General features: G+C 71.3%; 49 protein-coding genes (1 of these 49 only partly in view). 31 read left to right on the forward strand and 18 right to left on the reverse strand.

Annotated features, from left to right (window positions below; translation table 11 throughout):
* Positions 1-102: 102 nt before the first annotated feature.
* The 9 genes from LQ222_RS07290 to LQ222_RS07330 all read left to right on the forward strand — a co-directional run bounded on the left by LQ222_RS07290 (position 103) and on the right by LQ222_RS07330 (position 15,283).
* Positions 103-1,380 carry a hypothetical protein gene (locus tag LQ222_RS07290; protein WP_230165473.1) on the forward strand — a complete coding sequence of 426 codons (1,278 nt, stop codon included), beginning with the start codon at positions 103-105 and terminating at the stop codon, positions 1,378-1,380.
* Between the two features lie 154 nt (positions 1,381-1,534).
* Complete coding sequence (locus LQ222_RS07295) at positions 1,535-2,704, forward strand: hypothetical protein (protein ID WP_230165474.1); 1,170 nt, start codon at positions 1,535-1,537, stop codon at positions 2,702-2,704.
* Between the two features lie 73 nt (positions 2,705-2,777).
* A complete protein-coding gene (locus LQ222_RS07300) occupies positions 2,778-5,744 on the forward strand; it encodes a virulence factor SrfB (RefSeq protein ID WP_230165475.1) in 2,967 nt (988 codons plus the stop codon).
* Entirely contained in the window at positions 5,741-8,338 is a 2,598-nt protein-coding gene (locus tag LQ222_RS07305) for a virulence factor SrfC family protein (RefSeq protein WP_230165476.1), read from the forward strand. The genes LQ222_RS07300 and LQ222_RS07305 overlap by 4 nt, the downstream gene beginning before the upstream one ends.
* Positions 8,335-9,450 carry a hypothetical protein gene (locus LQ222_RS07310; protein ID WP_230165477.1) on the forward strand — a complete coding sequence of 372 codons (1,116 nt, stop codon included), beginning with the start codon at positions 8,335-8,337 and terminating at the stop codon, positions 9,448-9,450. The genes LQ222_RS07305 and LQ222_RS07310 overlap by 4 nt, the downstream gene beginning before the upstream one ends.
* Positions 9,447-11,360 (forward strand): vWA domain-containing protein, encoded by a 1,914-nt coding sequence (locus tag LQ222_RS07315; protein WP_230165479.1) that lies wholly within the window; start codon positions 9,447-9,449, stop codon positions 11,358-11,360. The genes LQ222_RS07310 and LQ222_RS07315 overlap by 4 nt, the downstream gene beginning before the upstream one ends.
* A 61-nt stretch (positions 11,361-11,421) precedes the next feature.
* Positions 11,422-12,153: an ABC transporter ATP-binding protein gene (locus LQ222_RS07320; protein ID WP_230165481.1), complete on the forward strand. Its 732-nt coding sequence runs from the start codon at positions 11,422-11,424 to the stop codon at positions 12,151-12,153.
* 2 nt (positions 12,154-12,155) lie between these two features.
* Positions 12,156-13,337, forward strand: a complete 1,182-nt coding sequence (locus LQ222_RS07325; RefSeq protein WP_230165482.1) for an FtsX-like permease family protein — start codon at positions 12,156-12,158, stop codon at positions 13,335-13,337.
* A gap of 83 nt (positions 13,338-13,420) precedes the next feature.
* A complete protein-coding gene (locus LQ222_RS07330; RefSeq protein ID WP_230165483.1) occupies positions 13,421-15,283 on the forward strand; it encodes an SUMF1/EgtB/PvdO family nonheme iron enzyme in 1,863 nt (620 codons plus the stop codon).
* 90 nt (positions 15,284-15,373) lie between these two features.
* On the opposite strand, the gene LQ222_RS07335 is transcribed toward LQ222_RS07330, so the two are convergent.
* Positions 15,374-16,159: an SDR family NAD(P)-dependent oxidoreductase gene (locus tag LQ222_RS07335; protein ID WP_230165484.1), complete on the reverse strand. Its 786-nt coding sequence runs from the start codon at positions 16,157-16,159 to the stop codon at positions 15,374-15,376.
* A 140-nt stretch (positions 16,160-16,299) separates the two neighbouring features.
* Between LQ222_RS07335 and LQ222_RS07340 the strand changes: the two genes are divergently transcribed.
* From LQ222_RS07340 to LQ222_RS07350, 3 genes are read left to right on the forward strand one after another with little or no spacing between them, the layout of a single operon-like run.
* Entirely contained in the window at positions 16,300-18,378 is a 2,079-nt protein-coding gene (locus tag LQ222_RS07340; protein WP_230165485.1) for a 3-hydroxyacyl-CoA dehydrogenase NAD-binding domain-containing protein, read from the forward strand.
* Between the two features lie 27 nt (positions 18,379-18,405).
* Positions 18,406-19,614 (forward strand): acyl-CoA dehydrogenase family protein, encoded by a 1,209-nt coding sequence (locus LQ222_RS07345; protein ID WP_230165486.1) that lies wholly within the window; start codon positions 18,406-18,408, stop codon positions 19,612-19,614.
* Positions 19,615-19,620: 6 nt separating this feature from the next.
* Positions 19,621-20,763, forward strand: coding sequence for an acyl-CoA dehydrogenase family protein (locus tag LQ222_RS07350; protein WP_230165487.1), 1,143 nt, complete (start codon positions 19,621-19,623; stop codon positions 20,761-20,763).
* A 33-nt stretch (positions 20,764-20,796) separates the two neighbouring features.
* On the opposite strand, the gene LQ222_RS07355 is transcribed toward LQ222_RS07350, so the two are convergent.
* From LQ222_RS07355 to trxC, 3 genes are all read right to left on the reverse strand, one after another.
* On the reverse strand, positions 20,797-21,654 hold the full coding sequence (locus LQ222_RS07355) for an oxaloacetate decarboxylase (RefSeq protein WP_230165488.1): 858 nt from the start codon (positions 21,652-21,654) through the stop codon (positions 20,797-20,799).
* A 258-nt stretch (positions 21,655-21,912) separates the two neighbouring features.
* Positions 21,913-24,243: a xanthine dehydrogenase family protein molybdopterin-binding subunit gene (locus LQ222_RS07360; protein WP_230165489.1), complete on the reverse strand. Its 2,331-nt coding sequence runs from the start codon at positions 24,241-24,243 to the stop codon at positions 21,913-21,915.
* 117 nt (positions 24,244-24,360) lie between these two features.
* Complete coding sequence (gene trxC, locus LQ222_RS07365) at positions 24,361-24,798, reverse strand: thioredoxin TrxC (protein ID WP_230165491.1); 438 nt, start codon at positions 24,796-24,798, stop codon at positions 24,361-24,363.
* 74 nt (positions 24,799-24,872) lie between these two features.
* Here trxC and LQ222_RS07370 point away from each other — a divergent pair, with 74 nt between their 5' ends.
* Positions 24,873-25,763: a PfkB family carbohydrate kinase gene (locus LQ222_RS07370; RefSeq protein ID WP_230165493.1), complete on the forward strand. Its 891-nt coding sequence runs from the start codon at positions 24,873-24,875 to the stop codon at positions 25,761-25,763.
* A gap of 5 nt (positions 25,764-25,768) precedes the next feature.
* Here the strand turns inward: LQ222_RS07370 and LQ222_RS07375 are convergent, their stop codons facing one another.
* The 4 genes from LQ222_RS07375 to LQ222_RS07390 form a co-directional block, all read right to left on the reverse strand.
* Positions 25,769-26,236: a YMGG-like glycine zipper-containing protein gene (locus LQ222_RS07375; protein ID WP_230165495.1), complete on the reverse strand. Its 468-nt coding sequence runs from the start codon at positions 26,234-26,236 to the stop codon at positions 25,769-25,771.
* A gap of 61 nt (positions 26,237-26,297) precedes the next feature.
* Positions 26,298-26,774, reverse strand: a complete 477-nt coding sequence (locus tag LQ222_RS07380; RefSeq protein ID WP_230165497.1) for a hypothetical protein — start codon at positions 26,772-26,774, stop codon at positions 26,298-26,300.
* Between the two features lie 31 nt (positions 26,775-26,805).
* Entirely contained in the window at positions 26,806-28,545 is a 1,740-nt protein-coding gene (locus tag LQ222_RS07385; RefSeq protein ID WP_230165498.1) for a thiamine pyrophosphate-binding protein, read from the reverse strand.
* Complete coding sequence (locus LQ222_RS07390) at positions 28,542-29,351, reverse strand: hypothetical protein (RefSeq protein ID WP_230165500.1); 810 nt, start codon at positions 29,349-29,351, stop codon at positions 28,542-28,544. The genes LQ222_RS07385 and LQ222_RS07390 overlap by 4 nt, the downstream gene beginning before the upstream one ends.
* 70 nt (positions 29,352-29,421) lie before the next feature.
* Here LQ222_RS07390 and LQ222_RS07395 point away from each other — a divergent pair, with 70 nt between their 5' ends.
* The 4 genes from LQ222_RS07395 to LQ222_RS07410 all read left to right on the forward strand — a co-directional run bounded on the left by LQ222_RS07395 (position 29,422) and on the right by LQ222_RS07410 (position 33,221).
* Entirely contained in the window at positions 29,422-30,393 is a 972-nt protein-coding gene (locus LQ222_RS07395; protein ID WP_230165502.1) for a thiamine pyrophosphate-dependent dehydrogenase E1 component subunit alpha, read from the forward strand.
* A complete protein-coding gene (locus LQ222_RS07400; protein ID WP_230165503.1) occupies positions 30,390-31,355 on the forward strand; it encodes an alpha-ketoacid dehydrogenase subunit beta in 966 nt (321 codons plus the stop codon). The genes LQ222_RS07395 and LQ222_RS07400 overlap by 4 nt, the downstream gene beginning before the upstream one ends.
* Positions 31,356-31,497: 142 nt before the next feature.
* Entirely contained in the window at positions 31,498-32,160 is a 663-nt protein-coding gene (locus LQ222_RS07405; RefSeq protein ID WP_230165504.1) for a peroxiredoxin, read from the forward strand.
* An 86-nt stretch (positions 32,161-32,246) separates the two neighbouring features.
* Positions 32,247-33,221, forward strand: a complete 975-nt coding sequence (locus LQ222_RS07410) for a tripartite tricarboxylate transporter substrate binding protein (RefSeq protein ID WP_230165506.1) — start codon at positions 32,247-32,249, stop codon at positions 33,219-33,221.
* Here LQ222_RS07410 and LQ222_RS07415 read toward each other — a convergent pair.
* From LQ222_RS07415 to LQ222_RS07430, 4 genes are all read right to left on the reverse strand, one after another.
* Positions 33,214-34,500, reverse strand: a complete 1,287-nt coding sequence (locus LQ222_RS07415) for a TRAP transporter large permease (protein ID WP_230165508.1) — start codon at positions 34,498-34,500, stop codon at positions 33,214-33,216. The two genes, LQ222_RS07410 and LQ222_RS07415, sit on opposite strands and share 8 nt — an antisense overlap.
* Entirely contained in the window at positions 34,497-35,006 is a 510-nt protein-coding gene (locus tag LQ222_RS07420; protein WP_230165509.1) for a TRAP transporter small permease, read from the reverse strand. Before LQ222_RS07420 ends, LQ222_RS07415 begins: the two co-directional genes overlap by 4 nt.
* Before the next feature lie 7 nt (positions 35,007-35,013).
* Entirely contained in the window at positions 35,014-36,051 is a 1,038-nt protein-coding gene (locus tag LQ222_RS07425) for a DctP family TRAP transporter solute-binding subunit (protein ID WP_230165510.1), read from the reverse strand.
* 88 nt (positions 36,052-36,139) lie between these two features.
* Positions 36,140-36,886 (reverse strand): SDR family NAD(P)-dependent oxidoreductase, encoded by a 747-nt coding sequence (locus tag LQ222_RS07430; protein WP_230165511.1) that lies wholly within the window; start codon positions 36,884-36,886, stop codon positions 36,140-36,142.
* 79 nt (positions 36,887-36,965) lie between these two features.
* Between LQ222_RS07430 and LQ222_RS07435 the strand changes: the two genes are divergently transcribed.
* Positions 36,966-38,528, forward strand: a complete 1,563-nt coding sequence (locus tag LQ222_RS07435) for an acyl-CoA synthetase (RefSeq protein ID WP_230165512.1) — start codon at positions 36,966-36,968, stop codon at positions 38,526-38,528.
* Here LQ222_RS07435 and LQ222_RS07440 read toward each other — a convergent pair.
* Both LQ222_RS07440 and LQ222_RS07445 read right to left on the reverse strand, forming a co-directional pair.
* Positions 38,525-38,722, reverse strand: coding sequence for a hypothetical protein (locus tag LQ222_RS07440; protein WP_230165513.1), 198 nt, complete (start codon positions 38,720-38,722; stop codon positions 38,525-38,527). The genes LQ222_RS07435 and LQ222_RS07440 overlap by 4 nt on opposite strands.
* 127 nt (positions 38,723-38,849) lie before the next feature.
* Positions 38,850-39,602: an SDR family oxidoreductase gene (locus LQ222_RS07445; RefSeq protein WP_230165514.1), complete on the reverse strand. Its 753-nt coding sequence runs from the start codon at positions 39,600-39,602 to the stop codon at positions 38,850-38,852.
* Between the two features lie 89 nt (positions 39,603-39,691).
* On the opposite strand from LQ222_RS07445, the gene LQ222_RS07450 reads away from it, so the two are divergent.
* On the forward strand, positions 39,692-40,966 hold the full coding sequence (locus LQ222_RS07450) for an alpha/beta fold hydrolase (protein ID WP_230165515.1): 1,275 nt from the start codon (positions 39,692-39,694) through the stop codon (positions 40,964-40,966).
* Between the two features lie 134 nt (positions 40,967-41,100).
* On the opposite strand, the gene LQ222_RS07455 is transcribed toward LQ222_RS07450, so the two are convergent.
* A complete protein-coding gene (locus LQ222_RS07455; RefSeq protein WP_230165516.1) occupies positions 41,101-41,844 on the reverse strand; it encodes an SDR family NAD(P)-dependent oxidoreductase in 744 nt (247 codons plus the stop codon).
* Positions 41,845-41,999: 155 nt separating this feature from the next.
* Between LQ222_RS07455 and LQ222_RS07460 the strand changes: the two genes are divergently transcribed.
* From LQ222_RS07460 to LQ222_RS07510, 11 genes are all read left to right on the forward strand, one after another.
* A complete protein-coding gene (locus LQ222_RS07460; protein ID WP_230165518.1) occupies positions 42,000-42,992 on the forward strand; it encodes a TRAP transporter substrate-binding protein in 993 nt (330 codons plus the stop codon).
* A 67-nt stretch (positions 42,993-43,059) separates the two neighbouring features.
* Complete coding sequence (locus LQ222_RS07465) at positions 43,060-43,569, forward strand: TRAP transporter small permease (RefSeq protein WP_230165519.1); 510 nt, start codon at positions 43,060-43,062, stop codon at positions 43,567-43,569.
* The gene (locus LQ222_RS07470; RefSeq protein WP_230165520.1) at positions 43,569-44,888 is read left to right on the forward strand and encodes a TRAP transporter large permease; all 1,320 of its coding nucleotides are present in this window, start codon (positions 43,569-43,571) and stop codon (positions 44,886-44,888) included. Before LQ222_RS07465 ends, LQ222_RS07470 begins: the two co-directional genes overlap by 1 nt.
* 107 nt (positions 44,889-44,995) lie before the next feature.
* Positions 44,996-46,345 carry a glycosyltransferase family 1 protein gene (locus LQ222_RS07475; protein WP_230165521.1) on the forward strand — a complete coding sequence of 450 codons (1,350 nt, stop codon included), beginning with the start codon at positions 44,996-44,998 and terminating at the stop codon, positions 46,343-46,345.
* A gap of 34 nt (positions 46,346-46,379) precedes the next feature.
* Complete coding sequence (locus LQ222_RS07480) at positions 46,380-48,572, forward strand: glycosyltransferase family 1 protein (protein WP_230165522.1); 2,193 nt, start codon at positions 46,380-46,382, stop codon at positions 48,570-48,572.
* 87 nt (positions 48,573-48,659) lie between these two features.
* Positions 48,660-49,871, forward strand: a complete 1,212-nt coding sequence (locus LQ222_RS07485) for an ABC transporter substrate-binding protein (RefSeq protein ID WP_230165523.1) — start codon at positions 48,660-48,662, stop codon at positions 49,869-49,871.
* 2 nt (positions 49,872-49,873) lie between these two features.
* On the forward strand, positions 49,874-50,749 hold the full coding sequence (locus tag LQ222_RS07490) for a branched-chain amino acid ABC transporter permease (protein WP_230165524.1): 876 nt from the start codon (positions 49,874-49,876) through the stop codon (positions 50,747-50,749).
* Positions 50,746-51,690, forward strand: coding sequence for a branched-chain amino acid ABC transporter permease (locus LQ222_RS07495; RefSeq protein WP_230165525.1), 945 nt, complete (start codon positions 50,746-50,748; stop codon positions 51,688-51,690). Before LQ222_RS07490 ends, LQ222_RS07495 begins: the two co-directional genes overlap by 4 nt.
* Positions 51,687-52,454 (forward strand): ABC transporter ATP-binding protein, encoded by a 768-nt coding sequence (locus tag LQ222_RS07500; RefSeq protein ID WP_230165526.1) that lies wholly within the window; start codon positions 51,687-51,689, stop codon positions 52,452-52,454. The genes LQ222_RS07495 and LQ222_RS07500 overlap by 4 nt, the downstream gene beginning before the upstream one ends.
* Complete coding sequence (locus tag LQ222_RS07505; protein ID WP_230165528.1) at positions 52,447-53,148, forward strand: ABC transporter ATP-binding protein; 702 nt, start codon at positions 52,447-52,449, stop codon at positions 53,146-53,148. Before LQ222_RS07500 ends, LQ222_RS07505 begins: the two co-directional genes overlap by 8 nt.
* Positions 53,148-53,738 (forward strand): cysteine hydrolase, encoded by a 591-nt coding sequence (locus LQ222_RS07510; RefSeq protein ID WP_230165530.1) that lies wholly within the window; start codon positions 53,148-53,150, stop codon positions 53,736-53,738. The genes LQ222_RS07505 and LQ222_RS07510 overlap by 1 nt, the downstream gene beginning before the upstream one ends.
* A 7-nt stretch (positions 53,739-53,745) precedes the next feature.
* Here LQ222_RS07510 and LQ222_RS07515 read toward each other — a convergent pair whose 3' ends face one another.
* The gene (locus tag LQ222_RS07515) at positions 53,746-54,699 is read right to left on the reverse strand and encodes a tripartite tricarboxylate transporter substrate binding protein (protein ID WP_230165531.1); all 954 of its coding nucleotides are present in this window, start codon (positions 54,697-54,699) and stop codon (positions 53,746-53,748) included.
* 11 nt (positions 54,700-54,710) lie between these two features.
* Positions 54,711-55,919, reverse strand: a complete 1,209-nt coding sequence (locus LQ222_RS07520) for an NAD(P)/FAD-dependent oxidoreductase (protein ID WP_230165532.1) — start codon at positions 55,917-55,919, stop codon at positions 54,711-54,713.
* A gap of 70 nt (positions 55,920-55,989) precedes the next feature.
* Between LQ222_RS07520 and LQ222_RS07525 the strand changes: the two genes are divergently transcribed.
* Positions 55,990-56,766 carry an aspartate/glutamate racemase family protein gene (locus LQ222_RS07525; RefSeq protein ID WP_230165533.1) on the forward strand — a complete coding sequence of 259 codons (777 nt, stop codon included), beginning with the start codon at positions 55,990-55,992 and terminating at the stop codon, positions 56,764-56,766.
* Positions 56,767-56,792: 26 nt separating this feature from the next.
* On the opposite strand, the gene LQ222_RS07530 is transcribed toward LQ222_RS07525, so the two are convergent.
* Positions 56,793-56,796 carry the final stretch of a nitrile hydratase subunit alpha gene (locus LQ222_RS07530; RefSeq protein WP_230165534.1) on the reverse strand. 989 nt of this gene lie beyond the right edge of the window, so 4 of the gene's 993 nt are visible here — the last part of the coding sequence; its start codon lies beyond the right edge, outside the window; its stop codon occupies positions 56,793-56,795.

Below are 56,796 nucleotides of genomic sequence, written 5' to 3' on the forward strand. Positions count from 1 at the left end.
ACGCCACCCCGGCACCGGCCGCGCCGCCGCCGGCATCCGGCACGGGCTTGCCGGATGCCTTCCCCCTCATCCCTGCCATACCGCGCTGAACGGCACGCCTCCGTGGACGACAGCCTGATCGCCACCACGCTGAACCGGGACCTGCTGGCGCAGGGCGTCGGCGGGCAGCTCGCGGTGCAGCACTGGGAACAGCTGACGCAGTATCTGCGCCGCGCGCTGTCCCCCCGCCACGCGGCATTGTTCGCCGAACCCAACCCGGACCCCGAGAAGGGCAGCATCGACTGGTATGCGCCCGGCGCCGGCCCAGCCGTGCCGCTGCCGCTTCTCGACCCCGCCGCGGCCGAGGCGGCGCGCGCGCTGCTGATGCCCATGGTCGCCGAGATCCAGGCGGCGGCCGAGAAACTGCGCGGATCGGCCAGCGAGGGCGAACGCTTCCTGGGCGAATTGCTGCGCCTGGCGCTGGAAATCCCGGACCAGGGCGCGATCCGCATGCGCGACGGCGTGCCGGTGCTGGCGCCCTGGGGCCACACCGCGGCCGGCCCCGGCGGCATGCGCGAATTGCTGGTGAAGATGGTGCCGACGCCGGTGGCGCCGATGGCGATGGTCGGCGCGCCGGCCGCCGTGGTCGCAGCGCGCGCGCGCATCTGGCCCTGGCTGCTGGCGGCGCTGCTGCTGCTGCTGGCATTGCTGCTGGCGCTGTGGCTGCTGTGGCGCGATCCCTTCGGCTGGTTCGCGACCCCGCAGGCGCAATGCGTCGCGCCACCAACGCAGGTCGGCACGCTGGACCGGTTGCGCGAGGAGGAAGCGCGCGAGGGCGCGCTGCGCGCCGAGCTCGCCCGCATCTACGCCGAGGCCGGTGAGCGCCGCCTGCTGTGCCGCCCGCCACCCCCGCCGCCGCGCCCGCCCGAACCACCCCGCCCGCCGGAACCCCCGCCGCGCCAGCCCGACCCGCCGCCGCCGCCGCCCGAGCCGCCGCGCAACACCGACCTCGACCGTGCCGACCGACAGGGCGCGCGGCGCGGGCGCACGCAGGTGATCCTGGCCTGGGATGACCGCAACGACCTCGACCTGGCGGTGATCTGCCCGGGCGGCCAGCGGATCGACTTCCGCAATCGCCAGGCCTGCGGGGGGTCGCTCGACATCGACCGCAACGCCGCGGGCGGGCCGACCACGCGCACGCCGGTCGAGAACGTGGTGTTCGAACGCGACCCGCAGCCCGGCACCTACCGGGTGGTGGTGGATTATTTCGACCGCGCCGATGGGCCGACCACGCCCTATCGCGTGACCGTGCGGCGCGAGGGGCGGCCCGACCAGGTGTTCACCGGCACCGCGCGGCAGGGCATGCGCGACCAGGTGGTCGGGGAGTTCACGGTGCCATGAGTATGGGCCCTCTGGCGCCGGGCGCCCGCCTCCGCGGGCTTGGCTGGCACGCCATGCACTGTGGCACCGTGCGTGAAGGGCGGGATGGGCGCGGTCGCGCTGTGTGTTCCCGGCCCGATGCAGGGCATCTGGCCGGCGTTCTGGAGGGCGGACGATGATCCGCCTGACCGCCACGCGCGCGCAGGATTTGCGGCCGCTGCTGCCGATGCCGCCCGACCAGGCCTTCGCGCTGCTGCAGGCCGAGGCGGGTCGACTCTCGCCGGCCCATGCCGCGCTGTTCGCGCAACCAATCGCCGAGGATGGCGGCATCGCCTGGGGCGCGCCGGGGCAGCGGTCCGCGCGCTATGCCGATATCGACGCCGCATCCCGCGCTGCGCTGACCACCGAGGCCGGGCGCATCCTGTCCGACCTGCGGCGCGAGGCCGAGCGCCAGGCGGCAACCGGTGGCGGCCCGCTGGTCGCGCTGTGGCCGGCGCTGGCGGAAATCCCGTCCTTCGACATGGTCTTCGCCGTCGATGGCCGGCCGGTGCTGGCCGGCTGGGGGCATGTGGGCGGCGCGGCACCCGGGCCGCTCGGCCTGCTGGCGCGCTTCGACGATGGCGTGCACTGGCAGCCGCCGGCGCGGCGGCCCTGGGGTGTCTGGGCGGTCACGCTCGGCGCGCTGGCGCTGCTGGCGTTGCTGGCGGGGCTGATCGGCCCGCTGCTGGCCTGGCGCTTCTTCACCCCGCCGCAGGCGCAATGCGTCGCGGCGCCCGGCGACATGGAGGCGCTGGCGCGCCTGGTCGAGGCCGAGCGCGGCGAACGCGACCTGCGCACCGAACTCGCGCGGCTGGAGGAGGAGCTGGGTCGCCGGCGCCTGGCCTGCCCGCTGCCGCGCGCGCCCGAACCCCCGCCGCCGCCGCGCCCGCCCGAGCCCACGCCGCCCCCCGCGCCCGAGCCCCCGCGCGAGGACCCCTTGCCGCTGCCCCCGCCCGAACCGCCCCCGCCACCGCCCGAGCCGCCGCAGCCGCCGCCTGGCCCGCCGCCCGGCACACAGCCCTGCAACGTGGACACGCAATCCGGCGGCGCCGGGGAGACGCGCACGCGCCATTATGTCGGCCCGACGCCGGGGCCGGTGACGCTCGACTACGACACCCAGACCGTGCCGGACCGGATCGAGGTGCGCTATCGCGGGCGGGTCATCGCGCAGACCCCCGGCATGGTCAGCGGTCGCGGGCGGATCGGCTTCGACTGGCAGCCCCAGGGCGGCGACAATGTGGTGGAGGTGGTGGTGATCGGGCCGTTCTCGAACACGCGCTGGCGCTACCGGCTGAATTGCCCGTGAGCCGCGCTGGCTTCGCCACGTTGGCGCCCGGGCGCGCGCTGCGGCACACTCGCGGGCGCGAGATGGGATGCCCATGAGCAGTTCTGCGACCCCTGCCGGTCTGATCAGCCTGGTGCCGTCCTCCGGCATCCAGTTCCTCGACCTCGACTTCGACATGGACCGGCTGCCGCGCGGGTCGCGGTCCTTCTGGGAGGAACAACTGCGCGAGCAGGTGGACCACGAAGGCAAGTCGCCCACCATCCTGCGCGTGCTGGAACAGGATGCCGACGGCAACCTGGCCGATCCCGTGACGCGGCAGGTGCCGCCGGCCGAGGAGACCTACGCCGTCTCCCGCGCGCAGGCGCTGGAGCCGTTCCTGAACAAGTGGGTGCCGCTGCCCTATTTCCGCGTCCATGCGCGCGGCGCTGACGGCAAGGAAGTGTACGACCGCGGGCCGTCCAACTGGGCGCGCGCCTACATCGCCGAGAAGCCGGTCCGCGACCCGGATGGCAAGTCGCATCGCCTGGTGCTGGCCTTCGACACGGCGCTGATGCCGCGCAGCGCGGAGCGCCCGTATGTTGCGCCGGCGCCCGAGGATTCCGCGCGCCAGCAGGAATTCGCACCGGTCTTCGCGCATGGCGAGAATGCCTGGTTCCTGAACGAATCCTGGGTCGGGCAATGGCTGGAGGAAGGGTTCCGCGAGTTGCGCCAGGCGCAGCGCGGCGGGCGCGCGCTGCGGCCCGAAGACTTTCCCCATGCCTGCGAGCATTGGGCGCGCTACCTCGGCTTCCTCGGGCTGCTGGAGGGCATCGGCATCCTGCCGCGCATCCGCCTGGTGGATGTGGTCTCCGACAATCGCGGCTATGCGCCGATCAACGTGGATCTGGTGCTGGATATCGGCAATGCGCGCACCTGCGGCGTGCTGGTCGAGGAAAGCCAGGACGCGCCGTCGCTGAACAATTCGCAGGTGCTGGCCCTGCGCGACCTGTCGCACCCGGAGGACGTCTATGCGCGGCCCTTCGAAAGCCGGGTGGAATTCGCGGTCGGGTCGTTCGGGCGCGATGCGATTTCGCGCCGGTCGGGGCGGGCGAATGCCTTCCGCTGGCCCTCGCCGGTGCGTGTCGGGCCAGAGGCTATGCGCCTGGCCGCCGCGACGCAGGGCAATGAGGGTGCCACCGGCATTTCCAGCCCGAAGCGATACCTGTGGGACCGCCGGCCGAACGTGCAGGGCTGGCGCTTCAACGGCCGTGCGTCCGACGGCGTGACGACGGAACCGCCGGTGTCCGGCCCCTTCATGGCGCATGTCACCGAGACCGGCGAGGCGCTGCGGATGCTGCGCGGGCGCGGGCAACCCGCCGTGCGTGCGCGCTTCTCGCGGTCGGCGATGTATACCTTCCTGCTCGCCGAATTGCTGATGCAGGCGATCACCCAGATCAACGCGCCGGCCACGCGCGCGGCGCGCCGCTTCGCCGACGTGCCGCGCCGGCTGCGCCGGGTGATCCTGACGCTGCCGCCCGCCATGCCGCTGGCCGAGCAGAAAATCCTGCGCGAACGCGCCGAGGGTGCGATCAAGCTCGCCTGGGACATGCTGGGCTGGACCGAGGCCGGACCGACCGCGCCGCCCGAACCGCGCGTGCTGCTGAACCTCGATGAAGCCACCGCGACGCAGGTGGTCTGGCTCTACACCGAGATCACCCAGCGCCTGCAGGGCGACGCGCAGGGGATGTTCGAACTGTCCGGTCGCGTGCGTCCGGAGCGCGGGCCGAACCCCTGCCTGCGGGTGGCTTCGATCGATATCGGCGGTGGCACGACGGACCTCATGGTGGTGACCTGGAGCGTGGAGAACCGCGACACCATCGTGCCGCGCCAGGAATTCCGCGAGGGCTTCAAGATCGCCGGCGACGAGGTGCTGGAAGGGCTGATCACGCACCTGGTCCTGCCGCAAGTCGCCGATGCTTTGCACGCCGCCGGCCTGTCGGACCCGCAGGCCTTCCTGCGCCAGACGCTGGGCGGGGATCGCGGCGGGCAGAGCGAGGTGGAGCGCCATCTGCGCCGGCAATTCGTGGCCCAGGTGCTGGAACCGGTCGGGCTCGCGGTGCTGCACGCCTATGAGCGCATCGAGGGCCGCGCGATGGGCGAGGTGTTCCGCGCCAGGGTCGCGGAGGTGCTGGCGTTGCAGGCACAGCCGGCGAATGCGCGCGCGGTGGCGTTCTTCGAAACGGCCGCACGCCAGGCCGGCGCGCGCGGCTTCGCCATCGCCGATGTCGAGGTCGCCGCCGATGCGCGGCGCGTCGAGGCGGTGATCCAGGCCACGCTCGGCCCCGTCCTGGCCGATCTGTGCGAGGTGGTCTGGCACTACGATTGCGACGTGCTGCTGCTGTCGGGCCGCCCGTCGCGGCTGCGCGCGGTGACCGACATCGTGCTGGCGAAGTCGCCGGTGCCGCCGCATCGGATGATCGGCATGCATCGCTATGCGGTGGGCGGCTGGTATCCCTTCCGCGACGCCAATGCGCGCATCGAGGACCCCAAGACCAGTGCGGCGGTGGGTGCGATGCTGTGCGCGCTTGCGGAAGGGCGGCTGGAATCCTTCCTGATGCGGACGTCGCAACTGGCGATGAAATCCACCGCGCGGTTCATCGGGCGGATGGAGATTTCCGGGCAGATCCGCGACCAGGGGGTGTTGCTATCCGAAGTGGACCTGGAAAAGCGCCCGGCCGGTTCGGACGGCGTCGAATTCACCATGACCTTCGCGGCACCGACCTTCCTGGGCTTCCGGCAATTGCCGATCGAACGCTGGCCCGCCACGCCGCTCTACGCGCTGGAATTCGCCAATCCTGAGAGCGTTCCGCGCATGGCGCTGCCGCTGCGGGTGAAGATCCGCCGCGCCGACATGGACCCGGATGCGCCAGGCCAGGAGGAGAAGCGCGAGGATTTCCGCGTCGAGGAGATCGAGGATTCGGAAGGCACCGCGCTCAGGCGTTCCGATGTGGAGATACGGCTGCAGACCATGAAGAACGAGGCCGGCTACTGGCGCGACACCGGCGTGGTGGGGCTGTCGTGAGGCTGCAGGTCACCACCGACGCCGCACTCGCCGCCGCCGCGCGTGGCACGGCCGAGGCTGCAGCAGAAGCGATCGACTGGCTCGGCGACAACCGCGCCAAGGTGCGCGAGGAAGCCCAGGCCGTCGCGCGCGACTTCCGCAAATTCGCGCGGCGTGCGCGCAAGCTGGAAGTGGCGGCCGAACGGCCGATGTGCGTGTCGGTGTTCGGGCCGTCGCAATCGGGCAAGTCCTACCTGATTTCCGCGCTCGCACGGCGCGGGCAGGACAGCGTGACCGCGATGTTCGACGGCACCGCGCTCGACTTCGTGCGCGACATCAACCCCGAGGGCGGGCAGGAAGCCACCGGCCTGGTCACCCGCTTCACGCTGCGCCCGCCTGCGGCGATTCCGGGGCATCCGGTGGTGCTGCGGCTGCTGTCGCAGACCGATGTCATCAAGATCCTGGGCAATACCTTCCTGGAGGATTTCGACCCGGCGGAGGTGGACATTCCCTCGCCGGAGCTCGTGCAGTCGCATTGCGCGAAATTCGCATCGCGCGTTGCGGCCGAACCGACCGATCGGCTGACCGATGACGACGTGGACGACCTGCGCGAATATTTCGAGGGGCTGTTCCGCGGACATCCGCTGGTGCCGGGGCTTGGGTCGGCCTTCTGGGTGCAGGCGGCCTCCATCGCGCCGCGGCTGGCGGTGGCGGAGCGCGCGGCGTTCTTCTCCATCCTGTGGAACGGGCATGAAGCCGTCACTGCCGCCGCGCGGGAATTGCTGACGGCGCTGGCGGCGCTGGACTTCCCAGATGAGGCCTTTGCGCCGCTCGATGCGCTGTCGCCGCGCGAGACGTCGATCATCGATGTCCGCACGTTGTCGGGACTAGGCGATCCGTCCGACGGCAAGCTGGCGCTACGCACACGCGCCGGGCGCCAGGCGGTGCTGCCGCGCGCGGCGGTCGCGGCGCTGGTTGCGGAACTCACCATCGCGCTGCGCGACAAGCCCTGGGATTTCTTCGAGGTCACCGACCTGCTCGACTTCCCCGGCGCACGCTCGCGCGAGAAGCTGACCCAGCCGGGGCGGTTCCTCAGCGAGAAGGGCAAGCTCCCCGGCTTGTTCCTGCGCGGCAAGGTCGCCTACCTGTACCAGCGGTATTGCGCGGAGCAGGAAATCACCTCGATGCTGCTGTGCATCGGGCCGTCCAACCAGGAAGTCCGCACGCTGCCGCGGATGATCAAGGATTGGGTGGACGGCACGCTCGGCACCACGCCCGAGGAACGCGCGCGCCATCGCAATGCGCTGTTCCTGGTGCTGACCAAGTTCGACACGGAGTTCGAGGAAAAGAAGGGCGCGACGGAAGGCACCGGCAGCCGCTGGACCATCCGGCTGAACGCCTCGCTGCTGGATTTCTTCGGCAAGGAATACGACTGGCCGCGCAACTGGGCGGCGGGCGCGCCGTTTGCGAATTCCTACTGGCTGCGCAATCCCAACGTCGCGGCGAAGCATATCCTCGACTACGACGAGCAGGGACGCGAGGCATCGCCGCGCGCCTCCGAAGCGCCGCGCATCGCGCGGCTGCGCGAGGAATTCCTGTCGAACGACGATGCGCGCCGCCACTTCGCCGATCCGGAACGCGCCTGGGATGCGGCGATGACGCTGAATGATGGCGGCATCTCCTACCTCGCGGAGAGCCTGCGCCCGGTCTGCGACCCTGCCATCAAGCGCAACCAGATCGCCGCAAGGCTGGACTCGCTGCGCATCGACATGGCCGCACGGCTGTCGCCCTATTGGCATTCGGGCGACCTGACGGCGGAACTGGCCAAGCGGCGCGAGGAAGCGCGCGTGGTCAGCCGCGCGCTGGTCGCGTGTGCGTCCGCGCAGGCCTTCGGCCGGCTGATCCGCAGCCTGCAGGTCACGCATGAGGAACTGACCTCCGCCTGGTGGCGCATGCAGACCGAACCGGCCGAGGAAGCCCCCGTCGGCGCGCGGGCCGGGGAGGAGGACTACCTGGCCGAACTCGGCGACCTGGTCGCCCCCGCCGCGGCCGGCGAGCACCGGGCGCGCGACGCCTTCGAACGCTACGCCGACATGGCGGTGGTCGAATGGCTGGAGAAGATGCACCGCGTCGCCGCGGAGCCCGAGACCGCCGACCAGTTGAAGTTGCCGCGCGAGGCGGCCTCCGCGCTGGTCGCGCAGATCGGTGCCGGTGCGCGGCGCACGGGGCTGTCCGCGCGCATCGCGCAGCGCCTGCGCGAAGCGGCGTCCTATCGCCAGAAGCTGTCCGAAAGCGCGGCCAAGCCGGTGATGGTCGCCGAGGGCGTGGTCAACCGCTATGTCCATTCGCTGGGCTACGCCGACGTGCCGGTCGACCAGCGCCCACGCGCCGGGCGTACCGAACGGCCGGTCTTCGCGCCGCGCGCGCCGGTGAATGGCGCGCCGCTGCTGGGCGCCCAGCCGGAGCCCTACGACAAGCAGTATCACGTCGACTGGATCAGTGCCTTCTCGCGCCTCGCGGAGGAGAACGTGACCGCGCCTGGCGGGCTCGAGATCGACGTCGCGCAGAATGCGCGCCTGGGCTCCATCCTGGGCGCGCTCGGCGCCGCCGCATGAGCGTGGTGCGCGCCGCCGCCGACCCGGCGCATCCCGAGGGCGGGCACGCCATCATCCTGTTGCAGGGCGTGATGGACATCCCCGCCGACCCGCGCTTCCGCATCCTGCGCGAAGGCTGGGGCAAGGGCACGCTCGGCCCCGAGGGCTGGCAGGTGAGCGATGCGCTGATCGCACCCGATCGCGCGGAGGCCTCGCCGCAGGGCGTGCGGTTGTATCTCGGCCCGCAGGTGGTGGATTGGCTGGAAGCCGGACCGGTGATCTTCCGCCTGCCGGAGGCGCGCATCGACGCGCCGCTGTTCTGGCCGGACGTGCCGCCGCTGCATGGCGGGTCGGGGCATACCATCGCCGTGCCGCCGCCGCCCGCGCCGCGCGCCGCACCGACGCCGCCAGCGCCGCCGCCGCTGCCGGGGGGCGAGGACCCGGACGCGACCATCATGCTGCCGCGCGCGATACCGGCGCCGGCGCCCGCGCTGTCCGTGCCGCAGCCCGCGGCGATGGCCAGGCGTGGTTCGGCGCTGCCCTGGATACTTCTCGCCTTGCTGCTGCTCGCCGCGGCGGCGGGTGGCGCCTATTGGTGGTTCGTCCTGCGCGAACCGCCGGCGCCGCCGCCCGAGCAGCCGCCGACCAGCGAACCGGTGATCATCGCCCCCGAACCCCTGCCGCGTCCCGAACGCCCGATCGAACCGCCGCCCATCCTGCCGCCGGTGCGCCCGCAGGCCGAACCGCAGGCGCCGGTCACGCTCGATGGCCTGTCGGTGCCCGAGGTCGTCGCGCGCGCCGCATCGCCGGCCGCGATCGCCGCGGAAGCCGCGCGCCGCTATGAATCCGGCCGCTACGACGACGCGCTGCTGCTATGGGAGGCCGCCGCGCGGGCCGGACATGCTGCGTCGCTGACGCGCCTGGCGGGGCTGTACGATCCTGTCGGCTTCACCCCGGGCCGGCCCTTCCGCGACCCCGACCCGCGCCAGGCCGCGCGCCACTACCGCGAGGCGGTGACCGCCGGCGACCAGGCCGCCGCCGAACCGCGGGCGCGGCTGCGCCAATGGCTCGATGACCGCGCGCGGGAGGGCGACATCAACGCGCCGCTGACCATCAGGGATTTCTGGCAATGACGCCGCGACGCATCCTGCTGCTGGCCTCCGCCGCCCTGCTGCCGCAGATGGCCCAGGCACAGCAACGCGGCATCCGCACCGCGCCGCGCGCACCGCTGCTGATCCCGGGCAAGACCACGCTGTTCCAGCGCGTCATCATGCGCCCTGGCGCCACCCTGCACGCCCAGCCCACCGCGCCGCAGGGCCAGCCGATCGCCGGCTTCACCGTCGCGCATGTCTATGCCCGCCGCGATGGCTGGATCGAGATCGGCCGCGAGGCCGATGGCCAGGTGCAGGGCTGGGTGCGCGAGGACCGCGCGATCGATTGGCGCCACACCATGGTCGGCGCCTTCACCAACCCCGCGGGGCGCGAGCGCACCATGTTCCTGCGCGATGCCGACAGCCTGCGCGGGCTGCTGGCCTCGCCGTCCATGACGCAGGATGCCGTCGCGCTGCGTGCCGCGGCGGGGCAGCCCGGCAGCCCGGTGCTGGCGCTGGAGCCGGAGACCTTCATCGATATCCAACGCAATTTCTACCTGCTGCCGATCCTGGAGGCGGAGACCATCCAGCGCCGCGACGGCACGCAGATGCGCGCGCTGGAAGTGATCTCCGCCCCCGCCGAGCTGCGCCAGGCGCCGACCCAGGCCGACCCGTCGCGCCTGCGCGACTTCCGCGGCGGCATCGTCTTCGTCATCGACAGCACGGTGTCGATGCAGCCCTATATCGACCGCACGCGGGAGGCGATCCGCCGCATCGTCGGCCGCATCGGCGACAGCGCCGTGCGTGACAATTTCCGCTTCGGCATGGTGGCCTATCGCGCCGACATCTCCGCGCGTCCGCAGTTGGAATACGTCACGCGCCTGGTCGCGGCCCCCGACCTGTCGCAGCCGCCCGCCGCCATCCTGCCGGCGATCGAGAGCGTGCAGGCCGCCACCGTCTCGACCGAACAATTCGACGAGGACGCCATCGCCGGGCTGCGCGTGGCGATCGACCAGGTGGACTGGTCGCAATTCGGTGGGCGCTATGTGGTGCTCATCACCGATGCCGGTGCGCTGGATGCGACCGACCCGAAGTCGCAGACGCGGCTCGGCATCCCTGAGATCAAGGCGCTGGCGGAAGCGCGCGGCGTGGCGCTCTTCGCCATCCATCTCCAGACGCCCGAAGGCCGGTCCAACCACGCCGGCGCGCGCGCGCAATACACGGAACTCACGCGCTACGGTGCCGCCGGGTCGCTGTATTTCCCGGTTCCCGGCGGCAGTCCGCAGGCCTTCGAGCAGGTGGTGAACGGCCTGACCAACGCGCTGTTCCGCCAGGTGGCGGACACCGTCGGCCGCCCGGTCGGCGGCGTCGAGCCCGTGCGCACGCCCGCCGCCGAACGCATGGCGCAGCAGGTCGAGATCGTCGCGACGGCGATGCGCCTCGCCTATCTCGGGCGCGAGGGCGGCACCACGGCGCCCGATGTCGTGCGGTCCTTCACCACCGATCGCGACCTGCGCGACCCGACCCTCGCCGCGCTGGATGTGCGCGTGCTGCTCACGCGCAACCAGCTGTCCGACCTGTCGCAGGCGCTGACGCGCATCCTCGATGCCGGGCTGGCCGGGCGCACCGACCCGCGGTCCTTCTTCGGGCAGTTGCGCGCGGCCTTCGCGGCCACCGCGCGCGACCCGGCGCGGCTGGGCAACCTGGCGCGCGTCGGCCAGGCGCTCGGCGAATACCTCGATGGGCTGCCCTACCAGTCGCAGGTGATGGAACTGACCGAGCAGGAATGGCTCGCCATGGGGGCCGCCGCGCAGCGCGAACTGATCAACGGCATCGAGGCCAAGCTGCGCCTGTACCAGGAATTCGCGGCGCGGCCCGACCTGTGGGTGACGCTGGATGGGCGGCCCGGCGGCGAGGCGTTCTTCCCGGTGCCACTGGAGGCGCTGCCATGACGGGCGCCCGCGAGCGCCGCGCAGCGACCGCCGCGCCGCGCGATCCGCCGGGCTGCCGGCGATGACCGCGCTGCTGTCCCTGCGCGGCGTCGCGCGCGCCTATCGCGGGGATGCGGCGCCCTTCGCCCTCGATGTCCCGGCATTCGACCTGCTGGAGGGCGAGGCGCTGGCGCTCGCCGGCCCCTCGGGCAGCGGCAAGTCCACGCTGCTGATGATGCTGGCCCTGGCGGCACCTCCCGACGCGGCGGACCGCTTCACCTTTGCCGGCCAGGACATCGCGCGCCACTGGCGCGCCGGGCGCCGCGATGCGTTGGCGGACCTTCGCGCGCGGCGCATCGGCGTCGTGCCGCAGACCGGCGGGCTGCTCGGCTACCTGACGGTCGAGGGCAATATCGCGCTGACGCAGCGCATCGCCGGGCGGCCCGATCCGCGCCGCGTGCGGGCATTGGCGGAGGAGCTCGGCATCCGCGCGCAAGTGTCCCGGCGCCCGGCCGAGCTCTCGGTCGGGCAGCGCCAGCGCGTGGCGATCGCGCGCGCGCTGGCGCACCGCCCGGCGCTGGTGCTGGCGGACGAACCCACCGCCTCGGTGCATCCCGAACTGGCCGATGCGGTGCTCGCGCTGCTGAAGCGCGAATGTGCGGCGGCCGGCGCCGCGCTGCTGGTCGCGACGCATGACCCGGACCGCGCCGCGCGGGCGGGCTATCCGGTGCTGGCCTGCGAAACGCGCGCGCCCGGGGCCGATGGCATCGCGCGATCGATCTTCGCGCGCGCGCCGATGCTGCAGGCGGCCTGACCATGCTGCGCCTGGCGCTTGCCGACCTCTGGCATGAACGGGTGATGTTCGTGTGCTCGGTGCTCGGCTGCGCGGCGGTGCTGGCACCGCTGATCGTGCTGTTCGGGCTGCGCCAGGGCGTGGTCGCCGGCCTGCGCGCGGAACTGCTGGAGGACCCGCGTGCGCGGGAGGTCGTCTCGGTCGTCAATCGCACGCTGGAACCCGCGCTGTTCGAACGCCTCGCCGCCGATCCGCGGATCGCCTTCGTGGTGCCGCGCACGCGCGCCCTGTCGGCCACCATCGTGGTCGAGAATCCGGCGCGCGGCGGGCGCGGCCTGCGGATCGAATTGCTGCCGACCGCGGATCGCGATCCCCTGCTGCCCGGCATCGCCGCGGGCGATGGCCTGGTGCTGTCGCCCACCGCGGCGGAGCGGCTGGGCCTCGCGCCCGGCGACGAGGCGCTGGCCTCCGTCGCCCGGACCCGTGGTGCGGAACGCGAGGTGCTGTCGCTGCCGCTGCGCGTCGCCGCCATCGCGCCGGTTGCCGCCTCGTTGCGCGACGCCGCCTTCGGCGCGGTGCCGCTGCTGCTGCTGGTGGAGGACTTCCTCGATGGCAGCGCCGCGACCGATGCGCGGCCGGGCGCCGCCGAGGCCGCCCGCACGCGCGCCTTCGCCGGCTTCCGCCTGCACGCGGCGCGGATCGAGGACGTGCCCGACCTCGACCGCGAGTTCCGCCTGGCCGGCATCGACGTCGCCTCGCGCGCCGAGGCGGTGGCCGGGCTGCTGCGGCTCGATCGCAACCTGGCGCTGCTGTTCCTGGCGCTGGCCGGGGCAGGGGGGGCGGGCTACCTGGTCAGCCTCGGCGTCGGGCTCTGGGCGCAGGTGGAGCGCAAGCGGCGCGACATCGCGCTGCTCTCGCTGCTCGGGATGAAGCGCCGCGCGCTGCTGATGCTGCCGGTGGTGCAGGCGGCGGCGGTGGCGCTGGTGGGCGCGCTCTGCGCCTTCGCGGTGGCGGCGGCGGTGGCGGGCGTGCTGAACCGCGCCTTCGCGGGCACGGTCGCCGGGGACCGCGCGGTCTGCCTGCTGACGGCGGCGATGGGCTTGGGAGCGGCAGCCGTGACGCTGGCGGGGGCGATGGTCGCGGCACTGCTGGCGGGCGTTCGCGCGGCGGGCATCGCACCCGCGGAAGGGCTGGCGGAGGGGTGATGCAGGGCAACGGACAGAATTGGAGGGGCGCTGCCCCGCCAAGCCACCCCGCCACAGGCCGAAAGGCCTTTGGAAACCGGTTGTTGGCGCTGGTCCTGGTGGGGGGGGTGCTTGGCACGGCGGCACGGGCGCAAGGGCCGTGGCCTGAGGAGTTCACCAACCCCCGAACCGCGGAGCGTGACCTGCTGCTGCCCATGCCTTGCGGCGGCGCCATGGCGTTTCGGCCGGTCGAGACGCCGGCGGGGCCAGGGGCGCTCGAGGACCGGCCGGTCACCCTGGGCACCACCGACCCGGCGGGCGGCATCGCCGAATTCGCGCGGCGCGAATCCGTCGCCGGGGCCTTCACGGCCGCCGGCCGCGACGTCGCGCAATTCTGGATCGGCAAGTACGAAGTCACGCGCGACCAATACGCCGCGGTGATGGAGGAACGCTGCCCGACAGCCTCCGCGGCCGGGCGGCTGCCGGCGGCCAGCCTGTCCTGGTTCGACGCGGTGGCCTTCACCCAGCGCTACACCACCTGGCTGATGGCCAATGCGCGCACGCGCCTGCCGCAGGCCGACGGCACCCCCGCCTTCGTGCGCCTGCCGACCGAGGAGGAATGGGAATACGCCGCGCGCGGCGGCGCGGCGGTCAGCGAACTGGATTTCCTCGGCCGCACCTTCCCGATGCCCGAGGGCACGTCGCGCTATGCCTGGTTCCAGGGGCCGCGATCGGCCTCGGGCCGCGCGCAGCCGATCGGCATGCTGGAGGCGAACCCGCTCGGCCTGCACGACATGCTGGGCAATGTCGGCGAACTGGTGCTGGAACCCTTCCGCGCGGTGCGCGTCGGCCGCCTGCACGGCCAGGCCGGCGGCGTGGTGGTGAAGGGCGGCGACTACCGCACGCCCGAGGCCGCGCTGCGGTCCTCCCTGCGCATCGAGGTGCCGCCCTATGACGCGACGGATGGACAGCCGACGCGCCTCGCCTCGGTCGGCTTCCGTGTCGCGCTGGCGGCGCATGTCACCACCAGCCTGCGCCGTGCCGAGGCCCTGAACCGCGCCTTCGAGGCCGAGAGCCGCGCGTCCGGCACCGAGGCCGAGAACGCTCGCCGGCAGATCGCGGCGCTGCGCGAGGGTGCCTCGCCGCAGTTGCGCCAGGGGCTGGATCGGCTGGAGGCGGGGCTGATGGCGGCGGAACGCCAGCGCCTGGAGCAGGAACGCGCAGGCATCCGCGCGCAGCTGGAGGGCGCGGCCGTGCTGGCGCGCGCCGCCGGCCAGTCGCAGCGGCGCATGGATGGCATCGAGCCGCTGCTGGCCGGTGCGGATGTGGTGCAGGCGAGCCCGGAGATGCGCGCCGGCTGGGCGCGCGCGCTGGAGCAACTGCGCATCGAGCGCGAGCTGTCGCTGGATGGCTATGCGCGTATCGTCGCCGATCTCGGCCGCAGCGCGGATCGCGCGACGCTCGCCACCGAGGGCGGCGTGGTGGTGCGCGAGACCGAGGCGCGCGGCGTGCCGGACCTGCGCCCCTACCTGGATGTGGCGGCGCGCCATGCGGCGGATTCGCGCGACCGTGGGCTGCCGCCGCGCGACCGGCTGCGCGAGGAAGTGTTGGCCGCGGGCCGCGGCGCGGTGCCGCCGCAGGCCGTGGCGGCGCCACCGCCGGCCACGCCGCAGCGCCCGGTGCAGCCGGTGGTGACGCGCCCACAGCCGCAACCCCAGCCGCCGCCCGCGCCGCCGGTTGCCGTGTTGCCGCCACCGCCGCCGCCCCTGCCGCCCGTGACGGCGGAGCCCGAGCCACCGGCGGCCTCGCGCCCGTCCCAGGCCTCGCAATCGCCGCGCCCACCCGTCACGCCGCCGCGGCCGCCGGCGGCCCCGCCGCCGCGCGAGGGGCCGGGCATCAGCGTGAAGCCGCCGATCCAGCGCGGCGGGCCGTCCTCGCGCTTCGATCCGACCGGCAAGCCGCTCTGAAGGGGCGGCGGACTGCGCACGCGGTTGGCGGGCACCCATCGAAGCGCGCTTCGGCGGGGCCCGGTGTGACGGCGGCGCGCGCGGCGAGGATCAGTCGTCGTCCGAGCGCGAGGGCGGGCCGGCCAGCACGCCGCCATCGATGGTGATGGTCTGCCCGGTCATGAAGGACCCGGCCGCGGAGGCAAGGAACACGGCCGCGCCGGCGATCTCGTCAGGCTCGCCGATGCGCTTCAGCGGCGTGTCCTTGGTGCGCTTCTTGTAGATGCCGGGGTCCTCCCACAGCGCGCGGGCGAAGTCGGTGCGGATCAGGCCGGGCGCGATGGCATTGGCGCGCACGTTCTTCGGACCCCATTCGACGGCCAGGTTGCGCACCAGTTGCATGTCGGCCGCCTTGGAAATCGCATAGGCGCCCAGCACCGGCGAGCCGCGGAAGCCGCCGATGGAACTGACGATGATGACCGACCCGCCGCCGCGTTCCGCCATGCCCGGCGCGGTCATGTGCGCCAGCCAGAGGTTCGACTTGATGTTGGAGGCCATGATCTTGTCGAAGATCTCGTCCGGCATGGTGATGGCCGGGCCGAAATGCGGGTTGATCGCGGCGTTGCAGACCATGATGTCCACCTGGCCCCAGGCGGCGATGGTCTGGTCGATCAGCGCCTGGCATTCGTTCTTGCGGCCGATGTTGCAGGCCAGCGCCATGGCGGTGCCGCCCTTGGCGGTGATGGCGTCCACCACCTCCTGGCAGGCATCGAGCTTGCGGGAGGAGACCACCACCTTGGCGCCGTGTTCGGCCATGCGTTCGCAGATGGCGCGGCCGATGCCTCGGCTGCCGCCGGTGACGACGGCGACCTTTCCGGTCAGGTCAAACAGGGTCATGCGTTTCGCTCCCGTGATCGTGCGTGCAGGGCAGCGCAGCATGGGCGGCGCGTGCCGGCAACCATGCTTGCGGGCGGCGCGGTTCTGCCGGACACTCCGCCGCCGAACAGGGCCGGTCAGGTCCGCATGAGCTTGAGGGAGTGACGGCCTTGTCCGACTTCGTGCAGCACGCGCAGCATGGCGATGTCCATGTGTTGCGCCTGGCCAACCCGCCGGTGAACACGCTGCGGACGGAAATCCGCGCCGGGCTGCATGCCGGCCTGGCGGCCGCGCAGGCGGTTGGCGCCAAGGCCGTGGTGCTGATCGGGTCGGGCCGCATGTTCTGCGCTGGTGCCGAGATGACCGAATTCGGCAAGCCGCGGCAGCCGCCCTCGCTCACCGAGGTGTTCGACGCGATCGAGGGCTTCCCGGGTGTCGTGGTGGCGGCGATCCATGGCTCGGCGCTGGGCGGCGGGCTGGAACTGGCGCTGGCCTGCCATGCGCGCGTGGCCGCGCCGGGCGCGATGGTCGGGCTGCCGGAAGTCAAGCGCGGCTTCGTCCCCGGCGCGGGCGGGACGCAGCGCCTGCCGCGGCTGATCGGGCCGGAGGAAGCGGCGAAGATCATCATCAGCGGCGACCCCGTGCCCGCCGAGAAGGCGGTGAAGCTCGGCTTCGTCGATGCGGTGATCGAGGGCGACCTCGAAGCCGGCGCGGTGGCCTGGGCGAAGGCGGCGATCGGCAAGACCTTCACCCTGGCGCGCAACCGCACCGACAAGGTCGGCGGCCAGGACCCGGCGGCGTTCGAGGCGGTGGTGGCCGGGTTGCTGAAGCGCTCGCGCGGGCAGGAAAGCCCGAAGGGATGCGCGGAGGCCGTGCGCGCGTCCTTCACGCTGCCTTTCGAGGAAGGGCTCGCGAAGGAACGCGACCTGTTCGCGACGCTGGTGGCGGGCGAGCAGTCCAAGGCGCTGCGCCACATCTTCTTCGGCGAGCGCGAGGTGCTGCGCATCCTCGGCATGCCGGCCGAGGCGAAATCGCTGCCGGTGGAACGCCTGGTGGTGATCGGTGGCGGCACCATGGGCGGCGGCATCGCGATGTCGGCGGCGAATAACGGCGTGCCGGTGACGATCGTGGAGACCAGCGAGGAGGCGCTGCAGAAGGGCCTCGCGCGCTGCCATGCGAATTGGGAACGCACCGTCGCGTCCGGGCGGCTGTCGCAGGCCGACTACGAAACGCGCAAGGCCCTGCTGACCGGCAGCACCGATTTCGAGGGCACCGTGGCGAAGGCCGACCTGGTGATCGAGGCGGTGTTCGAGAACATGGCCGTGAAGAAGGAGGTCTTCGCGCGGCTGGACAAGGCGGCGCGGCCGGGCGTGGTGCTGGCGTCGAATACCTCGACGCTGTCGATCGACGAGATCGCGTCCGCCACGTCGCGGCCGGAGCTGGTGGTGGGGATGCATTTCTTCTCCCCGGCGAACGTGATGCGGCTGCTGGAGAATGTGCGCGGCGCGGCATCGTCCTGGGCGACCATCGCGACGGCGACGGAATTCGGCAAGCGCATCGGCAAGCTGCCGGTGCTGGTCGGCAATTGCGACGGCTTCGTAGGCAATCGCATGACCGGCAAGCGCGGCCCGCAGGTCGAGAAACTGCTGCTGGAAGGCTGCCTGCCGGCCGACATCGACAAGGTGATGGAAGGCTACGGCATGGCGATGGGGCCGCTGGCCACGGGCGACCTCGCGGGCCTCGATATCGGCGCCGCCGTTCGCAAGGCGCGCGGGACGGTGGCACCGGTGGCGGATGCGGTGGTCGCACTCGGGCGCTACGGGCAGAAGACCGGCAAGGGCTGGTACATGTACGACGAAAAGCGCAACCGCCTGCCGGACCCGGAGGTCGAGAAGATCATCCTCGACGTGGCGGAGAAGATGCAGGTGCGCCGGCGCAGGATTTCGGACGAGGAGATCCTCGACCGCATGCTGCTGCCGATGGTCAACGAGGGCGCGCGCATCCTCGAGGAAGGCATCGCGTATCGTTCGATCGATATCGACGTGATCTTCATCAACGGCTTCGGCTGGCCTGCCTTCCGCGGCGGGCCGATGTTCTGGGCCGATACCCAGGGGCTGAAGACGGTGCGCGACAAGCTGGCGCGCTATGCCGAGGCGACCAACGACGCCAACCTGAAGCCGACGGCGCTGATCGAGAAGCTCGCGGCCGAGGGCGGGACCTTCGCCGGCATGGGCCGCTGACCGAATTTCGAACGGGGAGAGACGAGGATGGAACTCCGCTTCACCGATGAGGAGCGCGCCTTCCGCGAGGAAGTCCGCACCTGGATCGACGCGAACCTGCCGGCCGAGACGCGCGAGCGCATGGCATCCGGCCGCACGCCCACCAAGGCGATGCAGGTGGATTGGCAGAAGCGCCTGTATGCCAAGGGCTGGGCGGTGCCGCATTGGCCGGTCGAATGGGGCGGGCAGCCCTGGAGCGCCATCAAGCGCTTCATCCTGAGCGAGGAAATCCAGTCGACGCCGGCACCCACGCCGCTCGGCTTCAACGCCAACATGCTGGGGCCGGTGCTGATCGCCTTCGGCACGGATGAGCAGAAGAAGCACTTCCTGCCCAAGATCGCGAACCTCGACCTGTGGTTCTGCCAGGGCTTCTCGGAGCCCGGCGCGGGGTCGGACCTGGCGTCGCTGAAGTGCGCGGCGAAGCGCGACGGCGACCACTACATCGTCAATGGCCAGAAGACCTGGACGACGCTGGCGCAGCATGCCGACTGGATCTTCCTGCTGGTCCGCACCGATCCGGGTGCGGCGAAGCAGCAGGAAGGCATCTCCTTCCTGCTGGTCGACATGACGACGCCGGGCATCACGGTGCGCCCGATCATCACCATCGACGGCGCACATGAGGTCAACGAGGTCTTCTTCGACGACGTGAAGGTGCCGGTGGCGAACCTGGTAGGCACCGAGAACCGCGGCTGGGATTGCGCGAAGTTCCTGCTGTCGAACGAGCGCACCGGCCAGGCGCGCGTGGGCGCGTCCAAGGAACGCATCCGCCGCCTCAAGCTGATCGCGAAGCAGACGCCCGGTGGCGCGAAGCCTGTCATGGAAGACCCGCGCTTCCGCTCGCGCCTCACGGATGTCGAGGTGCAGTTGAAGGCGCTGGAGATGACCACGCTGCGCGTGCTGGCGGATGAGAACCGCGCGCTGTCTCAGCGCAAGCCGAACCCGGCTTCGTCGGTGCTGAAGATCCGCGGCACCGAGCTGCAGCAGGCGATCAGCGAGCTGTATGTCATGGCCGCCGGCCCCTATGGCCTGGCCGCGCCGCACGACCCGGAGGCCGATGGCCGCAACGAACCGGATGTCGCGGCGGATTGGCAGACGCTGGCGCAGGCGACCTACTTCAACTGGCGCAAGCAGTCGATCTACGGCGGGTCCACCGAGATCCAGAAGAACATCATGGCCAAAGCGTTTTTGGGGCTCTGAGACACCATGGATTTCGATCTTTCCGACGACCAGCGGCTTCTGCAGGACAGCCTGGCGAAGCTGCTGAAGGACAAGTACGGCTTCGAGCAGCGCAAGGCCTACCTGAAGTCCGAGACCGGCTGGTCGCGCGAGGTCTGGGCGGCGTTTGCCGAACTCGGACTGCTCGGCATGCCCTTCGCGGAAGACGATGGCGGCCTGGGCTATGGCGCGGTCGAGACCATGATCGTCATGGAGCAGATGGGCCGCGCGCTGACGCTCGAACCCTTCGTCTCGACGGTCGTGCTGGGCGGGGGCTTCCTGCGCCATGGCGCGACCCCGGAACAACGCAGCGCGCTGGTGCCGATGATCGCGGAGGGCAAGCTGCTGATGGCCTTCGCCCATACCGAGCAGCAGTCGCGCTTCGACCTGCATGATGTCGCCACCACCGCGAAGAAGGATGGCGATGGCTGGGTCATCGAAGGCCGCAAGGGCGTGGTGGTGCATGGCGATACCGCCGACCAACTGGTGGTGACCGCGCGCATCTCCGGCGGCCGGCGCGATCGCGACGGCATCGGCGTGTTCCTGGTGCCGGCGAACGCGACCGGTGTCACGCGCCGCGGCTTCCGCACATCGGACGGCCAGCGCGCCGCCGACATCAGCTTCGATGCGGTGAAGGTGGACGCCGCTGCGGAGCTGCAGGGCGGGCTCGCGCTGGTCGAACGGGTGGCGGACGAAACCATCGCCGCGCTCGGCGCCGAGGCGATCGGCTGCATGGAGGCGGCGAAGGACCTGACGATCGACTATCTGAAGACCCGCAAGCAGTTCGGCCGCCCGATCGGGTCGTTCCAATCACTGCAGCACCGCGCCGCGGAGATGATGGTCTGCCTGGAGCAGGCGCGCTCCATGGCCATGCTGGCGGCGATGATGGCGTCCGAACGCAACGACGACGAACGCCGCCGCAACATGCGCGCGGTGAAGGTCGAGATCGGCCGCAATGCCCGCTTCGTCGGCCAGCAGACCATCCAGATGCATGGCGGCATCGCCATGACGATGGAATATGCCGGCGGCCACTACCTGAAGCGGCTGACCGTGATCGAGAACATGTTCGGTGACATGGACCACCACCTCGCCGCGCTGAGCGACGAAGGCGGCGTCTTCGTCGCGGCGTGACAAGGGCGGGGGGCATCGCGCCCCCCGACCCGGTCAGATCACGAACTTCTTCGCCGCGGCGTCGTAGTCGGCATAGCCCAGCGTGTCGCGGAATTCCTTCGTCGGCAGCGCGCCCTCGGCCGCCGAAGCCCCCGCCGCCAGCGCCGCCAGCCCCGCCTTCATCCCCGCCATGGCGGGCGAGAGCGTGCCGGTCGGGAAGGTGCCGATCTTCAGCCCCAGCTCATGCGCGCGCTTCTGCGTCGGCGTCTCGCGCCCGCCCCCGGGCGACAGCACGGCGAAATGCGGACGGCCCTTCGATGCCGCCACGCCGCGCTTCACCTCATCCTCGTCCTTCGGGCTGTCGAGGAACAGGATGTCCGCGCCTTCCTCGACATACATCTCGATGCGCGCGATGGCTTCGTCGATGCCGGCGGTCGGGCGGCAATCGGTGCGCGCCATCACCAGGATGCCGCTGTCCTTCGCCGCTTCCACCGCGGCGCGGATCTTCATGCGCACTTCCTCGCGCGGCATGCAGGGCTTGCCATCGGAGGTCAGCGCGCGCGGCGTGATCTTGTCCTCGATCAGGATGGCGGCGGCCCCGGCGCGGCCATAGGCGCGCACGGTGCGCTGCACGTTCATCGCATTGCCGTAGCCATGGTCGGCATCGCCCAGCACCAACAGGTCGGGGGCGGCGCCGCGCACCATCTCGAGGCTGTTCAGCATCTCGCCGAAGGACAGCAGGTCGAGGTCAGGGCCGCCAAGGCGGCTGGCCGCCACGCAGGACCCGGACAGGAAGGCGGTCTTGAAGCCGGCGGCGAAGGTCAGCTTCGCGGACAGCCCGTCCCACACCGCGGGCATGGCGACGAAGTCGGGTTGCGCGAGCAATGCGCGCAGTCTCTCGGGTGGGGTCATGGTGTCCTGGCTCCGATGGTGGCGTCGCGGCGGTCGCGGCGCTGGCTGGCCTTGCCGGCCGCCCGTCGCTTCCCCCGCCGGGCGGAGCCTAGGGTGAACAGCCGCCCGCGCAACCCCGCGCGCGCCGCCCGTGCGCTACCCGCGCGCGCCGCCCGTGCGCTACCCGCGCAACCCCGCCCGTGCGCTACCCGCGCAACCCCGCCCGTGCGCTACTCGCGCGCGCCGCCCGTGCGCTACTCGCGCAACCCCGCCCGTGCGCTACTCGCGCAACGCCGCCCAGATCTTCTCCGGCGTCGCCGGCATGTTCACATGCCGCCCACCCAGCGCATCCGAGATCGCGTTCATGAAGGCCGGCAGCGAGCCCGCGCAGCCAGCCTCGCCGCACCCCTTGGCGCCGATCGCGTTGGTCTTGCAGGGGTCGGGCAGGCTGTCGAAGGCGAAGCTCGGCAGGTCGTCGGCGCGCGGCAGGCCGTAATCCATGTAGGACCCGGTCAGCAGTTGCCCATCCTCGGAATAGACCACGCGTTCGATCATCGCCTGGCCGATGCCCTGGGCGATGCCGCCATGCGCCTGGCCCTCCACCAGCAGCGGATTCACGATGACCCCGAAATCATTCATCGCGGTGTAGCGATCGACCTTCACGACACCGGTGTCGGGGTCGACCTCCACCTCGCAGACGTGGCAGCCATTGGGGAAGGCCATCGGCGCCTCGTCGAACACCGTGCGGCTGTCCAGGCTGTTCGGCACGTCCTGCGGCAGCGGCCCGATCTCCCGGATGCGCGCGGCGAGTTCCATGATGCCGATGCCGCGGTCGGTGCCGGCGATGGTGAAGCGCCCGCGGGCGAATTCGATGTCGTCGGTGGCGGCCTCCAGCAGGTAGCCGGCGGCCGCGCGGCCCTTCTCGATGACGATCTCCGCGGCCTTGATGATGGCGGACCCCGACGCCATCAGCGACTTCGACCCGCCGGTCCCGCCGCCGGCGATCAGCCGGTCGGAATCGCCCTGCACCAGGCGCACCTTGTCGAACGATACGCCCAGCTTGTCGTGCAGCACCTGCGCGAAGGGCGTCCAGTGGCCCTGGCCGTAGTCCAGCGTGCCGGTGACGATGGTGACCGATCCATCGGCCTCGAAGACCAGCTCGCCCTGCTCCTTCATCACCGGCGCGGTGCATTCCAGGAAATTGCCCAGGCCGCGCCCGCGCAACATGCCGCGCGCCGCGCTTTCGGCCTTGCGGGCCGCGAAGCCGTCCCAGTCCGCGGCCTCCAGCGCCTTGTCGAGCAGCGCGGAGAAATTGCCGGAATCGTAGACCGACCCGGACGGCGCGCGGAACGGGAACTGCTCCGGCTTGATGTGGTTCAGCTTGCGCAGCGCGATCGGGTCGCGGCCGGTCTCGCGTGCCGCGGTCTCGATCAGGCGTTCCAGGAAGTAGTTGGCCTCGGGCCGGCCGGCGCCGCGATAGGCGGTGATCGGCGTGGTGTTGGTCAGCACGTTGCGCGTCTCGACCAGCAGCAGCGGCGTGGCGTAGTTGGCCTGGATGTTCTTGGTGAAGTTGCCGGTCCCCATGTTGTTGCCGACCGGCGAGACATAGGCGCCGAGATTGCCCCACGACACCAGCTTGACCGCGAGGAACCGCCCCTCGGCATCGAGCGCCAGCGACGCCTCGACCTCGTGGTCGCGGCCGTGGCAGTCCGACACAAAGGACCCGGTCCGCTCATCCGTCCACTTCACCGGCCGGCCGAGCGCCTTCGCCGCATGCAGCAGGCAGGCATATTCCGGATAGGCGGAGGACTTCATCCCGAACGACCCGCCGACATTGCCGGTGAGCACGCGGACCTTCTCGACCGGCACCTTCAGGATGTCGCGCGCCAGCTGGTTGCGCAGGCCGAACACGCCCTGGCAGCCCACGCGCAGCACGTAGCGTTCCTCGGCCGCATCCCATTCGCCGATCGCCGAGCGCGGCTCCATCGCGCAGACCACGATGCGGTTGCTGCGGATGTTCAGCGTGGTGACATGCGCCGCGCCGGCGAAGGCGGCCGCAACCTTCTCCGCATCGCCCGACCGGAAGTCGAGCACCGTGTTGTTCGGCACGTGGTCATAGAGCTGCGGCGCGCCCGGCGCGGCGGCCGCCGGCGCATCGATCACGGCGTCGAGGCTGTCGATGTCGAGCTCCACCGCCTCGGCCGCGTCCTTGGCCTGCTCGCGGGTCTCGGCGACCACGAAGGCGACCGGGTCGCCGACGAAGCGCACCTTGTCGGCGGCCAGCGGCGGGCGCTCGACGGCCGCGGGCGGCGTGCCGTCCTTGTTCTTGAGCGGCAAGCCGTTCTTCATCGTGCCATAGGCCGCCATGTCGGCTGCCGTATAGACGCCAAGGACGCCCGTCATGGCCTTGGCGGCCTCGGTCCCGATGCCGCGGATCACGCCATGCGCGTAGGGGCTGCGCACCATGACGCACCAGGCCTGGCCGGGCAGGGCCAGGTCGTCGGTGTAGCGGCCCTCGCCGCGCAGCAGCACCGGGTCCTCCTGCCGCGGGACGGGCTGGCCGACGCCGTATTTCTGCAGGCTCGGATCGGCCAGGTTGGCGTCGGGCATGGGGGACCTCGGGCAGGTGATGGGGTTGTCGTAGAGGATGGGCCGAATTTGCTGCGGTGCAACCCGCCGGACTTGGGTGCAACCCGCCGGACTTGGGTGCAACCCGCCGGCGCGCGCTCAGCCGGCGGCCTGGCGCGCCCAGGCCACGATCTGGCGCGAGCGCATCGCGCCGGCCTGGCGCGCCACCTCCGCCCCGCCGCGCATCAGCGCCAGCGTCGGGATGGAGCGGATGTCCATCTCCTGCGCCAGCGCGGGCGCTTCCTCGGTCGAGACCTTCACCAGCCGCATCGCCGGTTCCAGCAGGGCGGCCGCGGCCTCGAACTCCGGCGCCATGGCGTGGCAGGGGCCGCACCAGGAGGCCCAGAAATCCACCAGCAGCGGCAGCGAGGAGGCGCGCAGGTGGCGCCGGAACCGGGCTTCATCCAGCGCCAGCGGCTTGCCGGTGAACAGCGCGCCCTTGCAGGCGCCGCAGACCGGCCGGTCGGCCAGGCGCGCCGCCGGCACGCGGTTCACCGCATCGCAATGCGGGCAGACGACCTGCAGGGCTTCGCTCATCGGGGCCTCCTGCGCGACAGCCTTGACCCTGTCGCGCCCGGCGCGCCAGCGTGGTGCGCGCAGGGGAGGGGTGCATGGGCCGCATCGTGGTGATCGGGTCGTACAACCGCGACACGGTGCTGCGCGTGGCGCGGCTGCCGCAGCCCGGCGAGACGATGGCTGCCATCGGCATGGCCCGCTTCCATGGCGGCAAGGGCAGCAACCAGGCGGTGGCCGCCGCGCGGTCCGGCGCGCAGGTCGCGATGGTCGCGGCGATCGGCGCCGATGCGGCGGGGCAGGGCGCGCTCGACCTTTGGTCCGCCGAGGGAATCGATGCCCGGCGCGTCGCGCGCGATGGCGCGCTGCCCACCGGCGAGGCGATGATCCTGGTGGATGATGCCGGCGAAAACGAGATCGTCGTCCTGGCCGGCGCCAATGCCGCGCTGGCCGCCCCGCCGCGCGAAGCCTTCGACGGCGCGGCGCTGGTCGTCGCGCAGTTGGAAACCCCGGTCGCGACGACCGAAGCGGCCTTCGCCGCCGCGCGCGATATGGGCGCGACCACGCTGCTGAACGCCGCCCCGGCGCAGGCGCTGCCGGCGAACCTGGTCGCCGCCACCGACATCCTGGTGGTGAACGAGACGGAGGCCGCGCGCCTCGTGGCGGGGGCGGGCGCGCCGGCCGTGCTTGCCGCCGCCCTGGCGCCACGCTTGCGCGGCGGCGTGGTGGTGACCGCGGGGGCGGCGGGCGCGATCTGGGCGGGCCACGACGCATCGCCGGTGACAGTGCCGGCACCGATGGTCGCGGTGGTGGACAGCACCGGCGCCGGCGATGCCTTCATCGGCGCCTTCGCCGCCGCCCTCGCGGCCGGGCTGGACCCGGCGGCCGCGATGCGGCGCGGCGTGGTGGCGGGCGCGCTCGCCTGCGGGAAGGCCGGCGCGGTGCCGTCGCTGCCCGACCTTGCGGGCATCCTCGCGGCCGGCGGCTGACCGGATCAGTAGCGGTAGTAGCCCGCCGCATCGGGCGGCGCGTAATAGGGCTGCGGCTGCCAATACGACCCCGGCGGCGGCTGCCAGGCCTGCGGCGGCGGCGGTTGCTGCGGATAGGGCGCGCCGACATAGCCGCCCCCCTGCGGGGCCTGCTGCCAGCCACCCTGGTAGGGCTGCGGCACGTAGCGTTGCTGCGCATAGGCCGGCGGCGCATAGGGTGGCGCGCCGTACCCCCCGCCATAGTGCGGCGGCGGCGGCGTGGTGGCGGCGCCGATCGCCGCGCCGCCGAGCCCGCCGGCCAGCGCCCCGACCGCCGCGCCGCGTCCCCCGCCGGCCAGCGCGCCAATCGTCGCGCCGGTGCCGGCGCCGATCAGCCCGCCGCCGACCGCGCGCTGCGTCGGGTCATAGGGGTTGGTACAGCCGGCGCCGATCACGGCGAGCCCGGCAAGCGCCATCATTCCGCAGCGGTGCATCCGCGATCCTCCTCAACCGGTGCGACCTTCCGGCCGAGCTGTGGCGATCCCGTGGCGATGCTCACGGCCCGGGAGGTCGCCCATAGACCGGCCGCTCTGGCGCTCCGCCCCAGGGTCGGGGCTGGAAGGGCCGTTCCAAGGCCGCGCCTGGCGGCCGGCCGACATAGCGCCCCTGGGGCAACGGTTGTTCGAAGCGGCCGCGCTCGGGCGAGACGTAGCGGGGCGGATTGGCGGGCGCCGGGCGTGGCGGCCGGCGCGGACGGTCCCAGCCAGGCTGGTCGCCCCAATAGGCCTGCGGCGGGATATAGGCCGGGCCGGACTGGAAGGTCAGGCTGGATTGCGGGGCCGGCGCGGCTGGCGGCGGCGCACGGCGCGGCTCCGGCAGCGGTTCCACCACCGAGGGGTTGCCGTAGAGCACCTGCGGCGCCGGCGTGCCGTACAGCACGCGCGGCAGGCCGGGCTCGGGTGCCTGCGCCGCGGCGGGCGGGGCCAGGCTGCCCAGCAGGGCGATCATGCAGGCGCGCCGGCGGTCCATCATGCCGGCATCATAGCCCATCGCGTGGCGGAATTCAGACCGGCCTGTCGCCCTTCTCCACCTTCAGCGTTCGGTTGTCGGTGCCCGGCAGCATGCGCGCGGGATCGCGCGTGACGATCACGTCGAGGATGGTCGGCGTCGAGGTATTCGACAGCCCCTCGCGGATGGCGGCGCCGAGCATGTTCGGGTCCTCGACGCGCAGCCCGTGGCAGCCGAAGGCGCGCGCGGCGGCGGCGTAGTCGGTCTCGCCGAGGTCGGAGGACTGGTAGTTGCCCGGCCCATAGACGGCATGCTGCAGCGCCTTCACATAGCCCGAGGCGCCGTTGTTGAAGACGCACAGCACGTAGTTGGCGCCGACGCGCTTCGCGGTCTCGATCTCGCCGATCGTCATGTTGAAGCCGCCATCGCCGGTCAGGCCGACCACGCGGCGCTTCGGCCCGGCCGCCATCTGCGCGCCCATCGCCCCCGGCGCGCCATAGCCGATGGAAGCGAAGCCGCGATCGGCGATGAAATGCCGCCCAGCCTGCTTGGTGTCGAACAGCAGCCCGCCCCAATGGCCGGCGAAGCCACCATCGGCCACCAGGATATCGTCGGCTGCCATCGCGATGTTCAGCTCGTTGATCAGGCGGCCGACATTGATCGGCGTCTCGTTCGATTCCAGCCGGTCGGCGGCGCCGACGCGCCAGGCCGCCATGCGCGGGGCGACGGCGCCGGCGAAGTCCGCGCGTTCGTCGGGCAGGGCGCCGCGCGGCACGGCCATCAGCAGGTCGGCCAGCGCCAGCCGCGCATCGGCGGCCAGCGCCACATCGGCGCGGGTGGTGCGGCCGATTTCCTCCGGCACGATCTCGATATGCACGACGGGCACGCCGGCGGGCATCAGGGCGAAGCGCTTGGTGGCGATCTCGCCGAGCTTGCAGCCGACCACGATCAGCAGGTCGGATTGCGCGATGAAGTCGTTGGCGATGCGGCTGTAGCGCCCGAACACGCCGAGCGACAGGCGATGCGTGCAGGGAATGGCGCCCTTGCCCGACATGGTGTGCGCGACTGGGATGTTCTGCGCTTCCGCCAGCGCCAGCAGCGCGTCATGCGCGCCGGAGATGTGGATGCCGCCGCCCACCAGCAGCATCGGGCGCTTGGCGCGCGCCAGCAGGGCGGCGGCGCGCTCGACCTCGTCCGGGTCGGGGCGGGTGCGCCGCGCCTGGGCCATCAGCGTGCCGGGGTCGGCCCAGATCTCGTCGGCGGCGAAATCGTGTTCGCCGTGCGCGACATCCTCAGGCACGTCCAGCACCACCGGGCCGGGGCGGCCGGAAGTGGCGATGGCGAAGGCGCGGCGCACCAGTTCGGGGATGCGCTTCGTATGCTCGACGCGGATCAGTTCCTTGCAGGCGGGGCGCAGGATCTCCACCTGGCGCGCCTCCTGCGTCATGTTCTTCCAGGCGTGCTCGCGGTTCGCGTCACCGGCGATGGCGACCATCGGGATGCCGGCGTTCAGCGATTCCACCAGGCCGGTCACCAGGTTGGTCGCCCCCGGCCCGAGAGTCGCGTCCACCACGCCCGGCCGGTTCGTCACCCGCGCCCAGGCATCGGCGGCGAAGGTGCCGCAGCGTTCGTCGTTGATCAGGTGGTGCTTGAGGCCGAGCGCGCGGCAGGCCTCGTAGAAGGGCAGCAGCTGGAAGCCGCCCATGCCGAACATCGGGCCCACCTGGTGGGCCTGGAGCATGCGCGCCAGCGCCTCGCCACCGGTGATGGACAGGGTCGTGTTGGATGCACTCACGCGCGGTGGTCCTTCATGCTGGCTTGGGCGAGCAGGGTGACAGCGTCGCGCACCGTGCCGCCGGGCTTGAGGCCCAGCGACGCGGCGCGCGCATTGACGGCGGAGACGATGCCGGTCTCGACGGCGGAACGCCCATCGCCGATCCGCGCCGTCCAGGCGGAATAGGTGGCGGCCGCGATGCCGCGCGCGTCGAGCGCGGGCAGCCGCGTGAAGCCGGCGCCGTCGATGCCGCCATCGGCGTCGTTGTAGAGCGCGGCGAAGACGGCGGCGCGCGCGGCGGTCTCGGGCCGGCCGCCGAGCAGGCCGCCATGGCTGCCGGTGACGACGACCGTGCCGTCATCGGCCGGCGTCATCAGGGAATTGGAGTCCATCGCGGTTGCGCGCGGGCCGATGGCGAAGCGCGATTCCACGCTGTCGGGCGCATCGACGGCCGGCACCGGCGCGCCGGCCAGTCGTCGCGCGGCTTCCCGGCACCACATGCCGGGTTCGATGCCAAGAGTCGCGGCGGCAGCGTTCACATGACTGACCAGGCCCCGCGCCAGCAGGTCGAAGCCATCGCCGATGCGCGCGGAGCGGTGCGAACAACACGCGGCCGGGATGCCGAGCGGGTCGAGATACGCCAGCCCCGCGATGCCCGCACCCTGCAGCCCGACCCCGGCATCGTTCAGCAGCACGCCGGCGACGCGCGCCTTGGCCGCGAGATACGCCGCATAGACCCCGCCATGCGACCCGCCGACGATCACGCGCCCTTGCGCCTCCGGCCCCAGCCGGGTGACGCTGTCGACCACGATGAGCCGGTCCAGCATGGCCGCATTCCTTCTCCCGCCATCGGGAGTAGAGCGCGGGGCAGGGGCTGGCAACAGGGGAAGGAACGGCATGTCCAACGAGACGGCGCGGCGTATCGCGATGCTGCGCGACATGGCGCGCATCCGCGCCTTCGAACGCGAGGCGGTGGCGGCGATGCGATCGGGCGAGGCACCGGGCGTGGTGCATCCATCCATCGGGCAGGAGGGTGTCGCGGTCGGCGTCTGCGCGAATCTGCGGCGCGCGGATCGCATCACCAGCACGCATCGCGGCCATGGCCACGCCATCGCGAAGGGGGCGGATGCGCGCGCCATGATGCTGGAACTGCACGGCCGCGCCGGCGGGTCCTGCGGCGGCAAGGGCGGGTCGATGCACATCGCGGATTTCGCGGTGGGCATGCTGGGGGCGAATGGTGTGGTGGGCGCGGGCATCCCGATCGCCTGCGGCGCGGCGCAGGCCATCCGCCTGACGCGCGAGGATGCGATCGTGGCGTGCTTCTTCGGCGATGGCGCGATCAATCGCGGGCCGTTCCTGGAAGGCATGAACTGGGCCGCGCTGTACCGCCTGCCGGTGCTGTTCGTGTGCGAGGACAATGGCTTCGCCGCCTTCACCCGCGGCAGCGCGGTGACCGCCGGCGGCGGGCCCGCGGTGCGCGCGGAAGCCTGCGGCGTGCCGGCCACGGCCGTGGACGGGGAGGACGTCCTGGCCGTGGATGCGGTCGCAGCCGACCTGATTGCACGCATCCGTGCCGGCGACGGTCCGCAACTGCTGCATGCGCGCTGCTATCGCTGGGACGGGCATACCGGCACCGACGCCGCCGCCTATCGCCCGGCCGAGGAAGCCGCCGCCGCGCGCGACCGCGACGCCATTCGCCGCCTCGCTGCCGTGCTGGAAGCCGAGGCCGTCGCCGCCGCCGAGATCGCCGCCATCGAGGCCGCGGCCGCCGCCGAGATGGCCGGCCACCGCGCCGCCGCCATGGCAGCGCCCTGGCCCGAGCCCGGCGCCGCCTTCACCGACGTGCAGGATGCGGGAGCCCCGGCATGACGCGCATCACCTTCGCCGAGGCCGCCCGCCGCGCCCTGGCCGCCGAGATGCGCCGCGACCCGCTGGTCTGGGCGCTGGGCGAGGACCTGGTGCAGGGCGGCATCTTCGGCCAGTACAAGGGGCTGGCCGAGGAATTCGGCACCGAGCGCATCGTCTCCACCCCGATCAGCGAGGCCACCATCATGGGCGCGGGCCTCGGTGCCGCGCTGTGCGGCACGCGCCCCGTCATCGAGATGCGCATCGCCGACTTCACCCTGTGTGCGATGGACGAGCTGGTCAGCCAGATCGCCAAGGTGCGCTACATGTTCGGCGGGCAGGGGCGCGCGGCGCTGGTGGTGCGGATGCCGCAGGGCATGTGGCGCAATTCCGCCGCGCAGCACAGCCAGTGCCTGGAAGCCTGGCTCACCCACATCCCGGGCCTGGTGGTGGCCGCGCCCGGCACGCCGGCGGATGCGGCGGGGCTGCTCATGACCGCCATCCGATCCGACGACCCCGTGGTGCTGCTGGAACCCAAGAACCTCTGGACCGCCGAGGGCGAGGTGCCCGAGGACCCGTCACCCATCCCCTTCGGCGTCGCGCGCTTCGCCGCGCGGGGCGATGCAGCCACGGTCGTCACCTGGTCCGCGCCGGTGCCGGTGGTGGAACAGGGTGCGGCGCAGAGCGGCATTCCCTGCGACGTGATCGACCTGCGTTCCCTGTGGCCATGGGATGAGGCGGCGGTGATCGCCTCGGTCCGGCGCAGCGGCCGGCTGCTGGTGGTGCATGAGGCGGTGACGGTGTCGGGCTTCGGCGCCGAGGTGGTGGCGCGGGTGGTCGAGGCGATCGGCCCCGCCGGGTTGCGTGCGGTGGAGCGCATGGGCGCGCCGCGTGCCCCGGTGCCCTTCAGCCCGCCGCTGGAGAACGCCATGCGCATCACGCCGGGGCGCGTGGCCGAGGCGATCCGGCGCGTCGCCGGCGCCTGACGCGCCAGGGTTTTGCGCGCAGGCGCCGCGGCGGACCATGCCCTGGTCCGCGCCGCGCCGCGCGTGGCAAGGCATGCTCCGGCTTGCGAGCGCCGGCCCGCCGTGCTCGCTTCCGCGCCACCAGAGGCAAGGAGCCACCACCATGTCCATCTCGATCGGCCAGGTCGCGCCGGATTTCGAGGCCGACACCACCCAGGGCCGCATCCGCTTCCATGACTGGATCGGCGATGGCTGGGCCATCCTGTTCAGCCACCCCAAGGACTTCACGCCGGTCTGCACGACCGAGCTCGGCACCATGGCCGGCCTCAAGCCGGAATTCGACAGGCGCGGCTGCAAGATCATCGGCCTGTCGGTCGATCCGGTGGAGAGCCACCACCGCTGGGAAGCCGACATCGCCGAGGTCACCGGCCATGCGGTGACCTATCCGATGATCGGCGATCCGTCGCTCGCGGTCTCCAAGGCGTACGGGATGCTGCCGGCGGATGCGGGCGGCACGTCGGAAGGCCGCACGGCCGCCACCAACGCCACGGTGCGCGTGGTGGTGTTCATCGGGCCGGACAAGCAGGTGAAGGCGTATCTCGCCTATCCGATGACGGCCGGGCGCAATTTCGACGAGGTCCTGCGCCTGCTCGACAGCCTCCAGCTGACGGCGAAGCACAAGGTCGCCACACCGGCGAACTGGAAGCATGGCGAGGACGTGATCATCGCCGGGTCGGTCACCAACGACGATGCGAAGAAGCTGTTCCCGGAAGGCTGGAAGGAACCCAAGCCGTATATCCGGATCGTGCCGCAGCCGCGGGGCTGAACGGCGCGCGGGGCGGCGCTGAAAACGCTGCCCCGCGGGCACCCCGCTTTGCTAGCCTTCCCGGCAAGAGACTGGGAGGGAACAGCATGCCGAACGTGTTCCGCGCGCGCCGTCGCGCCATCCTGATCGCCGCCGGCGCGGCCGTCGCAGCGCCCGCGCTGGCGCAGTCGCGCTACCCGGACCGCCCGATCCGCGTGATCGTGCCCTGGACGCCGGGCGGCGCCACCGACATCCAGATGCGATCGATCTGCGACCAGGCGTCGCGCCGGCTCGGCCAGCCGGTGGTGGTCGAGAACAAGCCCGGCGCCTCCGGCACGCTGGGCGTGCAGTTCCTGGCGCGCGAGGGCCGGCCGGATGGCTATACGCTGGGCCAGGTGCCCAACGGCACCTTCCGCATGCCGGCCATGACCGACCGGCCGCAATGGGACCCGACGCGCGACTTCACCTGGATCATCCGCCTGGTCGGCTACATGGGCGGGGTGGTGGTGCGGCCGGATTCGCCGTGGCGGGACATGCGCGACGTGGTCGCCTTCGCGCGCGCCAATCCGGGGCGCATCAGCTATGGCACGCCGGGCGCGAACACCACCGACATCCAGATGACGCGCTTCGCGCGCCTGGCCGGGATCGAATGGGTGCCGGTGCCGTTCCGCGGGGCGGCGCCGAACCTGCAGGCGCTGCTGTCGGGCGACATCCATTTTTCCGCCGAGACCTCGGCCTGGGCGGACATGGCGATGGAAGGGCGCCTGCGCGTTCTGGGCGTATGGATGAGCGAACGCGCGGCGCGCTTTCCGGATGTGCCGACCTTCCGCGAACAGGGCTTCGACGTGCTGGGCGAGAGCACCTACGGCATCGCCGGCCCGCGCGGCATGGACCCGGGCGTGGTGCGCATCCTGCACGATGCCTTCAAGGCGGCGCTGTACGACCCTGCGCACCTGGCCACCATCGCGCGCTTCGACATGCCGGTGCGCTACCTGAACACCGAGGACTACGCGACCGCGGCGATGATGCAGAACGAGGAGGAGAAGCGCACCGTGCGCGAACTCGGCCTCCGCGCTAGCTGAGCCCCATCGCGCGCGGCAGCCACATCGCGATATCCGGCACCGCCATCACGCAGGCGGCCGCCGCCGTCATGGCGAGCACCATCCAGGTCACCCAGGGGATGGTGGATTCCATCGGCACGCCGGCGATCCGGCACGACACCATCAGGTTCACCGCCATGGGCGGCGTGAACTGGCCGATCGCGATCATCATGGTCAGCACCACGCCGAACCAGGTCAGGTCCCAGCCGAAGGTGGCGGCGATCGGCAGCAGGATCGGCAGCAGGATCAGGAAGATCGAGATCCCGTCCAGGAACATCCCCACGATGATCAGGAACAGCGTCAGCAGCGCCAGCGTGCCCGCCGACCCGAAGCCCAGCCCCACCACCCATTCCGCGATCGGCCGCACGATGCCGAGCGTGCTGGTCGACCAGGCGAAGACCGTGGCGAGCGCGACGACGATCAGGATGACGGCGGAAATCTCGCCGGCCTCGACCAGCATTTCGTAGACGTCGCGCAGGGTCAGCGACCGATACACGACGAAGCCGACGAACAGGCCGAAGAACACCGCGACGACCGCGGCCTCGGTCGGCGTGAAGATGCCGATGCGCATGCCGCCCAGGATCACCACCGGCGCCATCAGGCCCCAGATCGCTTCCTTGAAGGTCTGCCAGACCCGCAGCGCCTCGGTCTGGCGGGCCTTGCCGCCGAAATCCTTGACGATGGAGATCGCCACCACCGCGCCGATGATGAACAGCCCCGCCAGCACGCCCGGGATCATGCCGGCCGCGAAGATGGCCGGCACCGACACGCCGGGGACCAGCACCGCATAGACGATGAAGGCGATGGAGGGCGGGATCAGGATGTCGGTTGCCGCCGCCGCGCCGACGGTGCTCGCGATGAAGGGGCGGGGGTAGCCGTCCTCGACCATCGCCTTGGTCATCACCTGGCCGACCGCGGCCGAATTGGCCGGCCCCGAGCCGGTGATGCCCCCCAGCACCATCGCCACCAGTACCGCGACGGAGGCCAGCGCGCCGCGCCCCGCCCCCACGATGGCGCTGGCGAAGCGCACGAGGCGGAGTGCGACGCCGGTGCGTTCGAAGACGCAGCCCACCAGCACGAACATCGGGATGGCGATCAGCGGGTATTTCGCGATGCCGGCGTACACGTTGGTCGGCATCGCCATGATCGACTGGTCCGCCAGCCAGATCGCGAAGGCCCCCGCCAGCCCCAGGCAGATGCCCACCGGCACGCCGGCCGCCAACAGCACGCCGAAGCCCAGGAACAGCGTCGCGGCGATCACGCGGGTTCTCCGCGCGCGATGCGCACCAGGCGCCCGGCCGCGCGTCCGATCACCAGCAGCGACAGCAGCGGCAGCCACCCCGTATAGAGCCAGTTCGGATTGCCCAGCCCGTTCGACAGCACCTCGAACCGGTATTCGTCATAGGCGAGCTTCGCGCCGAAATACGCCAGCAGGCCGAAGCAGATGATCGCCAGCAGCAGCGCCAGCATCTCGGCGCGCCGTTGCCAGGCCGGTGGCATGAGGCCGGTGAAATACTCGACCCGGATATGCCGCCCGGCCGCCGCCGCCAGCGCGGTGCCGACCAGCGTGACGATCACCATCAGCACCACCGAGTATTCCTCGGTGACGGCGAAGGACACGTTGGTCAGGTAGCGCGCAAGCACGTTGATCGCGGTGATCAGCGCCATCGCGCCCATCGCGAGCGCCAGCAGCACGCGCTCGAAGGTCAGCGGCAGTCGCGTGCGGGGCTCCGGCTGCGCCGCAGCCGGGTCGAGCTCGGCGCTCACCGGCGGGTCAGGAAATCGCGCGGTTGATGGCGGCCTGCGCCTTCTCGACCAGCGCGGAGCCGACGGTCTGCGCCCACTTGTCGTAGACCGGGCGGGTGACGCGGGCGAAGGCTTCCTTCTCGGCCGCCGTCAGCTCCGCCACCGCGACGCCGCGGCGCGCGCATTCCTCGAGCGCCGAGCGGTCCCCGCCGATGCCGATGCCCTTGCGCGACGCCTCGATCTGCTTGGCCGCGGCTTCCCGCGCGCAGGCCACCACCAACTCGCGGTCGGCGGGTGCCAGGCTGTCCATCATCTGCTTGCCGACCACGAAGATGCCGGCATCGGCCACGTAGTTCCACATGGTCAGGTGCTTCTGCGCCAGCGTGTCCATGCGGAAGGCCAGGAACAGGTTGACCGGGTTTTCCTGCCCATCCACGGCGCCTGTGGTCAGCGCGGGCTGCAGGTCGGCAAACGACATCTGCAGCGGGTTGGCACCCATGGCGGTGAAGATCTCGCTGAAGATCGCCCCGGCGGCGAAGCGGATCTTGAGGCCACGCATGTCCTCGGGCCGGCGCACCTCGCGCTTCGAATTCGACAGCTCGCGGAAGCCGTTCTCGCCCCAGGCGACCGGCACCACTTCGCGCGTGCTCAGAACGCGGAACAGGTCCTGGCCGACCTCGCCATTGATGATGGCATCGAAGCCGCGATGGTCGCGCAGCAGGAAGGGCAGGGAGAAGATGTTCATCTCGCGCACCTGCGGCGAGATGTTGATGGTGCTGAACACCGCCATGTCGACGATGCCCTGGCGCATCGCCACCAGTTCGCGCGTCTGGTCGCCGCCGACCAGCTGGCTGCCCGGATAGACCTTCACGTTGATCCGCCCGCCCGAGCGCTGCGTCACCAGGTCGGCCCACTGGAAGGCGCCTTCCGACAACGGGATCGGACGGTTGCCCACGACCGACAGCTTGTATTCGGCGCGGTACTGCGTCTGCGCGCGCGCCACGGCCGGCAGCGCGAGCACGCCGGCACCGAGCAGCAGCGCACGGCGCGGGGAATGGAGGGTCATCTGGCGTCGCTCCCTGGGATGGACATGCGCCGTGCCCCGGCGCTTGGGCGCAAGACTGGCCCGGCAAAGGCCCGCCCGTCCAGCGCCGTCATGGCCGGCTGTCCATGCCCGCGGCGATGAAGCCGCCATCGACCGGCAGGACATGGCCGGTGACATAGGCAGCGTCGTCGCTCGCCAGGAACAGCGCGGCGGCAGCGATCTCCTCCGGCGTGCCGTAGCGGCGCAGCATGGTGGCGCGGGTCCAGGCATCGCGCGTGGCGGGCGTGTGCACGCGCTGGGTCAGCGGCGTGTCGACCGGCCCCGGCGCGATGGCGTTCACCCGGATGCCGAATTGTGCCAGGTCCATCGCCATCACCTGCGTGAGCGTGACGATCGCGCCCTTCGACGCCCCATAGGCCGCGCGCCCGGACGACCCTGCCAGCCCCGAGACGCTGCCGATGTTGACGATGGCGCCCGCGCCGGCATCGCGCATGGCTCGACCGCAGGCCTGGGCCGCCAGGAAGCTGCCCCGCACATTCACCGCCATGATGCGGTCCAGCACCGCGACCGGCGTGTCGAGGAAGGGAATGTCCTGCCCGAAGCCCGCGCAATTCACCAGGATGTCGATGCGGCCATGGGCGGCGAGGACCGCGGCGGCCATGGCGTCGGTCGAGGCTTCCGCGGTCACGTCCACGCGCAGCGGCGCGATGGCGGCCGTGGCGTCCAGCGCGCCCTCAGGTGCGGCGAGGTCGGCCGCGACCACCCGCGCGCCTTCCGCCGCGAAGCGCGCCGCGATGGCGGCGCCGATGCCCGAGACACCGCCCGTGACGATGGCGATCTTGCCCTGGAGCCGCATGCGCGTGCCCCTCCGTGTTTCCTGCCCATGCTTGCGATAGGCGCGCCGGCGCGGCAGATCAAGCGCCGGAGGACGCCCCATGATCCCGACATCCAACCTGGCGAGCCTGCTGGTGCAGACCGCGCGCCGACTGCCGGACCGCCCGGCATTGGCCTGGCGCGAGCGCATGTGGACGTGGTCGCAGCTGGCGGCGCGCGTGGCCGCCGCCGCCGCGGCCTTGCGCGCGCGGGGCATTGGCGCGGGCGACCGCGTGCTGGTGCATGCGCGCAACGGCAACGCCATCTTCGAATCCTGCTGGGCCTGCTGGCTGATCGGCGCGGTCTGGGTGCCGACGAATTTCCGGCTGAGCCCGCCGGAGGTGGCCTATTTGGCGGCCAATGCCGGCTGCCGCGCGCATGTGTTCGACACCGGCTTCCCCGACCACCGCGCCGCGGCGCGCGCGCAGAACCCAGCCTGCGTGCTGGATGTCGCGATCGGCGAGGGTGCCGGCCTGTCGTGGGACGGGCTGGTCGATGAAGGCGCCGCCGCGCCGGTGCACGAGACCACGGCGGTCGATCGCGACCACCCGGCCTGGCTGTTCTACACGTCGGGCACCACGGGGCGGCCCAAGGGCGGCACGCTGACGCATGGTCAACTGGCCTTCGTGGTGGTGAACCACATCGCCGACCTGATGCCGGGTCTGGATGCGAATCATGCCTCCCTGGTGGTCGCGCCGCTGTCGCATGGCGCGGGCGTGCATGCGCTGGCGCAGGTGGCGCGCGGCGCGGTGTCGGTGCTGTTGCCGGGCGAAAGGCTCGACGTGCCGGAAGCCTGGCGGCTGGTCGAGCGCCACCGCGTCACCAACATGTTCACGGTGCCCACCATCCTGAACGCGCTGGTGCGCGATGCCAGCGTGGACGCGCACGACCATTCATCGCTGCGCCACGTCATCTACGCCGGCGCGCCGATGTACCGGGAGGACCAGAAGCATGCGCTACGCAAGCTGGGGCCGTGCCTGGTGCAGTATTTCGGGCTCGGCGAGGTGACCGGCAACATCACCGTGCTGCCGCCCGAATGGCACAGCATCGAGGACGATCCGGCAATGCCGCTGGGCTCCTGCGGCTATCTGCGCACGGGCATCGAGGTGGCGATCCTGGATGCGGCGCATGCCCGACTTCCGCCCCACGAGACCGGCGAGATCTGCGTGCGCGGCCCGGCCGTCATGGCCGGCTATTTCGGCAATGACGCGGCGAACGAGAAAGCCTTCGCCGGTGGCTGGTTCCATACCGGCGACCTCGGGCACCTCGATGCGCGCGGCTTCCTGTTCATCACCGGGCGGCAATCGGACATGTACATCTCGGGCGGGTCGAACGTATATCCGCGCGAGGTCGAGGAGGCGCTGCTGACCCACCCGGATGTCGCCGAGGCCTGCGTTGTCGGCTTGCCGGATGCGAAGTGGGGCGAGGCCGGCGTCGCCGTGCTGGTCGCGGCCGATGGCGCCGCGATCGACGCGGACGCGGTGCTGGCGCATCTGCATGGCCGGCTTGGTCGCTACAAGCACCCGGCGCGCATCGTGGTGTGGGATGCGCTGCCGCGGTCGGGCTACGGCAAGGTGCCGAAGGCCGAGGTGAAGCGCCTGTTGGCCGAGCGCGGCGAACCTTAGCGCGGGTGCTTGCCGGCCGGCGGCGTCGGCGCGTCGATCACGCCCTGGCCGTGTTCGTCGGCGCGTTCCGCGGCCGGGTCGGGCGCGGGCGCGGGTTGTGGGTGCTTCGCGTTCGCCGGCGTCGGCACCGGGATCGTGCCCTGGCCGGTGGCGTCGGGTTCGGGGGTCGGGGGCGTGGTGGTGGGGGCGGGCATTGGCGTTCTCCTGCGCGCGCGCTGGCGCGTCAGCGGGAGAACGCCCGCGCGGCGCCGAAGTTGCGCGCCGCGCGGTGGTGCCGGGTGAGCCGCGCCGTTGGCGCCGCCCGATGGCGGGCGCGCTGGTTCAGCCGCGCCCTTCGAACGGCATCTTCGTCGCCTTGATCGTCATGGTCAGGATGTTCGATTCCAGCGGCAGGTTCGCCATGTGCAGGATGGCCTGGCCGACATGGTTCACATCCATGGTGGGTTCCACCGCGACCGAACCATCCCCCTGCTTCACGCCCTTCGACATGCGCGCGGTCATGGGCGTCGCGGCATTGCCGATGTCGATCTGCCCGGCGCAGATGTCGTACTTGCGGCCATCGAGCATCAGCGACTTCGTGAGGCCCGTGATGGCGTGCTTGGTGGCGGTATAGGGCGCGCTGTCGGGGCGCGGCGTATGCGCGCTGATCGACCCGTTGTTGATGATGCGCCCGCCCTGCGGCGACTGGTCCTTCATCATGCGGAAGGCGGCCTGCGCGCACAGGAAGGACCCGGTCAGGTTCACCGCCACCACGCGCGACCAGTCGGCGTAGGTCAGGTCCTCGAAGGCGGTGCCGGGCACGTTCTGGCCGGCATTGTTGAACAGCATGTCGATGCGGCCGTGCTTCGCCTTGACCGCGGCGAACAGCGCATCGACGGAAGCGGGGTCCGCCACGTCGGTCGGCACCGCCATCGCGCGCGATGCGGCGTCGCCGGCCAGGGCGATACTTTCCTCCAGCGCATCGCGGCGCCGCCCGGTCAGCACCACCGACCAGCCGCCGCCCAGCAGCGCGAGGGCGGCCGCACGCCCGACGCCGGTGCCGGCCCCGGTGACGACGGCGATCTTGGTGGACATGCGCGTTTCCTCCGCTGCGTTGCGGGCCGCAATGTGCGCGGGCGCCGCGATGCTGGCAACGCCGGTTGCCGGGGCAGGGGGCTGGCGGCATGGTTCGTCCGGTCAGCACCAGGGAGGAACGCATGGCGGGATGGCCGGACGGCGAGGCGTGGTCGGGTTTCGTCGCGCGCTGGCAGGCGGCCTGCGACGCCGATGCGGTGCTGGCGGAATGGCGCGCGGGTGCCACCACGCGCTTCGCCATCGTGAACGGCGATGCGCGCGCGGAATTTGCCTTCGGCGATGCACCCGCCACGGCCGACTTCGCACTGGAAGCCCCGCCGCATATCTGGGCGCTGCATCTGCAACCCATCCCGCCGCGCCACCACCACGCGATCTTCGCGCTGCGCCACCGCGTGCCGGAATTCCGCATCAGCGGGGAGGAAATCGCTTTCCTGCGCCACTGCCACCTGGCGCGCCGCGTGCTGGAGGTCGGCCGCTGGCTGGTGCTGCATGGCGACGGCCCGGTGCCGGCCTTCCCGCGCCCCACGCTGCCGCCATCGCCCGCCCCATATGTCACCGGCCGCTACCTGGATGTCGCCGCCGATGGGCGCGACTGGCGGCTCTATGCCGAATCGGCCGGGCAGGGGCGCGACATGCTCTGCCTGCACACCGCCGGCGCCGATGGGCGGCAGTTCCACGGCATCATGGCCGACCGCCGCCTGACCGACCGCTACCGGCTGACCTCCTTCGACATGCCCTGGCACGGCAAGAGCCCGCCGCCGCCGGAAGTGCCCGGCGCCTGGCGGCTGACCACGGATCGGTATGTCGATCTCATCATGGGCGTGGTCGCCGCGGCGGGGCTGGACAAGCCGGTGCTGCTCGGCGCGTCGATGTCGGGTGAGATCTGCCTCGAGATCGCGCTGCGCCACCCCGAGGCGTTCAGCGCCATCATCGCCTGTGAATCCTGCGACCATGTCCCCGGCCGCCGCACGCCATGGTCGGCCGACCCGCGCATCAACCAGGCGATCTTCGCACCCGAATGGATCCACGGGCTGATGGCACCGCAGAGCCCCGCCGAATGCGCCGCGCAGATCTGGTGGCACTATTCCCAGGGCGGCTTCGCCACCTTCCACCGCGACATCGGATTCTACTCCGGCGAATGGGATGCGCGCGACCGCGTCCACCGCATCGACACCGCGCGCTGCCCGCTGTTGATGCTGACCGGCGAATACGACTACTCCTGCACCGCCGAGATGTCGGAGGCCACGGCGGCGAGAATCCCCGGCGCGCGCTTCACGCGCATGAACGGCATCGGCCACTTCCCCTTCGCCGAGAACCCGCCGCTGTTCCTGGACTACCTGCTGCCGGTGCTGGATGGGCTATAGATTGGCGGCACGAGGCCTCGACTCGTGCCGAAGCCGCGACTGCGGCCCGCCCGTCGTCCGGCGAAAGACAAGCCGGCGGATGCCGGCGCGTCATGCCGAAGGCGTGCCTCCGGCACGACGCGCCTGAGGGCACATCAATACGTCGCGCGCCCGCCCGAGATGTCGAACACCGCGCCGGTGCTGAAGGCGCAGTCCTCGGAGCACAGCCAGCAGGCGAGCGCCGCGATCTCCTCGATGTTGACGAAGCGGTCCATCGGGATCTTGGAGCGCATCCAGGCCACCTGCTCGGGGCTCATCTGCTTGAAGATGTCGGTCTCGGCGGCCGCCGGCGTGATGCAATTGGCCAGCACGCCGGTCTTCGCCAATTCCTTGCCGAGCGACTTGGTGAAGCCGATCAGTCCGGCCTTCGACGCGCTGTAGTGCGAGGCGTTCGGATTGCCCTCCTTGCCGGCGATGGAGGCGATGTTCACCACCCGCCCATAGCCCGCCGCGATCATCACCGGCACCACGGCGCGCGAGACGAGATAGGGCGCGACCAGGTTCACCTCGATCACGCGCTTCCATTCCGCCACGGGCAGCTCCCAGGCGGGCGCATTGCCGCCGGTGATGCCGGCATTGTTCACCAGGATGTCGATGCGGCCATGCGCCGCCTGCGTCGCTGCCAAGGCACCGGCGATCGCGGCATCATCCGTCAGGTCCAGCACATGCGCCGAGGCGCGGCCGAGCACGCGGACCGCTTCCTCGGCCGCCGGGCGGTCCATGTCCCACACCGCGACGGCGCCGCCCGAGTCCACGATGCGCCTGCCGATGGCCAGGCCGATGCCGCGTGCGCCTCCGGTCACGATGGCCACGCGCCCGGCCAGGTCGATGCGGTTCATGCGGTCCCCCTTTGCGTTCGTCAGTCAGTCTCGGGCAGGCGCGCCCCGCCGGGAAGGGGGCGGTAACCGCACGGTTCCCATCGGCGCGAATCCGCCCCTATAGTCCCGCCACAGCCGGCACCAAGCCGGCGCTGACACGAGGGAGAATCCGATCCATGAACCGTAGGCAATTGCTCGGCGGCGCCACGCTGCTCGCGATGCCCTGGGCGGCGCGCGCGCAGCAGGCCATCACCCTGAACGGCGCCGTGCAGTTCAACGACGAGCACGTCTTCACCCGCGCCCTGGTGCGCTTCGAGGAACTGGTGAAGCAGTACTACACCGCCAGCCCGGTGAATTTCGTGCTGCACAAGAATTCCAGCCTGGGCCTGGAGAAGCAGTATTTCGAGTACATGTCGGCCGGGCGTGGTGCGGTGGACTACGGCATCGTCTCGCCGGCGCATATGTCGACCTTCTCGCGCGCCGCGCCCTTCGTCGATGCGCCCTTCCTGTTCCGCGACCTCGCGCATTGGAATCAGGTGCTGGACCAGGACCTGTTCGCGCCCGTGGCGACCGAGGTCGAGCGCCGCGCGCGCGTCGCACTCATCGGCTATGCCGGCGGCGGCGTGCGCAACATCTTCGCCAACAAGCGCGTGACCAACATGGCCGAACTGCGCGGCCTCAAGGTGCGCGTGCAGGGTGCGCCGATCTGGTCGCGCACCTTCCAGGCGGCGGGGATGTCGCCCTCGGTCATCGCCTATAACGAGGTCTACAACGGCATCCAGAACAACGTCATCGAGGCCGGCGAGAACGAGGCCGCGGGCGTGGAGGCGATGCGCTTCTACGAAGTGGCGCCGAACCTCATCATGACGCAGCACGCCATCACCATCCGCCCGATCTGCTTCGCCTCGCAGACCATGGCGCGCCTGCCCGCGCCGCTGCAGGAGGCGATCAAGCGCGCCGGCAAGGAAGCCGGTGTGTTCGGCCGCCAGGCCGAGAGCAGCGAGGACGGCCAGAAGATCGAGGCGCTGGAACGCGCCGGCCGCCTGCGTCGCGTCGAGTTCACCGAGCGCGCCGCTCTCAAGCGCGCGGTGGATCCGGTGATGGTCGCCTATGCGCGGGAAGTGGATGCCGAGGGCATTTTCAACCGCATCAACGCGATCAGCGCCTGACCCGCTGCCGGCCGGCGGCACGACAGCCGCCGGCCGGCGCATCGCTGCGACACATCCGGAGCCTTCCATGCCCCAGCACGGCCTGCGCGGCCTCGTGCGGCGCGCCGCCGACGCCTATGCCCGGCTGCTCTCCACGCTGCTCGCGATCTCGGTCCTCATCCTGGTCTTCCCGGTCACGCTGCAGGTGGTCTCGCGCCAGACCTCGCTGCTGCCGCACTACATCTGGACCGAGGAGATGGCCCGCTTCCTGCTCGTCTGGACCATCATGATCGGCGCCATCGTCGGCCAGCGCGAGGGCATCCACTTCATCGTGGACCTGTGGCCGCGGCTGAGCGGGCGGTTCCGCGCCTTCATGGACCTGGTCTCGGGCGTGTTTGTCCTGACCTTCGGCGCGGTCTTCCTGTGGTTCGGGATCGAGTTCGTCGATTTCGCCTGGTTCCGCATCAGCGAATTGGCGGAATTGCCGCTGTGGCTGATCCATCTTGCCTGGCCGTTGCTGGGCTTTTCCTGGCTGCTGTTCGGGGGCGAGAAATTCGTGGCCGACCTGCGCGTCCTGCTGCATGGGGAACCGGCCTGATGGGTGGCAATGTCCTTGATCCTGGCCAGGCGGCCTGGATCCTGTTCGGCGTGTTCTTCACGCTGCTGGCGCTGCGTGTGCCGGTGGCGGTGGCGCTCGGCCTCGCCTGCCTGCCGGTGCTGGCGCTGGAGCCGCGGCTGGGTCCGATGACCCTGATGCAGGAGACCTTCAACGCCTACAACTCCTTCATCCTGCTGGCGGTGCCCTTCTTCCTGCTGACCGCCAACCTGATGAATGTGGGCGGCATCACGGACCGGCTGATGGCGCTGTCGCGCACCATGGTGGGGCATTTCCCGGGGGGCTTGGCCCAGATCAACGTGGTGCTGTCGTTCTTCTTCGCGGGCATCTCCGGCAGTTCGACCGCCGACGCCGCCTCGCAATCCAAGATCTTCATCGAGGCGCAGCGCAAGGAGGGCTACGACGACAGCTTCTCGGTCGCGATCACGGCGGTCTCGGCGGTGCTCGCGGTCATCATCCCGCCGTCGATCCTGATGATCGTCTGGGGCGGCGTGCTCACCACCTCGATCGGCGCGCTGTTCCTGGCGGGGATCGTGCCCGGTGCGCTGATCGCCGGCGTGCAGATGGCGACCGTGCATGCCTATGCGAAGCGCCGCGGCTACCCGACCTACCCGAAGGCGGCCTGGGGCGAGTTCGCACGCGCCATCTTCGTCGCCGGCCCGGCGCTGATGACGCCGCTGATCATCATCGGCGGCAAGATCTTCGGGTGGTTCACCGCGACCGAGAGTGCGTGCATCGCCGTGCTCTATGCCGGCGCGCTGTCATTGTTCGTGTACCGCGAGATGGGGCTTCGCGAATTCTGGGCCGCGCTGGGGGAAACCGGGCGGCTGGCGGCGGTGACGCTGTTCTGCGTCGGCACCGCATCGGCCTTCGGCTGGCTGCTCGCCTACTACAAGATCCCGGAGGCGATCCTGACGGGCGTCTCGGCCTGGGGGATGGGCAAGATCGCCACGGGCTTCTTCGTCGCGGCGGTGTTCCTGGTGGTGGGCTGCTTCCTCGATGCCATCCCGTCCATCATCATCGTGGGCGCCATCCTGCAGCCGCTGACCGCGGCGGTCGGGATCGACCCGGTGCATTTCGCGATGATCGGCATCATCAGCCTGGCCTTCGGCCTGGTCACGCCGCCCTATGGGCTGTGCCTGATGATCGCCTGCCATGTCGCCGGAATGCGCATGATGGACGCGTTGAAGGACACCTTCATCATGCTGATCCCGATGTTCCTGGTGCTGGTCCTGGTCATCATGTGGCCGGCGGTGACGCTGTTCCTGCCGCGGCTGGTCTCGCCCGAGTTCCTCAATTGACGGTGCGTCAGGTTGCTTGACCTAGCGCCGGGGGCACCGCAGGTTGCCGGCGGATGCCGGGCCAGGGAGCGCGGCGCCGCCTCGCCTGGAACGGACCCACGCCGCCCATGACTTCCGACCGTCCGCCGCGGATCTTCATCGACGGCTACAACCTTGCCCTCGAACAGGGAACGGGTGTCGCGACCTATGCGCGCAACCTGTCCTTCTGCCTGCGCGACATGGGGGCGGAGGTGGGCGTCCTGTACGGCACGCGGGCATCGACCGTCAGCATGAACTCGCTGATCCGCGAGATCGCCTTCTTCGACCCACGGGTCGGGCAGCCCTCCAAGCTCGTGCAGGCGGTGAACGGGCTGCGCCGCGCGCTGAGCAGCCCCTTCGGCGAGATCGCGACCCAGGTGCCGATCACCGGGCGCGTGGTGCGCGACACCTTCAAGTCGCGCCTGCCGCATTTCGACCATGTCTGGAACGTGCAGAACCTGTTCGACGCGCAGCGCCTGCATTTCAAGCTCTATCGCAACCGCATGAACGTGTATTTCCGGCAGGCGCCGCAGATCATGCACTGGACCTATCCGCTCGCGATCAAGGTGCGCGGGGCGAAGAACGCCTATACCATGCACGACCTGGTGCCGCTGCGGCTGCCCTACACCACGCTCGACAACAAGCGCGTCTACTATCGCCTCGCGCAGCAGCTCGCGCGCCGCAGCGACCACATCATCACGGTCAGCGAGGCATCGAAGCGCGACATCGTCAGCCTGCTCGGCGTGCCGGAGGAGAAGGTCTCCAACACCTACCAGGCGGTCGACATCCCGGCGCGCTACGCGCAGAAGCCGCTGAGCGACGTGAAGGCCGAGATCGAGGGCACCTTCGGCCTGACCTTCCAGAAATACTTCCTGTTCTTCGGCGCCATCGAACCGAAGAAGAATGTGGGCCGCATGATCGAGGCCTACCTCGCCTCCGGCGTGCAGGACCCGCTGGTCATCCTGGGCAAGAAGGCCTGGAAGTCGCGCGAGGAGCTGCGGCTGCTGTTCGGCAACGACCATGTCCGCTACCTGTTCACGCAGGATGGCGTGACGCAGCAGCGCCGGCGCGTGCAGCACATCGACTACGCGCCTTTCCCGCTGCTGGTCAGCCTGATCCGTGGTGCGAAGGCGGTGCTGTTCCCGTCATTGTACGAAGGCTTCGGCCTGCCGGCGCTGGAGGCGATGCTGCTGGGCACGCCGGTGCTGACCTCCAACACCTCCTCGATGCCCGAGGTGGTGGGCGATGCCGCGATGAAGGTCGACCCCTACGACGTGCGCGCGCTGGTCGAGGGCATCCGCGCCCTCGATACCGATGCCGACCTGCGCGGCCGGCTGGCGCAGGCCGGCCCCGGCCAGGCCTCGCTGTTCTCGCCCGAGCGCTACCGCGTGCGGCTGCGCGATGCCTATGCCAAGATGGGCGTGAACATCGGCGCTTGAATCCCGGCCGCGGCCGGGCACAACGAGGACAGGCATGGACGGCGAACGGCAGGACGGCACCGGCCAGGAACGGCTGCGGCAGGCGGATGCGCTGCGCGACCAGGGGCTCTGGGATGCCGCGGCCACCGCGTATCGGGCGCATTTGGCCGCCCATCCCGAGGATTGGCGGGTGCAGATCCAGCTCGGCCACTGCCTCAAGGAATCGGGCGACCCTTCGGCGGCGCTGGTGGCGTATCGCGCGGCCGAGGCGCTGGCCCGCAACAATGCCGATGTCCATCTCCAGCTCGGCCATGCGCTGAAGCTTGCCGGCAATGCCGAGCAGGCCTGGCGGTCCTATGCCCGCGCGCTCGAACTGGACCCGGCGAACGAGGAAGCCTCGCGCGAGGCCGCCGCGCTGTCGCGGCTGGCGTCGCCGCTGGTGCGCTCGGCGCCCTCGCCGGGCCAGGCGGTCCAGGTGGTCTTCGACACCTCGGACCTGGTCGCCTATTTCCGGTCGGACCGCACGCCCACCGGCATCCAGCGCGTGCAGCTCAGCGTCACCGCGCGCGCGCTGCTCGACCCGATCGAGGGCGTGGCGGCGGTGGCCGTGGCCTTCGACCCGGCCTCGGGCGGCTGGCGCGAGATCAGCCGCGACCTGTTCCTGCGGCTGTGGCGGCTGTCGCGCATCGGGGGCGATCCGCTGGCGCCGGACTGGGTGGAGGCGATCGCGGCGCTGGAGGCGGCCTTGCTGGGCGGCGACGACTTCGTCTTCGCCCCGGGCGCGAGCCTGGTGAACCTCGGCACCTCCTGGTGGATCCCGGACTATTTCCTGCGCGTGCGCGAGGCCGCGCGTCTGTATGGCGTGCGCTACGTGCCGCTGATCTACGACTGCATCCCGCTGGTCGCGCCCGAGCACTGCCAGCCGCGCCTGGTCGAGCAGTTCGCCGAGTGGTTCTCGGCGATGGCGGCGCTGGCGGATTCCGCCCTCGCGATCTCGGAATGGTCGGCCGCCGATGCGCGGCGCATCGCGCGCGAGGTGGTGCCCGAGCGCGAGCTCGATGTCACCGTGGTGCGCCTTGATGCGGACCTGCGGCGCGACCTCGGCCCCGCCATCGGCGAGGCCTGGCCCGAGCGTGCCGACCTGCCCGGCCCGCACGAGCCCTTCGTGCTGTGCGTCGGCACCATCGAAAGCCGCAAGAACCACCTGATGCTGTTCCACGCCTGGCTGACGCTGCTGCGCAAGCACGGCCCGGCGCGCGTGCCGCGGCTGGTCTGCGTGGGCAAGGCCGGCTGGCTGGCCGACGCCGCGATGACGCTGTGGCGCAATTCGCCGGCGCTGCAGGCCAAGGTGTCGGTCGCGCATGGCGTGCCGGACGTCGCGCTGGCGGCGCTCTATGGCCGCGCGATGTTCACCGTCACCAACAGCTTCTACGAAGGCTGGGGGCTGCCGGTGACCGAGAGCCTGTCCTTCGGGCGGGTCCCGCTGGTGGCGCGCAACACCTCCCTGACCGAGGCCGGCGGCGAGGCGGCGGTCTATTTCGAGCCGATGAACGAGCCCGACCTGGTCGCGCGGCTCGAATCCCTGATCTTCGACGACGCCGAACGCGCGCGGCGCGAGGCGATCGTCGCGGCCTCCACGCGCCTGCGCAGCTGGGGCGAGATCGCCGACCAGGTTATGCGCGAGGTCGTGGCCCGCGCCGAACGGCCGGACCGCGCGCCGCGTCTGCCGGTGGTGCCGGGCGAGACCTATCCGCTCGGCCTGGCGGGCGGCGGCAAGGCGGAACGCGCGAAGGCGGTGGCCGACCTGGTGCGCGACGGGCTGAACTGGCATGCGCGCGAACCCTGGGGGGCCTGGACCGGCCGCGGGATCGCGCGGCTGCGGCTGACCTTGCCGCAGGATGCGCCGGCGGGGCCGCTGCGCGTCTATGTCGGGCTGCAGGCGCCGGGCGCGCCGGTCACGGTGGGCCTGCGCGCCTTCGGCGTCGAGGGTGGCCCGCCTGCCTTCGCCACCGTGGCGGCGCCCGCGCTGGGTGCCTTCACCTGCGTGCTGGACGTGGTGCGGCCGGGGCACGAGGTGGTGGTCGAGATCGATGGCGGCCCCGGCGTGCTGCTGGGCACGCGCAAGCTGCCCGATGGGCGGCTGGCCGGGATCGGCGTGACATCGGTGATGATCTGCACGAACGACGACATCGCCGCGCGCGTCGGCTTCCTGGAGCGGCACAATTTCCGCGTATTGCGGCTGGAATAGCCACTGCTTGCGCCGGTGCGGCGCAGGCGCCAGAAAAGGCCGGCCGCACGGCCCGCGGCGGGCGGCGAAACAGGGAGTTCGGGACAGATGACCATGAACGGAATTGCGCGGCGCAGCCTGATGCTCGGCAGTGCGGGCGTGCTGGCCACGCCGCTGGTCGCCGGGGCGCAGGCGCCGGCCGTGAAGCTTGGCATCCTGCAGCCGGTCACCGGCGCACTGTCGCAGGATGGCGAGTATGGGCGGCTGGGCGCCGAGCTCGCGATCGCGGAGATCAACGCCGGCGGCGGCATCCGCGCCCTGGGCGGCGCGCGGATCGAGACCGTGTTCGGCGATGCGCGGTCCAACCCCGAAGGCGGCGTCGCGGAAGTCGAGAAGATGCAGGCCGAGGGTGTGACTGCCATCGTCGGCGGCTTCGCCAGCCCGATCTGCCTCGCGGCGTCGCAGGCGGCGTCGCGCTACAACCTGCCCTATGTGGTCGATGTCGGCGTGTCGGACCAGATCGTGAGCCGCGGGCTGACCAACACCTTCCGCTTCGGCCCGGGCTTCGGCGTGGTGACGCAGACCGCGCTGGACAACCTGGTGGCGCTGAACGATGCGGCGGGCAAGCCGTCGCGCACCGTGGTGATCGTGCATGAGGACGGGCTGTTCGGATCGGGCATGGCGCGGCTGTTGAACGCTGAGCTGCCGAAGCGCGGCTTCGAGGTGCTGGAGACCATCGCCCACCCGACGCCCGCGCGCGACATGAACAACGTGGCGCTCCGCATCCGGTCGCTGCGGCCGGACCTGGTGATTCCATCGTCCTATTACGCGGAGTTCGTGCTGCTCAGCCGTACCATGCAGCAGCAGCGCATCCGCCCGAAGGGCATCTACTGCGTGCTGAATGGGGCGGCCTCCAACTACCGCTTCGTGCGCGAATTCCCCGACGCGGCGAACCTGGTGATGGACTGCAACCACTGGCCCGACCCGCGCAAGCCGCGCACCGCGGAACTGCGCCGCGCTGTCGAGGCGCAGAACCGCTTCTGGCTCTACAACGTTCCGCTGAACTATTCCGCGGTGATGCTGGTGGCCGATGCGCTGGAGCGCGCCGGGCGCAACGACCGCGCCACGCTGACCACGGCGCTGGCGGCGACCGACGGCGCCTTCACGAAGCACATCATGCCCTATGGCCCGACGCGCTTCGTCAATGGCCAGAACCAGGCCGGCGCGCCGGTCAACACGCAGGTGCAGGGCGGCGACATCAAGGTGATCTTCCCGCGCGACTTCGCCGACGCGCAGCCCGTCTATCCCGTCACCGGCTGAGCGTGGGCTTCCCGCCGGAGATCATCCTGGAGGCCGTGCTGAACGGCCTCCTGACCGGGGCGGTGTATGGGCTGGTGGCGCTGGGCCTCACGCTCGTCTACGGCGTGCTGCACATCATCAACTTCGCGCATGGGGCGCTGCTGACGGCGGCGATGTATGCGGCCTATGTGGCGCGCGCATCCTTCGGCGTGGACCCGTATGTCGCCGCATTGCCGCTGGCGGCGCTGTTCTTCGGCGTGGGATACTTGGTGCAGCGCCTGGTGATCGGCCCTGCCAGCCGGGGCAAGGATGAGAACATCCTGCTGGTCACGCTCGGCCTGTCGATCATCATCGAGAACCTGATGCTGGCGGTGTTCCGGTCCGACACGCGCAGCATCGACGTACCCTATGCGATGGAGGTGATCGAGTTCGGCCCCGCGCTGCTGTCCTACCCGCGCGTGATCGGCTTCGGCGCGACGATCCTGGTGGGCATCGCGCTGTTCGTACTGATGCGCTTCACCGCGACCGGCAAGGCGATCCGGGCGGTGGCGAAGGAGCGCACAGGGGCGGCGCTGGTGGGCATCGATGTCGCGCATATCTACGCGGTGACCTTCGGGATCGGGACGGCGTGCCTGGCGATCTCGGCCGCGTTGCTACTGCCCTCCTTCTATGTCTCGCCGCGCGTGGGCAATGCCTTCGTGCTGGTGGCCTTCACCATCGTGGTGCTGGGCGGCATGGGGTCGGTGGTGGGGGCGCTGGTCGGCGGGCTGGTGATCGGCGTGGTGGAGAGCCTGTCGGGCCTGTATCTCGGCGAAAGCCTCGGCCAGATCGGCATCTTCCTGATCTTCATCCTGGTGCTGCTGGTGCGCCCCACGGGCCTGTTCGGGGCGCGGGCATGACCGGGCGGGACCTGCTGCCGATCGCGGCCTTCGCGCTGATCGCGGCCTGCGTGCCGCTGTTCGTGACCAGCAACGTGGTGCTGAACTTCCTGGTCTTCACGCTGATCATCGCGCTGGCCGCGCAGGGGTGGAACCTGCTGGGCGGCTATGGCGGGCAGTATTCCTTCGGGCATGCGGCGTTCTTCGGGACGGGGGCGTATCTCACGGCGATCCTGCAGGTGCGTTTCGGGATGAACGCCTATCCGGCGTTTGCGGCGGGCATCGCGCTGGCGGCGCTGGTCGGGCTCGCCATCGGCTTCATGGCGTTCCGATCCGGGCTGCGCGGGTCCTATTTCGCGCTGGTCACGCTGGCCTTCGCCGAGGTGTTCCGCGTGCTGGCGAATGCGTCCGAAGTCACGGGCGGCGCGGCCGGCATCCTGATCCGCCTGCGCGCCGACCCGTTGAATTTCCAGTTCGCCGAGCGTGGCACCTTCCTGTGGGTCGCGGCGGCGCTGGTGACCCTGGCGCTGGTCGCGACGCTGGCGCTGGAACGCTCGCGCCTCGGCGCGCAGCTGGTCGCGGTGCGGGAGAACGAAGCCGCGGCGCAGGCGCTGGGCGTCGACGTGCTGGCGGTCAAGCTGCGCGCCATCGTGCTGTCGGCGGGCATGACGGGCGCGGCGGGCGGGCTGTATGCGCAGTACTTCCTCTACCTCGATGCGCAGATCGCCTATGGGACCTGGATCTCGGTCGAGGCGCTGCTGGCGCCGATCGTCGGCGGTGCCGGTACGGTGTTCGGCCCGGTGCTGGGTGCGGTGATCCTGCATGGGTTGGCGGAAGCGACCAAGACCATCGCCGGGCGCATCCCGGGCATCGACCTGGTGGTCTTCGGCATCGTGCTGATCCTGGTCGTGCGGTTTCCGCCGCGCGACATCCCCGGCCTGCTGAAGCGGTGGCGGCGATGACCGGCACCGGCGCCGACCCCGCCTTCCTGGCCGTGCGCGGCATCACCAAGCGCTTCGGTGGCTTGATCGCGGTGAATGACGCAACGCTGGACGTGGCTGAGGGCTCCATCACCGGCCTGATCGGCCCGAATGGCGCGGGCAAGACCACGCTGTTCGCTGTGGTGGCGGGGTTCGAGACGCCGACCTCAGGCCTGGTGATGTTGGAAGGCGAGGACATCACCGGCCGCCGACCGCATCACCTCGCGCGCATGGGCCTCGCGCGTACCTTCCAGATCGTGCAGCCCTTCGCCGGGCTGTCGGTGCGGGAGAACATCGCAGTCGGCGCCTTCCTGCGTGAGAGCCGGCGCGCGGCTGCGCTGGCGGTGGCCGAGGAGGTCGCCGCGCGCGTCGGCCTGACCGACCAGCTCGACAAGCCCGCCGCCGCGCTGACGGTCGCCGGGCGCAAGCGGCTGGAGGTGGCGCGCGCGCTCGCCACCCGCCCGAAACTGCTGCTGCTGGATGAAGTGCTGGCCGGGCTGAACCCGTCGGAGGTGCGCGACATCGTCCCCGTGGTCCGCGCCATCCGCGATTCCGGCGTGACCGTGCTGATGATCGAACACGTCATGCAGGCGGTGATGAACCTGTGCGAGCGCGTCCATGTGCTGGCGCAGGGCCGCATCATCTGCTCCGGCACGCCGGCCGAGGTAGTGGCGGCGCCGCAGGTGATCGAGGCCTATCTCGGCCATGGCGCGGCCGCGCGGCTGCAGGGCGGCGCCCATGCTTGAGATCCGCGGCCTCGAAGCCGGCTACGGCTTGGTGACCGTGCTGCGCGGCGTGGACCTGTCCGTGCCGGCCGGGCGCATCGTCGCGGTGCTCGGCGCGAATGGCGCCGGCAAGACCACGCTGAACATGACGATCAGCGGCTTGGTGAAGGCGCGCGCCGGGTCCATCACCTTCGACGGGCAGCGCATCGACGGGCTCTCGCCGCCCGCCATCGCCGCGGCCGGGCTGGTGCACGTGCCGGAAGGACGAAAGATTTTCCCGAACCTGTCCGTGCGCGAGAACCTCGACCTCGGCGCCTATCGCCGCGCCAGCGCCAACCGTGCGCGCAACATGGACCGGGTGTTCGACACCTTCCCGCGCCTGCGCGAACGCGCGCGCCAATTCGCCGGCACGCTGTCGGGCGGGGAGCAGCAGATGCTCGCGATCGGCCGCGGCATGATGGCGGAACCGCGCCTGCTGATCCTCGATGAACCCTCGCTCGGCCTCTCGCCGCTGCTGGTCGAGGAGATGTTCGCCCTGATCCGCCGCCTGCACGCCGATGGCCTGGCGATCATGCTGGTCGAGCAGAACGTGGCGCAGAGCCTCGATGTCGCGGATGACGCGCATGTGCTCGAGAACGGCGCCTTCGCCATCAGCGGCACTGCGGCTGAGGTGCGCGCCGACCCGCATCTGCAACGCACCTATCTGGGCCTGTGATGCACGACACCACCGCGCTGCTGCTGTGCGACCTGCAGAACGACTTCATCCACCCGGACGGCGCCTATGGCCGCGCCGGGCAGTCGGCGCCGGCCATCGCAGCACTTCCGGCGCGCCTGAAGCCGCTGGCCGATGCGCTGCGCGCGAAGGGTGGCTGGATCGTCTCCACGCATTTCACGCTGGTGCCGGGGAAGGGGGGCGAGCCTTTCATCGCCGACCACCTGCGTGCCCTGCGGCCCTTCCTGTGCAAGGGCGATTTCGCACCGGGGTCATGGGGGCATGGGCTGGTGGACAACCTGGCGCCATCGGACCTGGCGGTGGAGAAGCTCGGCTACGACGCCTTCTGGAACACACGACTGGAATGGGTGCTGCGCCGTGCGGGCGTGCGGCGGCTGCTGGTGGCGGGCATCGTCACCAATGGCGGTGTCGCCTCCACCGTGCGCGGCGCGCATGTGCGGGAATTCGACGTGACGGTGTTGGAGGACGGCTGCGCCGCCTTCACCGACGCGCTGCACCAGGCCGCGATCGAGGGGCTGCGCCCGGTCGCCGGTATGACCACCGTGGCGGCCGCGATCGCCGCGCTGGGCTGAGCGCCGGTCAGTCCACCCGCGCACCCGAAGCCCGCACCACCTCGGCCCAGCGCGCGATCTCGGCCCCGACGAAGGCGGTGTATCCGGCGCGCGAGAGCGGTGGCGACTGCGCGCCGATCTCGGCGCGGCGCAGCGCCACATCCGGCGCCGCGAGCGCGGCCAGCGCCTCGGCGTGCAGCCTGTCCGCCACCGGCGCGGGCAGGCCCGCAGGCCCTGACAGCCCGAACCAGGTCGAGGCCACCAGGTCGGGGAAGCCCTGCTCCACGATGGTCGGCACATCCGGCCAGCCGGGGATGCGCTGCGCGCTCATCACCGCCAGGATGCGCACGCGCTCGTTGCGCCCGGCCTCCTGCAGGGTGGTGATCATGCCTTCGATCTGGTTGGCGACGATGTCGTTGAAGGCGGGGCCGCTGCCACGATAGGGCACGTGCGTCAGGTCGATGTTCGCCAGTCGCTTGAAAAGTTCCTGCGTGACGTGGCTGGATGACCCGTTGCCCGGCGAGGCCACCCGCACGCCACCAGGGTCGCGCCGCGCGGTGGCGATGAAATCCGCCACGCTGCGTTCCGGCCGTGCCGCATTCACGATCAGCACGTTCGGGATGGCCGCCAGCAGCGCGACATGCGTGAAGTCGCGCATCGCGTCATAGGGCAGGGCGCGATAGACGCTCGGCCCCACGCCATGGCTGGCGATGTTCGAAACCACCAGCGTGTGCCCATCGGGCGTGCTCTTTGCCACGAAGTCGCTGCCGACCGTGCCGCCGGCCCCGGCGCGGTTCTCGACCACCACGGCCTGGCCCAGCGCGATCCCCATGCGCTGCGCCACCAGCCGCGCGACCACGTCGGTCGCGCCGCCCGGCGGGAAGGGCACCACCAGGCGCACCGGGCGGCTCGGCGCCCAGGGCGTCGCCTGCGCGATCGCCGGCGTGGCGAGCAGGGAGGCAAGAACCGCACGGCGCTTCATGGCAGGACCCTTCATTCGACGGTGGCGGCGGCGCGCAGGCCATTGATCATGGATGACCGCAGCAAATGGTCGCGCGCGCGGACCGGATCGCCCGCGGTGGCCTGCATCTCGGCCAGCAGGACAGCGCGCCGGGCGGGATCGCGTTCGCGCATCCGCGCACGGTTGCGGTCGGCCTGGGCGATGATCTCGCGCTCGGCGATCGGCCGGCGGCGGCGGGTGTAGCGATCGAGATGCACGGCCTGCGCTTCCCCCTGCCACACCGGCACCAGGTGCGCGGCGAGTTCGAACGCATCATGGATGCCGCCGTTCATGCCCATCCCGCCCGAGGGCGAATTGAGATGCGCCGCGTCGCCCGCCAGCAGCATCCGTCCGCGCCGGTAATCCTGCACGATGCGCTGGTGGATGCGATACGGCCGCAGGTCCGGCACGTCATACGGCGTGGGCTTCGGATGGATCGCCTGCAGTTTGCGCTCGATCGCCTCGGGCGTCAGCGCCGCCTGCACATCCTCGTCCGGCGCGGTGTGCAGGCTGGCGCGCCACTTCCCCGGGACATGCAGCAGCGAGAAGGTGCCCGAGAAGGCCGGGTGCTCCGTCCAGACGTAGTTGACGTTGGACAGGCCCGCGAAGACCGCGCCGAAGTCGAATGGCGTGGTCGCGAGGATGGTGGTCTCGGGATAGGTGTCGCCGGCGAAGGGCATGTCCATGGCACGGCGCACGACGGATCGCGCGCCGTCGCAGCCGACCACGAAGGCGGCGCGGAAGGGGTCGAAGCCGCGGCAGCCGACCAGCACGCCGGCGTCATCCTGCACCAGCGTCTCCACGGCGCAGCCGAAGCGCGGCAGCGCCTGCGGATGCTGAGCCGCGAGCCGCGCCAGCACCAGGCGTGACAGCTTCCATTGCTCCGCCTGCAGCCGGTACGGATGCGCCGTGTCGGGCGCGATCACGCCGAGGTCGAAGACCGCCCGCGCGCCATCCTCGTGCCGGCGGATCTGCCAGGTCGGGCCGACCAGCCCCTGCGCGACCAGCGGCGCCGCCAGCCCCAGCCCGTCCAGCATGTCGAGCGTGGGCGGATGGAAGGTGGAGGCGCGCAGCTCCTCGCTGATGTCGGCCTCGGCTTCCAGAAGCGCCACCGGCACGCCCGCGCGCGCCAGCAGCAGCGCCAGTACCAGCCCGACCGGGCCGGCGCCGATGATGGCGATCGGGTCGCGTTCTGTCGGCATCCATCTATCCTCTGCTGCGCGCTGCGGGCATATCGCGCGGTGCGCGGATGGCGTGAAGGGGGCGAAGGCAATGGCGGTCGAATACGGTCCGGATGGGTTGCTTGGCGTTCTGACGCCGCAGGCGAATACTACCGTCGAACCCGAATTCGCCATCCTGCTGCCGCCGCGCATGGCGATGCTGAATGCGCGCCTGACCAGCCCGAAGCCGACCATCGCGGCACGGCTGGTGGACTATGTCGACGGCCTGGATGTCGCGGCGACGCAATTCGCCAATGCGCCGGTCGGTGCCATCGCCTTCGCCTGCACCGGCGCATCCTACCTCGTGGGTGCCGCGGCAGAGGATGCGGCGGTGGCGCGGCTGGAAGCGCGGACCGGCCAGCCCTTCATCACCGCCGCGCGCGCGGTCTGCGACGCCCTCGGCGCACTTGGCGCGCGGCGCATCGGGCTGGTCTCGCCCTATCCGCCAGACCTGACCGAGGCCTCGGCCGCCTACTGGCGTGCGCGCGGCTTCACGGTGGCGCGCATCGTGGCCGCGGCCGCGCCGGACGCCGCCTTCCACCCGATCTACGCCATGTCCGCCGGCAGTGCGGCAGAGGCGCTGGGCGGCATGGCAGGGGCCGGGGTGGACGCCATCATCATGCTCGGCACCGGCATGCCCACGCTCGGGCCGATCCTGGACAGGCCGGCGGTGGATGGCGCGCCGGTGCTGTCGTGCATGACGGCGATCGCCTGGCGCTGCGTGATCGCGCTGCGCGGCGATGCGCCGGACGGCGCGGAGCTGCGCGGCTGGATCCAGGGCCAGGGCTGGCGCACCCGCTACGCGCAGCGCATGACGATACCGGCCTGAGGCGGCGGGCGGCGCCGGACATCGCGTCAG

Origin of the sequence: Roseomonas sp. CECT 9278, from assembly GCF_918698155.1 — a bacterium.
Lineage (GTDB): Bacteria > Pseudomonadota > Alphaproteobacteria > Acetobacterales > Acetobacteraceae > Neoroseomonas.

What these genes read in the sequence shown, in the direction of transcription:
- LQ222_RS07300 (WP_230165475.1), top strand. Translation starts at nt 2,778, where the DNA reads ATGAGCAGTTCTGCGACCCCTGCCGGTCTGATCAGCCTGGTGCCGTCC.
- LQ222_RS07480 (WP_230165522.1), top strand. Translation starts at nt 46,380, where the DNA reads ATGGACGGCGAACGGCAGGACGGCACCGGCCAGGAACGGCTGCGGCAG.
- LQ222_RS07355 (WP_230165488.1), bottom strand. Translation starts at nt 21,654, where the DNA reads ATGACCCCACCCGAGAGACTGCGCGCATTGCTCGCGCAACCCGACTTC.
- LQ222_RS07405 (WP_230165504.1), top strand. Translation starts at nt 31,498, where the DNA reads ATGTCCATCTCGATCGGCCAGGTCGCGCCGGATTTCGAGGCCGACACC.
- LQ222_RS07320 (WP_230165481.1), top strand. Translation starts at nt 11,422, where the DNA reads ATGACCGCGCTGCTGTCCCTGCGCGGCGTCGCGCGCGCCTATCGCGGG.
- LQ222_RS07520 (WP_230165532.1), bottom strand. Translation starts at nt 55,919, where the DNA reads ATGCCGACAGAACGCGACCCGATCGCCATCATCGGCGCCGGCCCGGTC.
- trxC (WP_230165491.1), bottom strand. Translation starts at nt 24,798, where the DNA reads ATGAGCGAAGCCCTGCAGGTCGTCTGCCCGCATTGCGATGCGGTGAAC.
- LQ222_RS07465 (WP_230165519.1), top strand. Translation starts at nt 43,060, where the DNA reads ATGCCCCAGCACGGCCTGCGCGGCCTCGTGCGGCGCGCCGCCGACGCC.
- LQ222_RS07475 (WP_230165521.1), top strand. Translation starts at nt 44,996, where the DNA reads ATGACTTCCGACCGTCCGCCGCGGATCTTCATCGACGGCTACAACCTT.
- LQ222_RS07450 (WP_230165515.1), top strand. Translation starts at nt 39,692, where the DNA reads ATGGTTCGTCCGGTCAGCACCAGGGAGGAACGCATGGCGGGATGGCCG.
- LQ222_RS07495 (WP_230165525.1), top strand. Translation starts at nt 50,746, where the DNA reads ATGACCGGGCGGGACCTGCTGCCGATCGCGGCCTTCGCGCTGATCGCG.
- LQ222_RS07370 (WP_230165493.1), top strand. Translation starts at nt 24,873, where the DNA reads ATGGGCCGCATCGTGGTGATCGGGTCGTACAACCGCGACACGGTGCTG.
- LQ222_RS07525 (WP_230165533.1), top strand. Translation starts at nt 55,990, where the DNA reads ATGGCGGTCGAATACGGTCCGGATGGGTTGCTTGGCGTTCTGACGCCG.
- LQ222_RS07395 (WP_230165502.1), top strand. Translation starts at nt 29,422, where the DNA reads ATGTCCAACGAGACGGCGCGGCGTATCGCGATGCTGCGCGACATGGCG.
- LQ222_RS07345 (WP_230165486.1), top strand. Translation starts at nt 18,406, where the DNA reads ATGGAACTCCGCTTCACCGATGAGGAGCGCGCCTTCCGCGAGGAAGTC.
- LQ222_RS07390 (WP_230165500.1), bottom strand. Translation starts at nt 29,351, where the DNA reads ATGCTGGACCGGCTCATCGTGGTCGACAGCGTCACCCGGCTGGGGCCG.
- LQ222_RS07335 (WP_230165484.1), bottom strand. Translation starts at nt 16,159, where the DNA reads ATGACCCTGTTTGACCTGACCGGAAAGGTCGCCGTCGTCACCGGCGGC.
- LQ222_RS07430 (WP_230165511.1), bottom strand. Translation starts at nt 36,886, where the DNA reads ATGCGGCTCCAGGGCAAGATCGCCATCGTCACGGGCGGTGTCTCGGGC.
- LQ222_RS07485 (WP_230165523.1), top strand. Translation starts at nt 48,660, where the DNA reads ATGACCATGAACGGAATTGCGCGGCGCAGCCTGATGCTCGGCAGTGCG.
- LQ222_RS07510 (WP_230165530.1), top strand. Translation starts at nt 53,148, where the DNA reads ATGCACGACACCACCGCGCTGCTGCTGTGCGACCTGCAGAACGACTTC.
- LQ222_RS07500 (WP_230165526.1), top strand. Translation starts at nt 51,687, where the DNA reads ATGACCGGCACCGGCGCCGACCCCGCCTTCCTGGCCGTGCGCGGCATC.
- LQ222_RS07350 (WP_230165487.1), top strand. Translation starts at nt 19,621, where the DNA reads ATGGATTTCGATCTTTCCGACGACCAGCGGCTTCTGCAGGACAGCCTG.
- LQ222_RS07435 (WP_230165512.1), top strand. Translation starts at nt 36,966, where the DNA reads ATGATCCCGACATCCAACCTGGCGAGCCTGCTGGTGCAGACCGCGCGC.
- LQ222_RS07360 (WP_230165489.1), bottom strand. Translation starts at nt 24,243, where the DNA reads ATGCCCGACGCCAACCTGGCCGATCCGAGCCTGCAGAAATACGGCGTC.
- LQ222_RS07505 (WP_230165528.1), top strand. Translation starts at nt 52,447, where the DNA reads ATGCTTGAGATCCGCGGCCTCGAAGCCGGCTACGGCTTGGTGACCGTG.
- LQ222_RS07460 (WP_230165518.1), top strand. Translation starts at nt 42,000, where the DNA reads ATGAACCGTAGGCAATTGCTCGGCGGCGCCACGCTGCTCGCGATGCCC.
- LQ222_RS07410 (WP_230165506.1), top strand. Translation starts at nt 32,247, where the DNA reads ATGCCGAACGTGTTCCGCGCGCGCCGTCGCGCCATCCTGATCGCCGCC.
- LQ222_RS07380 (WP_230165497.1), bottom strand. Translation starts at nt 26,774, where the DNA reads ATGATGGACCGCCGGCGCGCCTGCATGATCGCCCTGCTGGGCAGCCTG.
- LQ222_RS07325 (WP_230165482.1), top strand. Translation starts at nt 12,156, where the DNA reads ATGCTGCGCCTGGCGCTTGCCGACCTCTGGCATGAACGGGTGATGTTC.
- LQ222_RS07515 (WP_230165531.1), bottom strand. Translation starts at nt 54,699, where the DNA reads ATGAAGCGCCGTGCGGTTCTTGCCTCCCTGCTCGCCACGCCGGCGATC.
- LQ222_RS07470 (WP_230165520.1), top strand. Translation starts at nt 43,569, where the DNA reads ATGGGTGGCAATGTCCTTGATCCTGGCCAGGCGGCCTGGATCCTGTTC.
- LQ222_RS07375 (WP_230165495.1), bottom strand. Translation starts at nt 26,236, where the DNA reads ATGCACCGCTGCGGAATGATGGCGCTTGCCGGGCTCGCCGTGATCGGC.
- LQ222_RS07310 (WP_230165477.1), top strand. Translation starts at nt 8,335, where the DNA reads ATGAGCGTGGTGCGCGCCGCCGCCGACCCGGCGCATCCCGAGGGCGGG.
- LQ222_RS07440 (WP_230165513.1), bottom strand. Translation starts at nt 38,722, where the DNA reads ATGCCCGCCCCCACCACCACGCCCCCGACCCCCGAACCCGACGCCACC.
- LQ222_RS07455 (WP_230165516.1), bottom strand. Translation starts at nt 41,844, where the DNA reads ATGAACCGCATCGACCTGGCCGGGCGCGTGGCCATCGTGACCGGAGGC.
- LQ222_RS07400 (WP_230165503.1), top strand. Translation starts at nt 30,390, where the DNA reads ATGACGCGCATCACCTTCGCCGAGGCCGCCCGCCGCGCCCTGGCCGCC.
- LQ222_RS07445 (WP_230165514.1), bottom strand. Translation starts at nt 39,602, where the DNA reads ATGTCCACCAAGATCGCCGTCGTCACCGGGGCCGGCACCGGCGTCGGG.
- LQ222_RS07315 (WP_230165479.1), top strand. Translation starts at nt 9,447, where the DNA reads ATGACGCCGCGACGCATCCTGCTGCTGGCCTCCGCCGCCCTGCTGCCG.
- LQ222_RS07425 (WP_230165510.1), bottom strand. Translation starts at nt 36,051, where the DNA reads ATGACCCTCCATTCCCCGCGCCGTGCGCTGCTGCTCGGTGCCGGCGTG.
- LQ222_RS07295 (WP_230165474.1), top strand. Translation starts at nt 1,535, where the DNA reads ATGATCCGCCTGACCGCCACGCGCGCGCAGGATTTGCGGCCGCTGCTG.